This window comes from Kitasatospora sp. NPDC005856 (assembly GCF_040629945.1).
Taxonomy (GTDB): Bacteria; Actinomycetota; Actinomycetes; order Streptomycetales; family Streptomycetaceae; genus Kitasatospora.
In genome coordinates, this window is sequence record NZ_JBEXWT010000040.1 from 1 (window position 1) to 57671 (window position 57671).

42 protein-coding genes (1 of these 42 running past the window's edge) are annotated in these 57671 nt (G+C 72.0%); 11 read left to right on the forward strand and 31 right to left on the reverse strand.

Going from position 1 to position 57671, the window contains the following annotated elements; translation table 11 throughout:
- Positions 1 to 180: 180 nt before the first annotated feature.
- The 10 genes from ABZ449_RS23445 to ABZ449_RS23490 form a co-directional block, all read right to left on the reverse strand.
- Positions 181 to 4554, reverse strand: a complete 4374-nt coding sequence (locus ABZ449_RS23445; RefSeq protein ID WP_360349062.1) for a LamG-like jellyroll fold domain-containing protein — start codon at positions 4552 to 4554, stop codon at positions 181 to 183.
- Between the two features lie 610 nt (positions 4555 to 5164).
- Positions 5165 to 6394, reverse strand: a complete 1230-nt coding sequence (locus ABZ449_RS23450) for an MAB_1171c family putative transporter (RefSeq protein ID WP_360349065.1) — start codon at positions 6392 to 6394, stop codon at positions 5165 to 5167.
- Positions 6387 to 6902, reverse strand: coding sequence for a ParH-like protein (locus ABZ449_RS23455; protein ID WP_360349068.1), 516 nt, complete (start codon positions 6900 to 6902; stop codon positions 6387 to 6389). Before ABZ449_RS23455 ends, ABZ449_RS23450 begins: the two co-directional genes overlap by 8 nt.
- A gap of 110 nt (positions 6903 to 7012) precedes the next feature.
- A complete protein-coding gene (locus tag ABZ449_RS23460) occupies positions 7013 to 7435 on the reverse strand; it encodes an XRE family transcriptional regulator (RefSeq protein ID WP_360349071.1) in 423 nt (140 codons plus the stop codon).
- A gap of 245 nt (positions 7436 to 7680) precedes the next feature.
- Positions 7681 to 8376, reverse strand: coding sequence for a formyltransferase family protein (locus ABZ449_RS23465; RefSeq protein WP_360349074.1), 696 nt, complete (start codon positions 8374 to 8376; stop codon positions 7681 to 7683).
- A 34-nt stretch (positions 8377 to 8410) separates the two neighbouring features.
- Positions 8411 to 8608, reverse strand: coding sequence for an MbtH family protein (locus ABZ449_RS23470; RefSeq protein ID WP_360349077.1), 198 nt, complete (start codon positions 8606 to 8608; stop codon positions 8411 to 8413).
- On the reverse strand, positions 8605 to 9846 hold the full coding sequence (locus ABZ449_RS23475) for a cytochrome P450 (RefSeq protein ID WP_360349080.1): 1242 nt from the start codon (positions 9844 to 9846) through the stop codon (positions 8605 to 8607). The genes ABZ449_RS23470 and ABZ449_RS23475 overlap by 4 nt, the downstream gene beginning before the upstream one ends.
- Positions 9843 to 11627 carry a type I polyketide synthase gene (locus ABZ449_RS23480; RefSeq protein ID WP_360349083.1) on the reverse strand — a complete coding sequence of 595 codons (1785 nt, stop codon included), beginning with the start codon at positions 11625 to 11627 and terminating at the stop codon, positions 9843 to 9845. The genes ABZ449_RS23475 and ABZ449_RS23480 overlap by 4 nt, the downstream gene beginning before the upstream one ends.
- A 38-nt stretch (positions 11628 to 11665) precedes the next feature.
- Complete coding sequence (locus tag ABZ449_RS23485; RefSeq protein WP_360349086.1) at positions 11666 to 13492, reverse strand: non-ribosomal peptide synthetase; 1827 nt, start codon at positions 13490 to 13492, stop codon at positions 11666 to 11668.
- Complete coding sequence (locus ABZ449_RS23490) at positions 13489 to 19530, reverse strand: acyltransferase domain-containing protein (RefSeq protein WP_360349089.1); 6042 nt, start codon at positions 19528 to 19530, stop codon at positions 13489 to 13491. The genes ABZ449_RS23485 and ABZ449_RS23490 overlap by 4 nt, the downstream gene beginning before the upstream one ends.
- A 653-nt stretch (positions 19531 to 20183) precedes the next feature.
- Between ABZ449_RS23490 and ABZ449_RS23495 the strand changes: the two genes are divergently transcribed.
- Positions 20184 to 21575, forward strand: coding sequence for an MFS transporter (locus tag ABZ449_RS23495; protein WP_360349091.1), 1392 nt, complete (start codon positions 20184 to 20186; stop codon positions 21573 to 21575).
- 205 nt (positions 21576 to 21780) lie between these two features.
- Here ABZ449_RS23495 and ABZ449_RS23500 read toward each other — a convergent pair whose 3' ends face one another.
- Entirely contained in the window at positions 21781 to 22506 is a 726-nt protein-coding gene (locus tag ABZ449_RS23500) for a helix-turn-helix transcriptional regulator (RefSeq protein ID WP_360349094.1), read from the reverse strand.
- Positions 22507 to 22952: 446 nt separating this feature from the next.
- Positions 22953 to 23627, reverse strand: a complete 675-nt coding sequence (locus ABZ449_RS23505) for a TetR/AcrR family transcriptional regulator (RefSeq protein ID WP_360349096.1) — start codon at positions 23625 to 23627, stop codon at positions 22953 to 22955.
- Positions 23628 to 23834: 207 nt separating this feature from the next.
- Between ABZ449_RS23505 and ABZ449_RS23510 the strand changes: the two genes are divergently transcribed.
- From ABZ449_RS23510 to ABZ449_RS23525, 4 genes are all read left to right on the forward strand, one after another.
- Complete coding sequence (locus ABZ449_RS23510; RefSeq protein WP_360349099.1) at positions 23835 to 25322, forward strand: MFS transporter; 1488 nt, start codon at positions 23835 to 23837, stop codon at positions 25320 to 25322.
- A gap of 363 nt (positions 25323 to 25685) precedes the next feature.
- Positions 25686 to 26504 carry a TIGR03084 family metal-binding protein gene (locus tag ABZ449_RS23515; RefSeq protein WP_360349101.1) on the forward strand — a complete coding sequence of 273 codons (819 nt, stop codon included), beginning with the start codon at positions 25686 to 25688 and terminating at the stop codon, positions 26502 to 26504.
- Positions 26505 to 26543: 39 nt separating this feature from the next.
- Entirely contained in the window at positions 26544 to 27914 is a 1371-nt protein-coding gene (locus ABZ449_RS23520) for an FAD-dependent oxidoreductase (protein WP_360349104.1), read from the forward strand.
- 127 nt (positions 27915 to 28041) lie between these two features.
- Positions 28042 to 28410, forward strand: a complete 369-nt coding sequence (locus ABZ449_RS23525; protein ID WP_360349107.1) for a YciI family protein — start codon at positions 28042 to 28044, stop codon at positions 28408 to 28410.
- 85 nt (positions 28411 to 28495) lie between these two features.
- Here ABZ449_RS23525 and ABZ449_RS23530 read toward each other — a convergent pair whose 3' ends face one another.
- Positions 28496 to 29683: an acyltransferase gene (locus ABZ449_RS23530; protein ID WP_360349110.1), complete on the reverse strand. Its 1188-nt coding sequence runs from the start codon at positions 29681 to 29683 to the stop codon at positions 28496 to 28498.
- Positions 29684 to 29962: 279 nt separating this feature from the next.
- The gene (locus ABZ449_RS23535; protein WP_360349113.1) at positions 29963 to 31549 is read right to left on the reverse strand and encodes an MFS transporter; all 1587 of its coding nucleotides are present in this window, start codon (positions 31547 to 31549) and stop codon (positions 29963 to 29965) included.
- Between the two features lie 227 nt (positions 31550 to 31776).
- Here ABZ449_RS23535 and ABZ449_RS23540 point away from each other — a divergent pair, with 227 nt between their 5' ends.
- Positions 31777 to 32139 (forward strand): YciI family protein, encoded by a 363-nt coding sequence (locus ABZ449_RS23540; protein ID WP_360349116.1) that lies wholly within the window; start codon positions 31777 to 31779, stop codon positions 32137 to 32139.
- Between the two features lie 5 nt (positions 32140 to 32144).
- Positions 32145 to 33395 carry a sigma-70 family RNA polymerase sigma factor gene (locus ABZ449_RS23545; protein WP_360349119.1) on the forward strand — a complete coding sequence of 417 codons (1251 nt, stop codon included), beginning with the start codon at positions 32145 to 32147 and terminating at the stop codon, positions 33393 to 33395.
- 120 nt (positions 33396 to 33515) lie between these two features.
- On the opposite strand, the gene ABZ449_RS23550 is transcribed toward ABZ449_RS23545, so the two are convergent.
- The 17 genes from ABZ449_RS23550 to ABZ449_RS23630 all read right to left on the reverse strand — a co-directional run bounded on the left by ABZ449_RS23550 (position 33516) and on the right by ABZ449_RS23630 (position 52357).
- Positions 33516 to 34226, reverse strand: coding sequence for an EboA domain-containing protein (locus ABZ449_RS23550; protein WP_360349122.1), 711 nt, complete (start codon positions 34224 to 34226; stop codon positions 33516 to 33518).
- A gap of 670 nt (positions 34227 to 34896) precedes the next feature.
- A complete protein-coding gene (locus ABZ449_RS23555) occupies positions 34897 to 36459 on the reverse strand; it encodes a benzoate-CoA ligase family protein (protein WP_360349125.1) in 1563 nt (520 codons plus the stop codon).
- Positions 36456 to 37712, reverse strand: a complete 1257-nt coding sequence (locus ABZ449_RS23560) for an acyltransferase (RefSeq protein ID WP_360349128.1) — start codon at positions 37710 to 37712, stop codon at positions 36456 to 36458. Before ABZ449_RS23560 ends, ABZ449_RS23555 begins: the two co-directional genes overlap by 4 nt.
- 92 nt (positions 37713 to 37804) lie before the next feature.
- Positions 37805 to 38914: a serine hydrolase domain-containing protein gene (locus ABZ449_RS23565; RefSeq protein ID WP_360349131.1), complete on the reverse strand. Its 1110-nt coding sequence runs from the start codon at positions 38912 to 38914 to the stop codon at positions 37805 to 37807.
- 136 nt (positions 38915 to 39050) lie between these two features.
- Complete coding sequence (locus tag ABZ449_RS23570) at positions 39051 to 39275, reverse strand: DUF6052 family protein (RefSeq protein WP_360349134.1); 225 nt, start codon at positions 39273 to 39275, stop codon at positions 39051 to 39053.
- A complete protein-coding gene (locus tag ABZ449_RS23575; protein WP_360349136.1) occupies positions 39256 to 40587 on the reverse strand; it encodes an AMP-binding protein in 1332 nt (443 codons plus the stop codon). Before ABZ449_RS23575 ends, ABZ449_RS23570 begins: the two co-directional genes overlap by 20 nt.
- On the reverse strand, positions 40584 to 42422 hold the full coding sequence (locus ABZ449_RS23580; RefSeq protein ID WP_360349139.1) for an FAD-dependent monooxygenase: 1839 nt from the start codon (positions 42420 to 42422) through the stop codon (positions 40584 to 40586). Before ABZ449_RS23580 ends, ABZ449_RS23575 begins: the two co-directional genes overlap by 4 nt.
- Before the next feature lie 5 nt (positions 42423 to 42427).
- Positions 42428 to 43261, reverse strand: a complete 834-nt coding sequence (locus tag ABZ449_RS23585; RefSeq protein ID WP_360349142.1) for a tryptophan synthase subunit alpha — start codon at positions 43259 to 43261, stop codon at positions 42428 to 42430.
- An 11-nt stretch (positions 43262 to 43272) separates the two neighbouring features.
- Positions 43273 to 43983: an indole-3-glycerol-phosphate synthase gene (locus ABZ449_RS23590; protein ID WP_360349145.1), complete on the reverse strand. Its 711-nt coding sequence runs from the start codon at positions 43981 to 43983 to the stop codon at positions 43273 to 43275.
- Positions 43961 to 45133, reverse strand: coding sequence for an anthranilate phosphoribosyltransferase (trpD, locus tag ABZ449_RS23595; protein WP_360349148.1), 1173 nt, complete (start codon positions 45131 to 45133; stop codon positions 43961 to 43963). The genes ABZ449_RS23590 and trpD overlap by 23 nt, the downstream gene beginning before the upstream one ends.
- Positions 45111 to 46190, reverse strand: coding sequence for a methyltransferase (locus tag ABZ449_RS23600; protein ID WP_360349151.1), 1080 nt, complete (start codon positions 46188 to 46190; stop codon positions 45111 to 45113). The genes trpD and ABZ449_RS23600 overlap by 23 nt, the downstream gene beginning before the upstream one ends.
- Positions 46183 to 47502, reverse strand: a complete 1320-nt coding sequence (locus tag ABZ449_RS23605) for a hypothetical protein (protein WP_360349154.1) — start codon at positions 47500 to 47502, stop codon at positions 46183 to 46185. Before ABZ449_RS23605 ends, ABZ449_RS23600 begins: the two co-directional genes overlap by 8 nt.
- Positions 47503 to 47698: 196 nt before the next feature.
- Positions 47699 to 48499 (reverse strand): tryptophan 2,3-dioxygenase family protein, encoded by an 801-nt coding sequence (locus tag ABZ449_RS23610; RefSeq protein WP_360349157.1) that lies wholly within the window; start codon positions 48497 to 48499, stop codon positions 47699 to 47701.
- Positions 48500 to 48607: 108 nt separating this feature from the next.
- Entirely contained in the window at positions 48608 to 49795 is a 1188-nt protein-coding gene (locus ABZ449_RS23615; protein WP_360349160.1) for an aminotransferase class V-fold PLP-dependent enzyme, read from the reverse strand.
- The gene (locus ABZ449_RS23620; RefSeq protein WP_360349163.1) at positions 49792 to 50655 is read right to left on the reverse strand and encodes an alpha/beta hydrolase; all 864 of its coding nucleotides are present in this window, start codon (positions 50653 to 50655) and stop codon (positions 49792 to 49794) included. The genes ABZ449_RS23615 and ABZ449_RS23620 overlap by 4 nt, the downstream gene beginning before the upstream one ends.
- A gap of 63 nt (positions 50656 to 50718) precedes the next feature.
- Positions 50719 to 51876, reverse strand: a complete 1158-nt coding sequence (locus ABZ449_RS23625) for an epoxide hydrolase family protein (RefSeq protein WP_360349166.1) — start codon at positions 51874 to 51876, stop codon at positions 50719 to 50721.
- Between the two features lie 73 nt (positions 51877 to 51949).
- A complete protein-coding gene (locus tag ABZ449_RS23630) occupies positions 51950 to 52357 on the reverse strand; it encodes an SgcJ/EcaC family oxidoreductase (protein WP_360349169.1) in 408 nt (135 codons plus the stop codon).
- 260 nt (positions 52358 to 52617) lie between these two features.
- On the opposite strand from ABZ449_RS23630, the gene ABZ449_RS23635 reads away from it, so the two are divergent.
- The 4 genes from ABZ449_RS23635 to ABZ449_RS23650 form a co-directional block, all read left to right on the forward strand.
- Positions 52618 to 53796, forward strand: a complete 1179-nt coding sequence (locus tag ABZ449_RS23635; protein ID WP_360349172.1) for an acyl-CoA dehydrogenase family protein — start codon at positions 52618 to 52620, stop codon at positions 53794 to 53796.
- A gap of 90 nt (positions 53797 to 53886) precedes the next feature.
- A complete protein-coding gene (locus tag ABZ449_RS23640) occupies positions 53887 to 55119 on the forward strand; it encodes a cytochrome P450 (protein ID WP_360349175.1) in 1233 nt (410 codons plus the stop codon).
- A 21-nt stretch (positions 55120 to 55140) separates the two neighbouring features.
- Positions 55141 to 56160 carry an alcohol dehydrogenase catalytic domain-containing protein gene (locus tag ABZ449_RS23645; protein WP_360349178.1) on the forward strand — a complete coding sequence of 340 codons (1020 nt, stop codon included), beginning with the start codon at positions 55141 to 55143 and terminating at the stop codon, positions 56158 to 56160.
- A gap of 183 nt (positions 56161 to 56343) precedes the next feature.
- Positions 56344 to 57671: the 5' portion of a multicopper oxidase family protein gene (locus ABZ449_RS23650; protein ID WP_360349181.1), read on the forward strand. The gene runs 64 nt beyond the window's last position; 1328 of the gene's 1392 nt are visible here — the first part of the coding sequence; the start codon lies at positions 56344 to 56346; its stop codon lies off the right edge, out of view.

Here is a 57671-nt window from a genome sequence, read left to right on the forward strand (position 1 = left end):
GCCGGCAGCAGCGACCCGACCAGCGTGCCCGCGATGACCGCGGACACCCTGGTACGGGCCGGCAGCCGCAGCACCGACCTCTTCCTGCTCATGGGGGAACGACTCCTCAGGGAGAAAACGGGTGTGACGAACCACGGGCCGGGCGGCAGGAAGCCGCCCGGCCCGCGGAAGGACGGGGGATCAGACCCCGGTGGAGGTGTTCAGCTCGACGTTGTAGTCGGCGAGCTTGGCGATCTGAGCGGGGCTCAGCACGCCCTGGTACAGCCAGACGTCGTCCAGCTCACCGGAGAAGTACTCGCCCCAGGCGCCGGCCGACTTGTTCCGGCCGAACTGCACGCCGCCCGTCGCCTCGTAGGGCTGCGGGGCGCCGGTCCAGGAGATGTGCGGGGTGCAGCCGGTCGAGCCGTCCTGGCAGCCCTGGTTCTCGATCTGGCCGCCGACGTACAGGGCGAGCCGGTCCGAGAAGGCGTCGTACGTGACCGCCAGGTGCGTCCAGTTCTCCAGGACGGAGGTGGCCGGGGTGTGGGCGGTCAGGGTGCGGACGGCGCCGGTGGCGTCGGAGTCGCGCACCTCGGCCTGCCACTGGCCGGTCGGCTGGCCGTTGGCGTCCTTGCCCAGGGTGTGCCAGCGCAGGGTGACCGCGCTGTTGCTGGTGCCGGCGACCGACAGCACCGTCATGTCCCGGGTCGGGACGCCCGCGGTGTTCGCCCAGCCGGCCAGGGTGAAGCTCTGGCCGGTGTGCAGCGGGACGGAGCCGGTGGCCGCGTAGCCGGTGGAGCCGTCCAGCAGCAGGGTGCCGGGGGCGGGCAGCACGCCGCCGTCGGCCTTGATCGAGGCCCCGCCGCCGAGCTGGGCGCCGGCCTTGGCCGGGCCCTCGTCCGGGGTGACGGCCGGGGTGCCGGTGGCCGAGGAGAGCTTCCAGCGGCCGGCCAGCTGCGGGCGCTGCTGCACCATCGCGCTGGCCTCCGGGCTGGTGACGACGCGGTCGTACAGGCGCACGTCGTCGATGTCGCCGCCGAAGAACTCGCCGTTGACGCCCTCGCGGTTGACGGCGCCGATCTGCAGCGGGCCGGGGTTGGCCCACGGCGCGTTCTGGGTGTAGTCCGACTCGCCGACCAGGAAGCCGTTGATGTAGAAGCGCAGCTTCTTGGCGGCGGTGTCGGAGACGCCGAGCAGGTGGGTCCACTCGCCGGTGGTGCCGGCGAAGCACGGCACGCCGTTGATCTGGGTGCCCGGGGTGCAGTCGGGCTGCCAGGTGCGCACCAGGGTGTCGGCGGAGGTGTCCTCCTTGTAGCGGCCGAAGATCCAGCGCTTCCAGTAGCTGGAGTAGTACAGCGAGAACTCGCTGTTGTGCTGGCCGATCTGGGTGACCGCGATCTTGGCGGTGGTGTCACCGGCGGTCGGCGCGGGCAGCTTCACCCAGGCCGAGACGGAGAAGTCCCGGCTGCCGTCCACCTGCGGGCGGGTGCCGCGCAGGTAGTCGTCGACGCCGTCCAGGTGGATCGCCTTGTCGGCGATGCCGGGCTGGCCGAGGGCGACGCCGCTGTAGGCGGTCAGGTTGTCGGTCTCGGCGGTGCCGATGGGCTTGGCGGAGGTGCCGTCCAGGTGCCAGACGGACCTGGCGGGCAGGCCGGCGGCGAGCTGCTTGTCGGCGGCGACGTCGGCGGCCTCGGTCTTGCCGAGGGAGCGGTCCCAGAGCCGGACCTCGTCGACCGAGCCCTTCCACGGGTCGGTCCAGTTGCCGTGCCACTTGGAGCGGCCGAACTCCAGCGGGCCGCGCGCGTCCCAGGTGGCGGTGACGGCCACCGGGGTGCCGGGCACGCCGTTGACGTACAGGGTGCTGGTCTTGGCCACCGGGTCGTAGACGCCGACCAGGTGGGTCCACTGGCCGAGCACCACGGGGGTGTCCGAGCTGGCCGTCTCCAGGGTGTAGGTGGCGTTGGTGTCCTGGGTGGAGGTCCACATCGCCCACTTGCCGCTCATCAGGCCGAGGGCGAAGCGGGCGGACCAGTTGCCGTTCTCACTGACCGCGACCCGGTTGCGGGTGGTGTCGCCGGTGAGGTTGACCCAGGCGGAGACGGCGAAGCCGCGGGTGGTGTCCAGCACCGTGCCCTGGGTCTCGGCGTAGCCGTTGGCGGTGCCGTCCAGGGCGAGGGCCTCGCCGAGGTGGCCGGGCGCGCCCGGGGTGGCGCCGGAGCCGAGGGTGGCCTCGACGCTGCCGCCGGTGCCGGTGACGCTGGTGCCGCTCGCGTCGTCCATCGACCAACCGGTGCGCTGGGTCTGTCCGGCGAGCACGTTGAAGTAGTACGTCTCGGGCTGCGAGGCGTTGCCCGAGCCGTCGACGGCGCGTGCGGAGAGGAAGTGCACGCCGGCGGTCTGCGGCTGGATGCGCACGGTCTGCCCGGCGCCGCCGCTGGTGGCGACCTCGTTCGCCGCGGACGGCGAGGTGTCCAGGCCCCACTGGTACTTGACCACGTCGGTGGCGGCGGACTTCAGGGTGAAGTAGCCGTTCTTGCCGACGCCGTCGGTCCACGGGAGCGGCGCGGAGGCGTCCTTGGAGCCCGGGTAGGCGTCCGAGGTGATCGCCGGGCCGTCCGGCGCGGAGGTGTCGACGATGAAGTAGCAGCCGGTCGGGTCACCGTCGGAGGACCACGGCCCCCACTGGGCGCCGTCCCAGGCACGGGCCTCCCAGTCGAGCTGGAGGTTCTGCGGCAGGCTGGTCGGCAGCGGCCAGGAGAACATCGAGCCGGAGCCCTTGAAGGTGTCGGACCCCGGTGCGGCGTCCTCCGAGCCGGTGGACCACCAGCGCCGGCGCAGGCCGGTGCCGTCGTCCCAGCCGACCGCGAACTGCACGCCGACGGCCTCGCCGTCCGGGTCGGAGGCCCGGGTGGTGACCTGGGGCATCTTGTTGATCCTGATGCCCGGGTACTGGCAGACCGAGCCCGGCGACATCGTCATGTCGGACATCGGGATCTGGTTGGGCCGCAGGTTGTAGTACACCGACAGGTAGGCGTCGTCGGTGAAGCGCTTCCAGGCGAGGGTGTCGCCCTCGTTCTGGGCCTTCAGGCCGAAGCTGATGGTCGGCCAGCCCCAGTTCGCGGCGTCCTGGACGAGGTTGCGCACCGCGCCGTCCTGGCCGTACTCCAGCCAGCCGCCGGGGCAGCTGCCGCTCCAGCCCTTGGCGGTGTTGATGGTCTGCAGGTAGCGGCCCCAGAACCCGGAGGCGTTCTGGCCGTTCCAGGTCAGGCCGGGGGAGATGTAGCCGGTGTTCCACAGCTCGACGGGCCGGGCGTCGCAGGAGTACGACCAGCTCTCGTAGGTGCCGAAGGTGGCGCTGAGGATCTGCTTGCCGACGAAGGGGTTGGAGACCTGGAAGAAGGCCCGCTTCACGTCGGTCGGAGCGCACCGCGAGGTGTCGCCGCAGTAGCCGACGCCCCAGTCGTGGACGTAGTTGCTGTTGTACGTGAAGTGCCAGTACGCCTGGTTCGGGTAGGTGCGCGAGACGCCCGCCCAGTCGCCGGCGTGGGGGGTGTTCCACGCCGGGTCGATCATCACCGGGTAGACGGTGTCCGGCGCGTCCAGCATGCCCTGGTCGGGCGACAGCACCAGGGTGTCCTTGGGCAGGTCCACCTTGAGCCGGGTCATCTTGGCGCCCTCGCCGGGCAGGTCGCCCAGGCCGGCGGCGGCGGAATCGCTCGGACCGGCGGCGGGGGCCTCGGCCCGCGGCGCCGCCTGCGGGGCGGCCTTGAGCATCTTCGGAGCGGCGGCCGGGGTGTTCGCCGGGGCGCTCGCGGGGGCACTAGGCGTGGCGGTGGCCGGCTTGGAGGAGTCCCACATCACCGGGACGGGCGCCTCGAAGACGGTGCCGCCGCCGGACGGGTCCTTCGCCTTGAGGGTGCCGTCCGCCTCCTGGCTGACCGTCAGGCCGGTGCCCTGCAGGCCGAGCCGGAGCTGGTCCAGCTCGGGGTTCTTGGCGGCCTCGGGGGTGTGCACCACGATGACCTGGGTGAACCCGGTCTTGGTGGCGGACAGCCGCAGGTCCACGTCGGGCAGGATCGACGTGTACTCGGCGGTCGCGCCGTTGACCTTCGGCTTGGGCAGCGGCTTCGGCCAGCTGAGCTTCAGCTCCTTGCCGGCCCGGGCCATCGTGACCAGCGGTTCGCTGCCGCCACCGGAGAACCGCAGGTCGGCGGTCGATCCCTTGGGGGCGACGGCGCCGCCGGGCAGCGACTGCAGCGTGGGGTCGAGGTCCACCCAGGTGCCGTTCTTGCGCACCCGCTTGGGCTGGACGTAGGTGGTGGTCTTCAGCTTGCCGTCGGGCTGGGCGACGGTGTCACTGGTTTCGCTGCGCTTGGCCGCCACCTCGACCGGCTTGCCGGTGCGGGTGGCCTCGTGGACGGCCAGGGTCTCGGCGCTGTCCTGGGCGTCCGTCACGCCGAGCGGTGGGGTTCCGCCTATGGCGGCGGCGGCCGGCACCACCGCCGTGGCGGTCAGCGCGACCGCGGCGAGTGCCGCGGCGAGCAGACTGCCCGACCGTCTTGCTGCTGTTCTCACTGTGCGTAAGCTCCGACTTCCGTAATGTGGGCGAAGTTTGAGCGGATCTTTATGGACGCTTAATCAGGTGTCAAAGGTTCATGAGAAATCCGGGCGGACGCGTGCCCTTGTCGATGTGTCGGCAGAGGGGAGCAGCTCAGGTAAAACCGGACAAACCATCTGAAGTGCTGTGGCGGAGATCACAGGGATGCGTGGCCCCGGGAGGTGGTCCAGACCCCCGCGCGGCGGTGGCGAACGGTGACCGACAGCTTCGGTGCGGCACCCCGATTGGGGTGGCGCAGGTCACATCTCCGGGTTGTCGATGCTGGTCACCGGGGGTGTCGCGGGTGGCGGCGGTGCGAGCGGGGTGACGGTGCGTCGCGAAGGCGGTCCACTGCCGTGCCCCGGATACGGGACGCGTACGGACGGTCCGGTGGTTCCCGGGTGCCGTGGCCGCCGGCGGAGCATCCCCGGCGGAGGAATTCCCGCACCGGCTTGGCTGACCGTCAGGAATTCCATGCGGAATAACTCGGCTTGATCGGTGCCGAGTTGTTCGGGCTGCGGGATATCGGGAATCTCGAATCTGGTTTTTGCGCGCGGATTCGGCGAGGGGACGGCGGCGCCTCGGCGTTCAGTCGCCCGCCGGGCCGGCCGGCAGTGGCGGCAGGGTCCGCAGCGCCTGGGCGATCTGGCCCAGCCAACGGGTCTCGGCCTCCATGCTGCCGCTGTGCGGCAGGTGCGGCTCGGCCGAGGGCGGGGTGCCGGGGAGGGGGCCGTCGGGAGCCGCGGTGCGGGCGCGGCGCAAGGCGTCGGCGATCCGGGCGGCCTCGGTCCGCGCGGCGGCTCCGGTCTCGGCTCCGGTGTCGGCTCCGGTGTCGGCGGAGGGGGCCTCGGCGGAGGAGTCGCCTGGGCCGGAAGGGGCTTCGGCCGTGCGGTAGCGGCGCAGGATCAGCAGCCCGTCCCGGATCTCGATGACCCGGCGGTAGAGCGCGAGTTCGGCGTCGGCCGGAGGCATCCGGCCCGCGGTGATCCGGCCCGCGGTGAGGGCGATCTGCGGGAAGGCCGCGTACAGGGCCCGCCACAGCGGCCCGAGCGACCGGTAGCTGCGGTACGCGGCCCGCCACCGTCGGGCGGCGCGACCGGCGCGCGCCCACAGCAGGGTGGTGGCGCCGGCCAGCAGCAGGACCGCGCACAGACGCCCGAGCGCCAGTGAGACCGGGTCCTCGGTGCTCAGTTGACGGCCCGAGCGCAGCGCGCCGAGGACGTCGTCGAGGCCCCACGCGGCCCAGCACAGGCCGACGGCGTTGGTGAGGGTGACCAGGCCGAGCGCCGTGCGCAGGGCCGTGCTGTCGGCCTGGCGGGTCCAGTACAGCGTCTGGCGCAGCAGGGTGACCAGGCAGCCGGCCGCGTACCCGGCGATGACCAGGTCGTAACCGGCCAGCGCCGCACGCCCGTAGGGGCCGGTGGCCACCATCTGGCCGCCGTCCTCGCGGATCCCGGCGAGCAGGAACAGGACGGTCGCGGAGAGGACCGCGAGGGCGGTGCCGGCCTGGCGGCGCCGCAGCGCCCGGGCGTCGGCCGCGGGCCGGCGCAGGGCGAGGGTCGTCAGCGCGAGGAACCCGGCGGAGCCCGTCTTCAGGTGGTCGATGAGCATGCCGGACAGGCCCGCCAGGCCCGTTCCGTGGTCGATGTCCGCCCTGGTCTGGCCGGCCATCAGGGCGAGGAAGGCGCCGAAGCACCAGGCGAAGCAGCAGGTGTAGCGCAGGGCCGGCGAGCGGCCGCGGCGTCGGCCCGCGAGGAACCGGTAGGTGCTCAGGCCGAGCAGGAGGACCGCGGCGAAGGCGAGGACGGGGTCAGCCATGCGGGCCCGGTGGGCGGCGCGCGCCCAGCAGGGGGAAGAGCCGGTGCGCCCACTCGGCGTCCCGGGACTGGGCGCCCGACGGGTGGCCGCCGGGCAGCAGGGCGCGCTTGAGGATCAGCGAGGCGAGCAACTCGGCCTCCTGCTCCTGGGGTTCGAGGTAGACGGTGCGTCCCAGGACCTTGCCGATCAGCGTCGGGGACAGGTGCGGCAGCAGCCCGCGGGTGAGGCCCGGGTCGGGCGAGGAGCCGTCGGCGTGGCCCAGCAGGAGGTGGGCGTACTCGTGCACCAGGATGTGCTGGCGGTGCACCTCGCTGGTGTCCTCGGCGTAGACGATGTAGTCGGCCTGACCGGTCGTCACCAGCAGTCCGCAGGGCGCCCCGGGCCGGGCGGGCACGGCGATCAGGTCGATGGGCCGGCCGCGGTCCCGGGCGAGGCGGGCGACGAGTTCGGCGGCGTCGAACGGATCGGGGAGTTCGAGCGAGTCGCCGATCGCGCGACATCGCCGCATCAGTCCGCCGTGCCGTCGGATCCACCGCAATGCGCGCCTCGCCTGTCCGCCGGGGCCGACGTGGCCGGCCGACCGTCGCGGGGTGCCTGCTCGGCGGCACCACGTCGTGCTCAGGGGGAGGGCTTGCTCCTGGCCGCCTCCCGGCGAGCGATAGTCTCGATCACATCGGAGACCGTGTCCAGGGCTTCGGGCGACAGTTCCACCGCCCGCAGCGCCATGTTCCGGACGCCGGCGTCCCGCAGCGCCTCCAGGAGGGCGAGTTCGGCGAGGATCTCCTCGGAGCGGTCGTCGAAGAAGTAGGCGGGCGAGACGTGGAAGAACCTCGCCAGCGCCTCCAGGTGCCGCTTGGTCGGGTTGTCGCGCTTGCCGGTGCGCAGCTGCCACAGGTAAGTGGCCGAGAAGGTCTCGCCGGTGGCCTCGCGGCAGGCGCGCGCCACGTCCTCGTTGCTGTACTGCTCCCGGTTGGGGCGCCGGACCGTGCGGAACAGCGCCTCGATCCTCTCGGCGAGCGTGCTCGCCCCGGCTTCCGCCATCTCCGCCTCCTACGCCGCCACTTCAGGTTCCGGCGGCGCTGGTGCGCGGGGCCGGCCGCCGGGTGACCATCGTAGCTTCGGGCGTGGCGTCACCTCCCGGCAACGGTCCGCCCGGAACGAACACGGGAACGGACGGCCGCCCGGGGCGGCGAGGAAGCGCCGCAGGTGCCCCCGGAGTGCCGAACACCCGGGGACACCTGCTGAGTTGCCCACATCTATGCGGTTGTCGGGGCGGAGCGTCGCGCTCAGCCCTCGTGCAGCGCCCACTTGTCGCTGTCGACCCGGATGTTGCCGGGCAGGGCGATCAGTTCCGGCTTGAACAGCGGCTGGGTGTCCATCGCCGGCTCCCAGGTCGCCAGCTTCTCGTCCTGGGGCACCTCGATCCGCCGGTCCGCGGCGAGGTCGGCGACCACCTTGAGCAGCAGTCGCACCCCGAGCGGAGCCAGGTGGTCGCGCCACAGGCTCTGGGCGGTCGAGCCCGGGGGCACGAACAGGTGCTCCTGGGCGGCGAGCGGGCCGCCGTCGGTGCGCTCGGTGAGGTGGTAGACGCTCCCGCCCGTCACCTTGTCGCCGTCGCGGATGGTCCACCGGATCGCGTCCCGGCCGCGGTGCAGCGGCAGCAGGCTGGGGTGGTACCCGATGGTGGCGACGGAGGCCCTGGCGCGCGTCTGGCGGCCGAGGAAGGCGTGCGAGTGCGCGGCGACGATGACGTCCACCCCGTCCGGGATGTGCCGCGCGCGCAGTTCGGCCGAGTCCGTCCAGGGGATGTCCCGGGGGAACGCCCAGGCCCGCAGGCGGTCCCAGGCCATCGCGTCGCTCTCGTCGGACTTGCCCTTGCGCAGCCGGGGCGCGGCCGCGCCGACGATCTTGTGCCCGTTGTCCAGGAGGGCTTCCGCGGCCTGCACCGCGAACGCGCCCTGTCCTGACATGTAGATGTTCATCCGCACTCCCGCGGTCGCTGGTCGGGTGGTGGGGTCAGGCCGCCGGCGTTCCCACCGCGGTGGTGAAGTGCTGCTCGACGTAGTCGAGGGCGCCCTCACGGTCCGGGCAGGAGTGGGCGATCCGCCAGCCGTCCGGTACGGCCAGGTGCGGCCGCCACAGCGCGTACTGCTCGGCGGCGTTCACGACGACCAGCCAGTCGCCCTCCCCGCCGTCGAAGGGGTTGCCGTTCATCGGTCGACCTCTTTCAGTCCGGAGTGATCGGGTGCGAAGCGCACCGGCATGGTGGAGAACCCGGTCAGGAAGTTGGACCGGATGGGCAGCGCCTCGTCGGTCTGCTCGAAGCCGAGGGTGAAGTCCCGCAGGGCCTTGAGCAGTTCGGCGATCTCCACCTTGGCCAGGTACGAGCCCACGCAGAAGTGCGGGCCGTAGCCGAAGGCCAGGTGCTTGTTGGGGGTGCGGCCGAGGTCGAACACCTCGGGCCGGGCGAAGACCCGCTCGTCGCGGTTGCCGGAGGCGTGCCAGAGCGTGACGATCTCGCCCGGTCGCAGCCGCACGCCGTGCAGTTCGGTCTCCCGCTCGACGCTGCGCCCGAAGTGCATCGTGGGCGAGGCCCAGCGCAGCACCTCGTCCACGGCGGTCTCGACCGCGACCTCGCCGTGCTTGAGCCGGCGCCACTGCTCGGGCTGGGCCGCCAGGGTGCGGACGCAGTCGATCATCGTCAGCCGGCTGGTCTCGTCGCCCCCGATGATCAGGCTGTAGCAGTTCAGCACGACGTCCTCGTCGGACAGCGGCACCCCGTCGACGGCGCTGCCGATCAGCATGCTGATCACGTCCTCGCCCGGTGACTCGCGCCGCTCCTCGACGATGTCCATGAAGTACATCAGGATCTCGTTGCGGGCCATCTCGGAGTCGACCTCGTCGACGTCCTCGTCGTCCGCCGACAGCGCGGTCTTGGTCAGCGAGAGCAGGTAGTCCCGGTCCCGCTCGGGCACGCCGAGCAGGTTCGAGATCGTGGTCATCGGGATCCGGCTGGCGATCTGCTCCGCGAAGTCGCAGCCGCCGGACTCGACCGCCTCGCGGATCCACTGCCGGGTGTTGACCCGGACGGTCTGTGCGACCGCGTCGAGCACCCGCGGCGAGAGCACCCGCTGGAGGATCTTGCGCAGCTCCAGGTGCCGGGGCCCGTCGGTGACGGCCAGCATCCGGCCGGCCCCGGCGTCGCCGCCCTCCAGGAGGGTGACGAGCACGTTGCCGCGCTGGGACGTGAAGTTCACGTTGTCCCGGTAGGTGGCCATGATGTCGTCGTAGCGGGAGAGCACCCAGAACCCCCGACGGCCGCCGACCGGCGGGTTCCAGTGCATCGGCGCGGTGTCCCGCAGGGTGCGCCAGTACCCGTGGAGGTCGTGGTCCGCGAAGGTGGCCGGGTCGCCCAGGTCCACGGTGTCCAGTGCCGGTGCGCTCATGCTCACCAGTCCGTGCGCCAGAAGCGGCGGGGCTGGAAGGGGTAGGTGGGCAGCGGTACGCGCCGGCCCGCCCCGTCCCGGTGCAGGGCGTCGAAGTCCACCTGCTGGCCGGTCACCCAGGCGGCCGCCAGGTCGGCCAGCGCCGGTGCGTCCTGGCCGGACGGCACGATCCCCTCGTCGGTGCGGGAGAAGGCGTTCGGGTCCGTCCGCGGGGCGGCGGCGGTCGAGGTGACCGGACCGCCGGCGAGGTCGCCGGACAGCGCCGCGATCAGCTCCTCGCGGCTGCGGACCACGGCCGCCCAGCGGCGGGCCATCACCTTGCGGCCGAGGTTGAGGGTGAAGCAGACGTCGTCCAGGCGCAGGTCCGGGTCGGCCTCCAGCCGCTCCTTGAGGCGGGTGCGCTGACGGGCCAGCGCCTCGTCGTCCACGGCGGACAGGGTGGCCAGCCGCGGCCTGCCCGCGTCCTCGGGGGCGCGCCCGGCGGGCGTCGGCGGCTCCTCCAGCACCAGGTGGGCGTTGTAGCCGCCGCCGCCGATCGAGGTGATGCCCGCGCGGCGGATGCCGGCCTCCGGCTCCCAGGCCGCGCCCTCGATCTGCGGCACGAAGGGGGTGCTGGGGAAGTCGAGGTCCGGGTTGACCTCCGTCAGGTTGATCGTCGCCGGGAGCGTCCGGTGGTACAGCGACAGTGCGGCCTTGACCATGCCGAAGCCGCCGGACACCACGCCGCCGTGGCCCACGTTGCTCTTGACCCCGCCGATCGAGGTGGTCGCGGTCTGCTTGCCGAACGCCATCGTCGCCGCGTGCACTTCGAGCTCGTCGGTCACCGGCAGGCCGAGGCCGTTGGCCTCGTACATGGACACGGTGTCCGGGGTGACGCCGCCCACCTCCATGGCGGCGGCGATGCACGCGCTCAGCCGCTCGGGCTGGGCCAGGCCGTAGGCCATCGCGCTGACGCCGTTGTTGTTGACGGCGGTGCCCCGGACCACGGCGTAGACGTGGTCGCGGTCGGCGACGGCCCGGCCCAGCGGCTTCAGCAGCACGGTGACCACACCGCTGGACAGCGCGGTGCCGGTGCCGTTGGCGTCGAACGGGCGGCAGTGGCCGTCCCGCGACAGGATGCGGTTCTCCTCCCACAGGTGTCCGCGGGGGTGCGGCATGCGGACCATCGCGCCGCCGGCGATCGCCAGGTCGCTCTGGCCGAGCAGCAGCGACTGGCAGGCCAGGTGCACCGAGTAGTGGAAGCCCGCGCAGACGGCGGCGAGGGTGACGGCCTCACCGGTGAGCCCCATGTAGTACAGCGCGTTGGAGGTCATGGTGTCCGGCGACCACGCCAGGCTGGCCTCGATCGCCTCGGGGCCGACCGACACCCGGTCCGGCGGGGAGCTGTAGAGCGCGGCGGTCTGCGGGTTGTTGGCGCCGTACATGCCGACCTCGGCCTTGAGCCGGTCCGGGTCGTAGCCGCCGTCCTCCAGGGCCTCCCAGGCGCTCTCCAGGTACAGCCGGTTCTCCGGGGTCATCGCGGCCGCCATCCGGTCGCTGATGCCGAACACCGACGGGTCGAACTTGTCGTACGTGTCGAGCACGCCGCAGGCCCGGACGTAGAACGGGCTGTGGATCAGGGTCTCGTCGACGTGGATGTCGTCCTTGGCCAGGAAGGAGATGGTCTCCCGGCCGTTGACGAGGACGTCCCAGAACTGCTCCTTGGTCCGGGCGCCGGGCGCCCGTAGGGACATGCCGATGACGGCCACGTCACCCGGGTCGTACTCCTGCTCGGGGCTGAGGGTCATGGAAGGCTCCTGCTTCGTGTCGGGTGGGGGGACGTGGCTCAGCGGCCGGTGGCGCCGCCGCGGCCGCGCAGGGCGGCACGGCGGGCGCCGGCCCGCTGACGGGCGGACTCGACCACCTCGGGGGTGGCGCCGCTCTCGTCGTCGAGCCAGCGGGCGAGGGAGGCGATGTCGCGGAAGCTGAAGAGGTCGGGCACCCGGACGCGGCGGTCGAAGCGCCGGGTCATCAGCCGGGCGAGGCGGACGAGCAGCAGCGAGTCGCCGCCGAGGTCGTAGAAGGCGGACTGCACGTCGATGCTCGACGGCTCGAGGTCGAGCAGCTGGCCCCAGATCTCCGACAGCGCCACCTCGGTCGGCGTGCTCGCGGCGGTCAGCGGCCCGTCGGTGTCGGCGGCCGGCGGCTCGGGCAGGGCGTTGCGGTCGAGCTTGCCGCCCGGGCCCAGCGGGAGGGCGTCCAGGACCACGAGCGTCGCGGGCACCATGTAGTCGGGCAGTTCGGCGGCGAGCCTGCCGGTGACGGCGCCCTGGAGCGCAGGGTCCAGCCGGGGGCCGTCCTGCGGCGCCGCGTCGCCCGCGGGCACGACGTAGCCGACGAGCCGGTTGCCCCGGACGACGGCGGCGGCCTCCCGGACCTCGGGGCAGGCGGTCAGCCGGGCCTCGACCTCCTCCAGCTCGATCCGGTAGCCGCGCAGCTTGACCTGGTGGTCGGAGCGGCCGAGGAACCGCAGCTCGCCGTCCTCGGTGAACCTGACGACGTCCCCGGTGCGGTACATCCGCTCGCCGCTGCGGAACGGGTCCGGCAGGAACCGCTCGGCGGTGGTGCGCGGCCGGTTGACGTAGCCGTGCGCGAGGCCGACGCCGCCGAGGTAGAGCTCGCCCGCCTCGCCGACCGGCAGCGGCCTCAGGTTCTCGTCGAGCACGTAGACCAGGTCGGTGGTGGTCGGCGGGCCGATGGTCGGCTCGTCGGTCCCGTTCTCGGGCACCAGGCCGAAGGAGCAGAAGACGGTGCCCTCGGTGGGGCCGTAGGCGTTGAACACCCGGGTGGCGCCGGTCTCCCGGTACGCGCGGTCCACCAGCTTGCGGCGCAGGGCCTCGCCGCCGAACACGATGGAGCGCACGTTCGGGGGAACGGCGCCGGCGTCGAGCAGGCCGTTCATGACCGACGGGACGACGGACAGGTGGGTGATCCGGTCCACGTACCGGCTCTCCGGCAGGTGCACGGCGCTCTCGACGAGCACGACCGCGCCGCCGCGGCACAGCGCGTTGAAGATCTCCATCACGGACAGGTCGAAGCAGACCGAGCTCGCCGCCGAGACGCCGCTCAGGTCGCAGCCCTCCAGGACCCGGTCCATCTCGGCGAGCATCGCCACGGCGCCGGACTGCCGGACGGCGACGCCCTTGGGCTTGCCGGTGGAGCCCGAGGTGTAGATGACGTACGCGGTGTCGTCGGGCACGACCGCCACGGGCTTGGCACCGGGCTCGGTCGTCACGGTGGCGCCGAGCGTCACCACCGTCGGGCCGGGCGGGCAACTGGTCCGGGACGCGGGCGTGGTGAGCAGCAGGCGGGTCCCGCTGTCCTGGACCATGAAGCCCAGCCGGTCGGCGGGGTAGTTCGGGTCCAGCGGCAGGTAGCAGGAACCGGTGCGCAGGGCCGCCAGGATCGCCACCAGCAGGTCGGGGGTGCGCTCGACGCAGATGCCGACCGGGACGCCGGGGCCCGCGCCGTCGGCGATGAGGCGCTCGGCCAGCGCCCGGGACCGCTCGTTCAGCTCGCCGTAGGTCAGCACGCCGGCGTCGGAGTAGACCGCGGTCGCGTCGGGGTTCTTGAGGGCCTGGGCGATGAACTCGGAGTGCAGGGTATCGGTCAACGGTCCGTCTCCTTGGGAAGGCCGGCCGGCGCGATGGCGCCGAGGGCCTGGTCGGGTCGGGCGATCGAGTCGAAGAGCACGGTGCGGTACAGCGCGAGCAGCGCCGTCACCGTCCGCCGATCCAGGTAGCTCGGTTTGAACTGGACGTGGCCGGCCACCCTGCCGTCGATGTCGGCCATGGAGATCTCCAGGTCGAACTTGGCGAGGTGCCTGCGCACCTGGAGCGGCTCGAGCGGCAGCGCGCCGTCCGGGGTGAGGGTCTCGCCGACTCCGTGGAAGAGCTTCACGGAGCGGGGGAAGGCGTCCGAGGACAGCCAGTTGACCACCACGTCGAACCACGGGGAGCGGCCCTCGTGGCGCGGCGGCTTCAGCTGGGAGGCCAGCAGGTCGAGGGGGTAGTTCATGTGCTCCAGGAGGCCGAGCGAGAACGCGTGGACCTCGCGCAGCAGCTCGCGGAAGCTGCGCTCGCCGGAGGGGTTCGCCCGCACCAGCACGGTGTTGAGGTAGTAGCCGATGGCGGACTCCCAGCCGGCCTCGGCCCGTTGGGCGATGGCGGTGGCCAGCACCGAGTCCTCGATCCCGGCCGCGCGGTTGAGCGTGGCGAAGAACCCGGCCAGGACGACGGTGCTGACCGACACGCCCTCGCGCACCGCGAACTCCCGCAGCAGGCGGGTCTCCTCGGCGCTCCAGCGGAACGCGATGTCACGGCCCTCGTAGGTGACGCCCGGCGGCCGCTCCTTGCTGGAGAGGTCGAGGTGGGCGGGCGGGTCGGCCAGCTTCCGGGACCACCAGTCCAGTGCCGCCTCGGCGGCCGGACCGGCCAGCCACTGCCGCTCCCACTCGACGAACTCGGTGTACGGGGCGACCGGCGCGACGCGGGCCGGGTCGGCGCCCTCGTAGTACTCCTGGAGCTCGCGGATCATGACGTCGGCCGAGGCCGCGTCCGACGCGATGTGGTGGACGAGCACCAGCAGGTAGTGGTCGGACGGCCCGCGCCGCATCAGGACGATCCGCACCAGCGGCCCGTTGTCCATGTCGAGCGGCTCGTGGCCGTACTGGGCCAGTTCCTCGCGGGCCTGTTCGTCGTCCAGGTCGGAGGTGTCCACCACGAGGAACTCGTACACCGGCTCGTCCAGGATGACCTGGTACGGGCTGCCGCCCGCCTCCACGAAGACGGTGCGCAGCGCGGGATGCCGGTCCATCACGGCCAGCACGGCCCGCTCCAGGGCCTCCTCGTCGACCGCCGTCCGGATCCGGGCGGTCACCATGAAGTTGTAGGGCACGGCGTCGGGCGCGACCATCTGCATGAACCAGAGCGAGGCCTGGCCGTGCGAGGCCGGCGCCACCGCGAGCCCGAGGCCGTCGGCGCGCAGCTGCTCCAGGGCCGGCGCGTCGGTGGCCTCCAGCAGCCCGCGCGCGTCCAGTTCCTCCACCAGCTCCTCGGCGTCCAGTTCGGACAGGCCGTCCAGGAACGACTGTTGGGCCGGGGCCTGCTGGGCCGGGACCGGGGCCGGGGCTGCCGCCGATGCCCGGGGCGCCTGCGCCGCCGACCCGGCCGCGGGCACGGGCGCGGCCGGTCCACCGGTGATCCCGACGAAGTGGCCGACGACCTCGGCGATCGAGCGCCCGTCCAGGAACACCACCGGCGAGACCCGGTGCCCGAGCACCGCCTGCATCCGGTTGACGAGGCGGATCGCCAGCATCGAGTCGAGGCCGAAGTCGCGCAGCCCGGCGTTCTCGTCGAACCGGCTCACCGGAACGCCCAGCGCGTCGGCCAGTTCGGCGAGGACGACCTCCGCCACCGGCCGCTCCGCCGTCCGCGTCTGCGCGGGCTGCGCCTCGACCGGAGCGGCCACGGCGGCGGCCACGGCCACGGTCTCGACGGCGGGGGCCGGCGCGGCCGCGGGGCGGGGCTCGGTGTCGATCCAGTAGCGCTCCTTCTGCCACTGGACGAGCGGGGTCTCCACCACCTCGACGTCGTCGGCGAAGAGGGAGTCGAAGGTCAGCGGCAGGCCCCTGACGTACAGCGAGGCGGCGGCCCCCAGCAGGCAGCGGACGTCGCTCTCCTCGCGCCGCAGGGAGTTGATCGCGTGCACCCGGGCGCCGCGGGACAGCCCGATCTCCTCGACCGCACCGCGCAGCGTCTCGTGCGGGCCGATCTCGATGAAGGTGGAGACGCCCCGGTCGACCAGCGCGCCGATCGTCTCGGCGAACCGGACCTGGTCGCGCAGGTTGTGCACCCAGTAGTCGACGTCGGCGACCGGGTTCACCGCGCCGGCCAGCGCGGTGGAGTGGAACGGGATCGCCGGGGCGAGCGGGGTGATGCCGTCGATGCTCGCGCGCAGCGGCTCGATCAGCGGGTCCATGCCGGGGCTGTGCACCGGCCGTTCGACCCGGATCCGCCGCACTGAGACGCCGTCCCGCCCGAGCTCGGCCTCCAGGGCGTCGACGGCCTCGGGCGAGCCGGAGACCGCCGCGCTGGTGGGGCTGTTGACCACGGCGATGGCGGCCTGCCCGGCGTACGGCGCGAGCCGCGGCCGCAGTTCCTCCTCCGGCAGGTCGACCGAGATCATGGCGCCCTCGGCGGCCTTGCGCTCCAGCAGGTGCGAGCGCGCGACCACGACGCGGGCGGCGTCCTCCAGCGACAGCGCGCCGGCCACGCAGGCGGCCGCGACCTCGCCCAGGCTGTGCCCGACGACGGCCGTCGGCTCGATGCCCAGGTCGAGCCAGACCTTCGCCAGCGAGACCTGCAGGGCGAACAGCACGGGCTGCTGGAAGTCCATCTCCTCGTACCTGGCCTCGTCCGCGGGGGCGGCGAGGTGCTCCAGCACGGAGCAGCCGCCGGCCGCGCGCACGGCGGCGTCGCAGGCGTTCATCCAGCTGCGGAAGCCGGCGTGCGAGCGCAGCAGTTCGCGGCCCATGCCGACCCACTGGGTGCCGCCGCCGGAGAACACCAGCGCCACCCGCCGGTCGGCGTTGCCGGAGACGGTGCCCGTGACGACGTCGGGGTGCGCCTGGCCGGCGGCGACCCGGGCGAGTCCGTCCAGGACGTCCTGCCGGTCGCGGGCGAACAGCGCGATCCGGTGGCCGTGGTGGCTGCGCCGGGCGGCGAGGGTGTAGGCGAGGTCGGCGACCCGCAGGCCCGGGTCGCGTTCGACGTGGTTGGACAGCTCGCGGCAGGTGTCGGTCAGCGCGTCCGCGGTACGGGCGGAGATCGGCACCAGGTGCAGCTGTCCGTCGGCCGGGGCGTCGCCCGGGCTCGGCGCGACGTGCCGTCCCCGGTCGCCGGCCAGGAAGGGGTGGGCGGCGACGGGGTGCCCGGCGGTGTACAGCGCGCCGAGCGAGCCGAGCAGGGTCGAGGCCTCGTCGGCGCCGCGCCGCAGGGAGGGCAGGGTGGTGGCCGGCAGGATCTCCGAGGCCGACTTGAGCAGGAGGGGGTGCGGGCTGATCTCGATCACCGCGTCGATGTCGTGGTCGCGCAGCTTCGTCAGGGCGTCGACCACCCGGATCTCCCGGCGCAGGTTGTCCGCCCAGTAGTCCGGCCCGAGTTCGGCGCCGTCGACGAGTTCGCCGGTGACCGTCGAGATCATCGGGATGCGGGTGGTCCGGGGCCGGATGCCCTCGAGCTCGACCTTCAGCGGGGCGAGGACGTGGTCGACCAGCGGGGAGTGCGGGGCGTGGCCCATCCGCACCCGGTGGTTGGTGACGCCCGCCTCGGTCAGCCGCCCGACGAGGTCGTCGATCTCCTGCGGGGTGCCGGTGACGAGCGTGGAGTTGAGGCCGTTGTGGCCGGAGAGGGTGAGCCCGCCGGTCAGGTGCGGCCGGACCTCGTCCGCGGGGGTCATCACCACGATGCCCTCGCCGCGGCCGACGGCCAGCAGCTGGAGGAGCCGGCCGTGGTGGGCGGCCAGGCGGGAGGCGTCGTCGAAGTCGAGGGCGCCGGCGATGTGGGAGGCGGCGAACTCGCCGACGCTCTGGCCCACGACGACGTCGGGCTCCACCCCCAGCGAGCGCCAGGTCTCGGCCAGCGCCACCTGGAGGGAGAACAGCAGCGGCTGGAAGACGTCCATGTCGTCGAGTCGGCCGTCGGGGGAAAGCAACTGCTCGACCAGCGAGAAGCCCAGCAGCTCCCGCATCCGCTTGTCGGACTTCATCATGGACCGGCGGAACACGGGCTGGCCGGCGAGCAGTTGGCGGCCCATGCCGACCCACTGCGAGCCGTTGCCCGAGAACAGGAACGCCACCCGCGGCCTGCGGCCGGCCGTCTCGCCGACGCTCAGTCCGGGGGCCTTCGCACCGCTCTCGAAGGCGTCGAGGCCGCTCCTGAGCTCGGCCATGTCGCGGGCGGTGGCGGCGAGCCGGAAGGGGCCGTCGCCGGGGGTGCGGCGGCAGAGCGCGCGCAGGTCGGTCGCGTCGCGCAGTGCCCGGGCCCGCTCGGCCAGCGCCTCGCGGGAGTCGGCGGCGAGCAGCAGGAGCGAGGCCTCGGGGCGCGGCAGTTCCTCGACGGCGACGTGGCAGATCGAGCCGCCGAACCCGAAGGAGCTGACGCCGCCGCGACGGGCGTCGGAGCGCCGCGGCCACGGCTCCAGCCGGTCCTGGACGGTGAGGTTGTACTCGTCGAAGAGGATCTGCGGGTTCGGCGCGGTGTAGTGGAGGCTCGGCGGCAGCACGCCGTTGCGCATCGACATCGCGAGCTTGACCAGGCCGACGATGCCGGCGGCCGCCTCCAGGTGGCCGACGTTGGACTTGACCGAGCCGAGCCGTAGCGGTTCCGTGCGGCCGGCGCCGAGGACCGCGCCGATGGCGTTGGCCTCGATCGGGTCGCCCAGCGGCGTCGCGGAGCCGTGGCACTCGATGTAGTCCACGAGGTGGGGCGCGATCCCGGCCCGCTGGTAGGCGGTGCGCAGCATCTTCTCCTGCGCCTGGGGGTTCGGCGCCGTCATGCCGTTGCTCAGGCCGTCGTTGTTGGAGGAGCTGCCCTTGATCAGGCAGTACACCGGCAGGTCGCGTTCGAGCGCGACGCTCAGCGGGGCGAGCACGACGACGCCGGCGCCCTCGCCGCGGACGTAGCCGTTGGCGCGGGCGTCGAAGGACTTGCAGCGGCCGTCCGGGGCGAGCGCGCCCATCGCGTCCATGGCGGTGTAGTAGTCGGAGACGAAGCTCAGGTTCACGCCACCGGCGAGCACCAGGTCGCTCTCGCCCAGCCAGATCGACTGGCATCCCACGTGCACCGAGATGAGCGACCCCGCGCAGGCGGAGTCGATGGCCATGCTCGGGCCCTGCAGGCCGAGGACGTAGGAGACCCGGTTGGCGATGATGCCGTCGTGCATGCCGGTGGCGGTGTGCGGGGTGATCTGGCTGTCGGGGCCGCGGTAGTGCGCCAGGGCGGCGTAGTCGCCCCAGCAGGAGGCCATGAAGACGCCGGTGTCGCTGCCGACCAGGCTGTGGGGGGCGATGCCCGCGTCCTCCAGTGCCTCCCAGGACAGCTCCAGGACCAGCCGCTGCTGAGGGTCCATCTGGACGGCCTCGCGGGGCGAGATGCCGAAGAACAGTGGGTCGAAACGGTCGATGCCGTCGATGAACCCGCCCCAGCGCACCCGGTCGTTCAGCAGCTCGCGGCGGGCGGCCGGCACCGGCCCGACGGCGTCGCCGCCCTCGACCAGCAGCCGCCAGAACGCGGACGGGTCCGGCCCTCCGGGGAAGCGGCAGCCGATGCCGACGATCGCGACCGGCTCGTTCGAGGGCGTGCGGCGCTCGGTGCTCGGGGCGGGCTCCGCGGCACGCGGGCCGTCGACGAGTGCCCGGGCCAGGCCGTCGAGGGTCGGGTACTGCCACATCCAGGTGGCCGGGACCTGCCAGCCGAGGAACTCGGACAGGGCGGTGGCGAGGCTCACCGACTTCAGCGAGTCCAGTCCGTACCGGTGCATCGGCGCCCAGCGGTCCACCGAGTTCGTGGACAGGTCCAACAGCTCGGCAAAACGGGACAGCAGGAAATCGGTGACGGCGGATATGTCTCGCGCTGCGCTCTCTTGGGGCATGGCGACTCCCTCGGCGGGGCGGATGGAATGGTCGGGTGGAGCTTCACAGCCGATCGGTCACAGGGGGGGATGGCCAGTGGTTCCGCGTCAAGGCGATTCGATGACGAATGACAGGTTCGTCCTGTGCATGACATGATTGGGCGTACGCCCGGGCATGCTGCTCCTCTCGCGGCGGGAAGGGGACTCGAAGCGCGGCCGGGCTGTGCCCGACGCATGGTGAGGACGGCGGACTTCGAGGTGACTTGAGCGGTCGCGATCCAGCGGCTCACTGTGGAATTCTCGCCGGCCCGTATGACCCTGCCGGCGGATCTGTCGTGCAATCTCGCTGCTGGGATTTCGCAGTGCTGCTTCTTCCATCCGCCCTTGGGTGCGGAGAGTCCAGCGACTCCAGGATTGCGCACTTTCCGGTCCGGTTGAAGCGCTGGCGAGATTTGATCGCCAAAGTGTCCGATTCGATCTCCTCGGACGGTACCGCTCAGTTCCGTCTGCACACGTGAGGCGGAGTGGACAGCGGACTATCGGCCAATGCAAGCTGTCCGCATGGCAGTTGACAAATTTGATAGGGCGTCATCCGATGCCGACGGCTTCTTAGCCGGACACGGCGACCACCCCGGACGGGCCCGCGCCGGTCACGACTCCGACGGCAGGCCCGCATGACCGACACCACCGACTCCACCGACTCCACCGACTCCACCGGCACCACCGGCACCGGGGTCGCACCGGTCCGTCGGCCGGGGCTGGCCCTCGGCGTCCTGGCCGGGGCGCTCGCCCTGGACGTGAGCGGCCTCGGAGTGCTCAACGCGGCCCTGCCGTCCGTGGGGGAGCGCTTCCACCTGGACGAGAGCACCCTCCAGTGGGTGATGACCGCCTACGCCGTCACCTTCGCCGGCTTCCTGCTGGTGGGCGGCCGACTGGCCGACGTCCTCGGACGGCGGCGGGTCTTCGAGGTCGGTGTCGCCCTGTTCACCGTCTCCGCGCTGATCGGGGCGGTGGCCCCGAACACCGTCACGCTGCTGGGCGCGAGAGCGGTCCAGGGCATCGGGGCCGCCCTGTCGGGGCCGGCCGCGCTGGCCCTGCTCACCGACACCTTCCCGGCCGGTCCGGCGCGCAACAAGGCCTTCGGGGTGTACGCGGCCGTCGGCGCCGCGAGCTTCAGTGGCGGGGTGCTGCTGGGCGGCGTGCTGACCGAGTTCTTCGGCTGGCGTTCGGTGCTGTGGTTCTCGGTGCTGCTGGGGCTCGGCGTGCTCGGCGCGACCCGCGTCGGACTGCCCGACGGCGTCGGGCACCGCGGCCGGCTGGACCTGCCCGGCGCGATCACCGGCACCCTCGGCCTCACCCTGCTCATCGTGGGCGTGAGCAGCAGCGGCGCCACGGCGTGGATCGTGCTCGGCGCCGCGGTGCTCTCCCTGGTGCTGTTCGTGGTGCGCGAGCACCGCACCGCCGACCCGGTGCTCCCGCTCGGCGTGTTCCGGATCGCCTCGGTGCGGGAGGCGAGTCTGGCCGCGTTCCTCCAGTACATGGGCTCGGTCGGGATGCTGTTCTTCGCGCCGCTGTACCTCCAGGGGATGCTGCACTACTCGCCCTTCGAGTCCGGCATCGCCCTGGTGCCGATGTCCCTGGCCGTGTTCCTCACCGCCAACTTCGCCACCGGCCGGCTGCTGGCCAGGTACTCCCCGCGGACCCTGATGGCCGTCGGCCTCGTCCTGATCGGCGTGGGCACCGGGCTGTGGATGGGCACGCCGCAGGACGGGAACTACGTGCTGCACGTGCTGCCCGGTCTGGTGGTCAGCGGCATCGGCCAGGGGCTGAACTTCCCCTCGATGACCTCCGCCGGCCTCTCCGGTGTCCCGGAGCGGCAGCACGCCGTCGCCGGTGCGGTGAACGTCGTGACGCAGCAGATCGGCGCCAGTGCGGGCGTGGCGGTGATGGTCCTGGTCGCGGGGACCGGCTCGGACCAGCTCGCCGGGTACCACCTCGCCTACGTCACCGCCGCCGTCGCGTGCCTGGTGGGCGCGGCGGTCATCGCCGTGCGGCGACGGGCCTGAGTCACCCCCGGGCCTGAGTCACTTCCGGGCCTGAGCCACCCCCGGGCCTGAGTCACCCGGGGCGACGGCGGGCCCGAGTCGGCCGCCGAGCCGAAGCGGTCTTCGAACTCCCTTCCCCCGGAGGGGGAGTCCGAAGACCGTCCCGCATCCCCGTGTCGCCCGGAGCTCCGCCCCGGGCCTGATCGTCACGCTCCCCGAGGCCGGTTCAGCCGGCCTTGGGGAGTTCTTCGTTCCTGGAGAGGGCTGCCGACCGGACGTCCAGCAGCGCGAGCAGGACGGGTGGATCGAGGGCGTGCACGGGGCGCAGGTGCAGTTCGAGCGGCTTCGGCGGGACGTTCGCCCTGATCTGGATGGGGCCGACGGAGCCGACGGAGACCTCGCCGGTGAGGACTTCGTCGAACGAGGCGGGGACGGAGTGCGCGAGGAGGTACCAGGTCCCGGGCGGTACGTCTTCGAGGAGGAACGCGCCGGGGCGGGGGAGGACGGTGCAGGCGGCCGGTCGGCCCTCGGGGATGCGGGTGCGGAAGAGTCCGACGAAGACGCGGCCGAGTTCGTCGGCGTCGGTGGCCAGGATCTCGCCGCGGACGGCGGCCAGATCCGCCGGCCGGGCCCAGCGCCGCCTGTCGAGTTCGATGCTGGTGGTGAAGCCGCGTAACTGGCGGAACATCGTGGGCGACGTGCCGACGCTGCTGGCGAACCGTGAGCTGAAGGTGCCGACGCTGTTGTAGCCGACCCGATGACTGATCTCGGTCACGCTGAGGTCCGTTTCGATGAGCAGCCGCTTGGCGGCCTCGATGCGGATGGCGGACAGGAAACGTCTCGGTGACACTCCGGTGACCCGTTGGAATTCCCGGGAGAAGTGGAATTTGCTGTACACGGCTGCCTGTGCCATATCGTCTATGGTCAGCAATTCGCCGATGTTCTCGTGCATGACCTCGATGGCTCGGGCCACAGCCTCTTCGATTGCCGGCTTCAAGGTGACTCCAGATTCTCGCAAGTACCGGTGGACGACGGAAACTCCACTCCGGTACTGCGTCCTGGAACAGTATTGCGTCCTGGGACGCGGCCGCGTGGGACAATCGGCCTTCGAGTACCGGAGCGCGCGAGGTTTTCCCTCCCCCTTCCGTTAAGGGCGGTGACACAGCGTGGCACCGTGATAACGACTGATGACCGTAGCAGGCGGACATGACAAGTTCAACGACTTCTTCGCCCCGTTTATTTGGCAAAGCCGAAGCGCTCAATACCGGCCGGTATGTGTTTGAACTTTTGAAGCAATTGACGAGATGCGTCGGAGGGGGGCGCTCGAATGTTATGGGTGATGCTGATGTGATTAGAAAGGTCTCATGTGACGGGTGTGACGGATGAGACGGCCCGTCCTCAGTCCGAGTCGCTCGTCGCCGGGTCCACCTCCTCCCACAGCCGCTCCGCGGAGGCCGTCACCGAGGCGACGGCGGCCTCCAGGGTGTCGCCGGCCGCGACCATCAGCCCCACCAACTGAGCCTCCAGCAGGCGATCGGCGGGGCAGGGCTCGGTCAGGTAGTCGCCGAGCTCCAGGACGACCAGGCCGTGCACCGCCGACCACATCTGGTGCGCCACCAGTTCGGCGTCCTCCGCGCGGAACCGGCCCGCCTCGATGCAGCGGGCGGCACATTCGGCCACGCCGGCCAGGGTGTAGCGGCCGTATTGCCGGTCCTCCTCGCCCAGCGAGAAACCGGCCAGCGAGGAACCCCCGAACATCACCGCGTACAGGTGGGGGTTGTCCAGCGCATTGCACCGGTACGCACGACCCAGCAATGCCAGGTCGCTCACCGGGTCGTCGCTGAACTCCACCAGGGTGAAGTAGTGCTGGAGCCGGGTGAACCCTTCGTGAACCATGGCGCGCACCAGCCCGCGCATTCCGTTGAAGTGGGTGTACAGGGCCATGGTGGAGGTGCCGATCTCGCTGGCGATGCGGCGGGCGGACAGCGCCTGCGGTCCTTCCTCCGCCAGCAACCGGGCTGCGATGTCCACCAGTGCCGGACGGGCACCGGGATCGGGGCGACGCGGACTCATTCCCTCAGTGAAGCAAAATGCCCTTATGTCAGGGACGTTCGCGCCGACAACCCTCGGATCCCCGCACAATGCGAGAAGCGGCCCTCCCGACGCCGGGCATAGCTTTCCAGTCACTCAGCGCGACATTCCGGGGTGGCCGACGGCCGGAGGAGCAATGTCGACGCCCCGGCGCGCGATCACCACACCAGCGGTCAACGGAGGTCGCTCTTGTCCACCACAGCCCCCGGCCGAACGACCGGCGCCACAGTGCTCCTCGCCCTGGGCAGCCTGATCGTGTTGGTCTCCTCCGCGGTGGCCTTCCACCACTCCTTCGCCATGGACCCCGCGATGCCGATGGCCCACATGCCGGCCGACGACGGGCGGAAGCTGCACGGCATGGCGCTGTCGGAGATGCCGGAGATGTTCACCGCCCTCGCCGGCCTGCTCCTCGTGGTGGCCGGCGCCGCCCTGCGCGGGCGGCCGAAAGCCACCGCCGCCGACTCCGGGACGGGACGGCGCGGCCGGCTGCTCGTCGCCCTCATCGGTACGGCCGCCCTGACCATCGACATCAGCAAGACCTCCACACTGGGCTTCGTCATCCCCGGTCTGCGGGCCGAGTACGGGCTCGATCCGCGGACGGCCTCGCTGCTGGCGGTCTGCGGGCTGACCGGGACGGCGGCCGGAGCGCTGCTGTTCGGCGTGCTCACCGACCGGATCGGCCGCCGCAGTTCCTACCTGATCGCCACCCTCGGCTTCACCGCCACCAGCATGTGCGGCTCGATGCCCACCTTCGAGGGAAACCTGGTGATGTGCGGCCTGATGGGCCTGGCGGTCGGCGGTCTCGCCCCGCTGCTGATCACCCTGCTCACCGAGACCGTCGGCGGAAAGGTCCGCGGATCGGTGGTGGTGGCGCTCTCCGTCGTCGCCACCGCGGTCGGCTACCTGGTCGCCGCCGGCTCGGCCCTGTGGCTGGAACCGGTGTTCGGCTGGCGGATCCTCTGGCTGATCGGCGCCCCCACCGGTGCCGCGCTGGCCCTCCTCACCCCCTTCGTCCCCAACCGCACCTCGGCCCCCGCCCCGGTGGCGGCCAAGGCCGCACCGGCCGTCCCGCACCTGCCCCGCTCCTCCCGGGCGCTCACCCAGGGCCTCCAGCGCGCCTTCGCCACCCTGATCGGCCTGCTCACCTTCGGCCTCACCACCTGGGTGCCGAGCCTGGCCAGGATCGGCGGCGTACCGGTGCACACCGCGAACCTGATGCTCACCGTCGCGGCGATCGTGATGATCCCCTGCGCCCTGCTGCTGATGCTCGGTTACCGCCGCTTCGGCCCGACCTCGATGGCGGCGGGCCTTGCCACCGCCACCGCCGTGCTGCTGTTGGCGCTCACCGCCAGCGGCGCGGTGGCCGAGGTGGGCTGGATCGCCGCGGGCGCGCTGGTGGCGGCACTGTTCTCGGTGAACTCGATGGCCGCGATCTTCCTCCCGATCGCGGCCGACCTGGCGGAGCCGGAACGGCGCGGCCGCACCACCGGGTGGGTCTCCCTGTTCAACCGGCTGGGCGGCCTGATGGGGCCGCTGCTGCTGGCGAGCCTGGTCTCCTCGGCCTCGGCCGTCCTGGTGGCGGTCTCCGCCCTCGCCCTGCTGTGCGGCGCGGCCGCCTGGTACATCAGCCGCCGGCACCGGCTCGCCCTGGCCGGCCTGGAGCCGGTGACCGACTGACCGACTGCGCCACTGATCCACTGCGCCACCGCGCCACCGCGCCACCGCGCCACCGCGCCACCGCCCCACTGATCCAGTGATCCACCGCCCCGCTTCCCCCTGACCCCATGCTCGACTGATCGACAGCCGACAGGCCGGCCGACCGACGGAATCCGTCGGTCGGCCGGCCTGTCGTGCTCCGGCGAAGTGCCTGGTACGGAGGGCGAACGGGCTGGTCCGGGAGCGCGCCGTGCGCACAGCACGAGCAGAGAAGCCCGCCGTTCTCCGCCCGGCCGATACTGGGCTGGCCCCCGATCCGACGCCCCGTGCAGCGCGTTGAGAAGGCGTCGGCATCTGCGGATCCCCCTGACGGAAGGAACAGGCATGCCCGACTCACAGGACGTGATGTCCGCCCTGGCGGCGGACGGCGACGCCGTCGACGCCCTGGTGGCGAACCTGGCGGACGACGACTGGGCGCGGCCCACCCCGGCGCCCGGCTGGACCATCGCCCACCAGATCGCCCACCTCGCGGCCACCTTCAAGCTGGCCGGAACGGCCGCGGCCGACCCCGAGACGTTCAAGGCGATGGCCGCCGGCGCCGGGCAGGACTTCGACGGTGCGGTGCAGCAGGCCCTCAAGCCCTACCTGGCGCCCTACCTGGCGTCCGGCGCGCCGAAGGTCCTGCTGGAGACCTGGAACGTCGAGCGGCGGACCGCCGAGCAGGCCCTCGCCGCCGTACCGGCCGGTCAGCCGGTGCCGTGGCTGGTCCGCCCGCTGCCGGCGCCCGTGCTCGCCGCCGCCGGGATGATGGAGCTGTTCGGCCACGGCCAGGACATCGCCGACACGCTCGGGGTGCACCGCGAGCACACCGACCGCCTCCGCTACCTGGTCGAATTCGCCGTCCGCACCTGGGACTTCGGGTACCAGGCGCGCGGACTCGCGGCGCCCGAGGCCGAGTTCCGGTTCGAGATCACCGCACCGTCGGGCGCCCGCTGGGAGTTCGGCCCCGCCGACGCGGAGCAGCGCGTCAGCGGTCCCGCCGTCGACTTCTGCCTCCTGGTGACCCGGCGCCGGCACCGCGACGACCTCGCCCTGACGGCCGAGGGCAAGGACGCCGACGCCTGGCTCGACATCGCCCAGGCCTACCGGGGCCCCGCCGGAGAGGGCCGCACCCCCGGCCAGTTCCGGCCGTCCGCGAACTGACCGCCCTACCCGACCGGTTAACCGAGAGAGGGGACCTTCATGGCCACCCGTACCGACGAATGTGCCGTGGTTCTCGGCGGAAGCATTGCGGGCCTGCTGGCGGCCAGGGTGCTCTCCGAGTCCTACCCGAGGGTCGTGATCGTCGAGCGCGACAAGATCCTCGGGGTCCACGGTCCGCGCCGCGGCGTCCCGCACGGCAACCACGCCCACGGGCTGGTCGCCCGCGGACACCAGATCATGGAGTCGATGTTCCCGGGCCTCACCGACGAGCTGATCGGCGCGGGGGTGCGGCCCGGTGACTTCAGCAACGACATCCAGTGGTACTTCAACGGGCTGCGGCTGAGCCCCGCCCGCACCGGCCTGCCGTCCGTGCCCGCCACCCGGCCGGTGCTCGAGTACCACCTGCGCGAGCGGGTGCGGGCGCTGCCGGAGGTGTCGTTCCTGGAGGAGCACGACGTCATCGCCCCGGTGACGGACGCCTCCGGACACCGGGTCACCGGGGTCAGGGTGCAGGCCCGCACCCCGGGAGCCGAGGAGCAGACGCTCTCGGCGCACCTGGTCGTCGACACCACCGGCCGCGGCTCGCGGACCCCGCTGTGGCTGGCCGACCTCGGGTACCAGGCGCCCCCCGAGGAACGGATCGAGATCGACCTGGCGTACACCACCCGCCACTACCGGCTGGAGAAGGACCCGTTCGACAGTGACATCGCCATCATCCCGGCCGCCACGCCCTCGCACCCGCGCGGAGCGTTCTTCTACCGGGTGCCCGGCGACGACAACCGGGTGGAGCTGTCGGTGACCGGGCTCCTGGGCGACCACCCGCCCACCGACCCGGAAGGGTTCCACGCCTTCGTCCGGTCGCTGCCCGTCCCCGAGATCTACGAGGCGATCCGCGACGCCGAACCCCTCGACGAGCCCCTGCGCTTCCGTTTTCCGGCCAGCGTCCGCCGGGACTACAACCGGCTGGAGCGCTTTCCGGCCGGACTGCTGGTGATGGGCGACGCGATCTGCAGCTTCAACCCCGCCTACGCCCAGGGCATGACCTCGGCCTCGCTGCAGGCGCTGGTGCTGCGCCGGCACACCGCAGGGCGGCGGCTGCCCAGGCCCCAGGCCTACTTCCGCGACGTCGCCCGCGAGATCCGCTCCCCGTGGTCGTTCGCCGCGGTGACCGACCTGGGCTACTCGGGGGTCAAGGGCAAGCGGAACCTCCAGACCGCCCTGGTCAACCGGTACGCCGCGCTGGCGCAGCGGGCGGCGGTCCACGACCCCCGGGTGACCGACGCACTGGTGCGGATCGCCGGACTGGTGGCCTCCCCGCAGTCCCTGATGCACCCGCGCACCCTGCTGCGCGTCCTGCGCTCCGCCCGTCGACCGGTGCCGCCCTCCGCCTTCGGCGTCCCGACTTCCTGAAGCGGACTCCGGCGATCCGATTGGGAGGGGAGGCACTTCTTCGCCACTATGTCGAGAGCGGCGCTTCGGCGCCGACGATGTAGTGGAGGGGGCGCAGCTGGCGCCTCTCGTCGCAGGGAGCGGAACCATGAAGTACCTGATCATGATGTACCCGAACGCCGCGGTCCTGGATGCGATGTCGGAGGAGGAGCGCAACGCCGTCTTCCAGGGGCACGGCGGGTTCATGGAGAAGCTCAAGGAGACCGGCGAGTTCGTCGGGACCCTGGCGCTGGCCGGGGTCGACCAGAGCTCCGTGGTGAGCGTGCGCGGCGGGGTGCCCGCGGTGACGGACGGTCCGTACGCCGAGGCCAAGGAGTACATGGGCGGCATCTACGTCGTCGACGTCAAGGACGAGCAGCGCGCCCACGAAGTCGCCGCGATGATCCCGGACGCCGCGGTCGAGGGCCTGGGCATCGAGCTCCGGCCGATCGTCTTCAGCGATGGTTTCTCCGCCTGACCGGAAGCCCGGAAGCCCGGGGGCCTGGTGGCCCCCGGGCTTCCGGCTTTCCCGGGGTTCCGCGCACTCCCCCGCGGTGACGGGATCAGGTCTGGAGCTGGCGCTCCGGGTTCGGTCGGCCGGAGGCGGGGCGGGTCTTCGGTGAGCCCCAGCGGCGCATGGCCGGTACCTCGACGGTCTTGTGCAGCACCCAGGCGACCGCCAGACAGAGGGCGTAGAGGCCGAGGATGAGCACGATCGCGACGGGTGTGGAGAAGGACTTCGGGGTGTACCGGCCCATGTAGCCCACCAGTTGACCCGAGAGCGCGGCGTGCGCCGCGAAGATCACGGTGATGTGGACGATGTAGAAGGCGAAGGACAGCTCCCCGAGCCACATCATGAAGCGGGTGTCGAGGATCGAGCGTCTGCCGGAGCGGTCGCCGGCGGCCAGCGCGCCGATCAGCAGTGCGGCCGGGACCGGGTAGAGCGCCGCGACCATGAAGACGGCCGGCAGGCGGGCCAGCAGCAGGAAGACGGCGAGGTTGAGCGCGACGGCCGGCAGGACGCGGATCCTCGGCCACCGCCCCTCGGCGACGATCCGGGCGAGGAGCATGCCCATCACGAACTCCATCGTCCGCACGGGCGGGAAGAAGCACAGCGCCCACATCTGGGGCCAGGACCCCGCGGGGAAGAAGCTCGGCGGGTACCCCGAGAGCAGCGGCTGGCTGATCACCGGGACCAGGGCGGCCGTCACGCCGAGGCCGAGCAGCCAGGGCCACAGTGCCCGGTGGTCGAGCCGCCTGACGAACCGGAGCAGCAGCGGGAACAGCGCGTAGCACAGCAGGTCCACCGAGAGGGTCCAGCTGGGGCCGTTGAACTGGTAGAGCATCACGTCCTGGTCGGGCCACCAGGTCTGCACCAGGAAGAGGCCGGCGATGGCCGGTACCCATCGGATGGAGTCGCCCGCGGCGGCGAACTGGCTCAGGGCGACGACCGCGATCAGGACGTGGGAGGGGCCGATGCGCATGAGTCTGCGCCGCCAGAAGTCGACCGTTCTCCGGCCGGGTCGGGCCGACCAGGTGAGGACGAATCCGCTGAGGACGAAGAAGACCGAGACGGCGAGGAATCCGACGCGTCCGTTGCCCGTCAGGGTGTTGAAGACGGAGTGGGCGGACGGGTCCGAGAACACGGGGAGGAGCAGCGCGTGGTTGGCGAAGACGAAGACGACGGCGACGGCCCGCAGGCCCTCGAGCGACGGCAGCGTCATCGCCCGTGCGGGTAACAGGGAGTTCAAGGCAGTCCCTTTCTCCGGGGCGGGGATCGTTCGGGTGGCGCCGTCCGGTCCTTCGAGCGGCATCCGGCGCCACCGGTGCCCGTACGTCGAACTCGGGGTGGGGGATTCGACACCGTCGGTCCTCCTCTTTCGTCCGGTTGTTCGGAGTCGGGGGCGGGCGATGACCCGGAACGGTCGGATGCCCGTGCCTGCCGACACCGCGAGGGTCGTCGGTAGGCACGGGCATCGTGGCCGTGCGGGGTGCCCGCCCGTCAGGGCCGGGCGGGCGGGGCGCCGCGGTCAGCCGGCCGCGGGGACGGAGTCCTCGGTGCCCTCCGCGGTGGTCTCGGCCGCGGCCTGGCCCGTGGGCGGCACGTGGCGGAGCAGGGAGGAGACCAGGACGGCGGTGGCGACCAGCAGGACGCCGGAGACGGTGACCACGGCGTGGAGCTCGTCGGCGAAGGCGGCCCGGGCGGGTGCCAGGAGGGCCTGGGCGAGCTGACCGGACAGCGAACCGGCGGCCTCCGTCGCGCCCGCGAGGGAGTCCTTCGCCGCCCGGATCGCGTCGGCCGGCAGTCCGTCGGGAAGGTCGAGCGAGCCGCGGTAGACGGCGGTGCCGATGCTGCCGAGGGCGGCGATGCCGAGGGCGAACCCGAGCTGGCCGCTGGTCTCGTTGAGCGCGGCCGCGGACCCGGCCTTCTCCTGCGGTGCGGAGCCCATGACCAGGCCCATGCCGAGGGTGACCATCGGGCCGGAGCCGAGGAAGACGATGGCGAAGCCGGTGATCAGCACGCCCGGGCTCGACCCGGGCTCCGCCATGGTGATCACCAGCATGCCGGCGGCGGCGAGGACCAGCCCGCCGCTGATGACGTACGCCGGGCGCAGGTGCTGGCCGAGCTTGGGGGAGATGCCGAAGCTGATCGTGTTGGCGAAGATCGCCGGCAGCATCCACAGACCCGCGTGGAGCGGGTCACGGCCGTAGACCAACTGCAGCGTCTGGGTGACGAAGAACATCACCGCGCCGGTGAGCATGGTGCCGAGGAACAGGCTGACCAGGGCCGCCGAGAAGGCGCGGTTGCCGAACAGGCTGAGGTCGAGCAGCGGGTTGGTGAGGCGGCGCTGGCGGTGGACGAAGAGGATGCCGAAGCCGATGCCGACCAGCACGGCCGCGATCGACGCGGGCTCCCAGCCGTCCTTGGCGATCTCCTTCAGGCCCCAGATGGCGAGGAGGACGGCCGCCATCGACTCCACCACGCTGATCAGGTCCAGGCGTCCGGCCACGGGGTTGCGGAACTCGGGCAGGAAGACCGGGCCGAGCAGGAGCAGCAGCACCATCGGGGGGACACCGAGCAGGAAGGCCGAGCCCCACCAGAAGTGGTCGAGCATGGTGCCGCCGATGAGCGGGCCGATGATGGCGCCGGCCGAGAAGCACGCGCCCCAGATGCCGAAGGCGGCACCGCGCTGCTTGGCGTCCTGGAACATGGTGGTGATCAGCGACAGCGTGCCCGGCGCGAGGGTGGCGCCGGCGATGCCGAGCAGGGCGCGCGAGGCGATCAGCATCTCGGGGCTGACGGCGTAGGCGGAGGCGACGGAGGCGAGGCCGAAGGCGCCGGCTCCGATCAGCAGCAACCGGCGCCGTCCGATGCGGTCGCCGATGGACCCCATGGTGACGAGCAGGCCGGCGAGCATGAACGAGTAGATGTCGGTGATCCACAGCTGCTGCACGCTGCTGGCGTGCAGGTCCTCCGACAGGCTGGGCAGGGCCAGCAGCATGACGAAGACGTCGATCGAGACCAGCAGGGTGGGCAGGGCGAGGACGGCCAGGCCGATCCACTCTCGCCGTCCGGCCCGGGGCGCGGGCCCGCTCGGGGGTGTGGTGTCGCTCATCACGGGGTCCTTCCGGATTTTCTCGGGGCACTCGGCATCCGCGGGTGCCGTCACACCCGGTACGTCGGACCAGCCGGTACGGTCTCGACATCTCCGGCTCGACAACTCCGACGGAAACTCGGGCGAAGGAGCGGGATCTCGGCTTTGATGTCGAGGGCGGGCCGTTCGCGGCGACGTCTCAGGTGCAGAGCACCAGCCGACCGCGCAAAGGACCAAGGAATGATGGAATGAAGTACATGCTGCTGATCCATATGAACCCGGTCATCTGGGACGGCCTTCCGGAGGGGGAGCGGAACGCGGTTTTCTCCGGGCACGCCACGTTCCAGCAGAAGATCCTCGACACCGGCGAGATGGTGATGACCCAGGCCCTCGCCGATCCGTCCGGCAGCGCCACGGTCCGGGTCCGGGACGGCCGGCCGGCGGTCACCGACGGCCCGTACCTGGACGCCAAGGAGTTCCTCGCCGGCTACTACCTGGTCGACTGCGCGTCGGAGGAACGCGCGGTCGAGCTGGCCGGCCTGATCCCCGACGCCCGGTACACCGGCATCGAGGTCCGCCAGGTCGTCTTCGAAGCCGATACGGAGAGTTGAACCCGATGAACCGTGACGCCCGGGTCGAGGGCCTGCTCCGATCGCTGGCGCCGCAGGTCCTCGGCGCGGTCGTCCGCCGCTACGGGCACTTCGACGCCTGTGAGGACGCCGTCCAGGACGCCCTGCTGGCAGCCGCCGTCCAGTGGCCCGAGCAGGGCGTGCCCAACAACCCCCGGGCGTGGCTGATCACCGTGGCCGCCCGCCGGGTGATCGACGGGCTGCGCAGCGAGCAGGCCCGCCAGCGCCGTGAGGCCACCGTCGCCGCGCTCACGCCGGCCGACGAGACGGTGACGCCCGGCCCGGGCGAGGAGCCCAAGGCGGCCGAGCAGGACGACATGCTCACCCTGCTCTTCCTGTGCTGCCACCCCTCGCTGACCCCGGGCTCGCAGGTCGCGCTCACCCTCCGGGCCGTCGGCGGTCTGACCACCGCGCAGATCGCGCACGCCTTCCTGGTCCCCGAGGCCACCATGGCCCAGCGGATCAGCCGGGCCAAGCAGCGGATCAAGGCCACCGGGCTGCCGTTCCGGATGCCGCCGGAGAACGAGCGCACGGAACGCCTGGCGGTCGTGCTGCAGGTGCTCTACCTGATCTTCAACGAGGGCTACACCACCACCAGCGGTCCCGACCTCCAGCAGCCCGAACTCGCCCGCGAGGCCATCCGGCTCACCCGCGAGCTGCACCGGCTGCTGCCCGGGGAGGGCGAGGTCGCGGGCCTGCTGGCGCTGATGCTGCTGACCGACGCCCGCCGGCCGGCCCGCACCCGGCCCGACGGCAGCCTCGTCCCGCTCGCCGAGCAGGACCGCTCCCGCTGGGACCAGGCCGCGCTCAAGGAGGGGCTGGCGCTGATCGCCGAGACCCTCCCGCGGATGGTGACGGGGCCCTACCAGGTGCAGGCGGCGATCGCGGCCGTGCACGGCGAGGCGGTGCGCGCCGAGGACACCGACTGGCCGCAGATCGTGGCCCTGTACGAACTGCTGGAACAGCTCGCCCCCGGACCGATGGTGACGCTCAACCACGCGGTCGCCCTCGCGATGGCCCGGGGCCCGGCGGCCGGGCTGGCCCTGCTGGCGACCCTGGAGGCCGACGGCCGGCTCGCGGGGCACCACCGGCTCGCCGCCGTCCGTGCCCACCTGCTGGAGATGAGCGGCGATCTGGCGGCGGCCCGGGACAGCTACCGGGAGGCCGCCCGGCAGACCGGCAGTCTTCCCGAACGCCGCTACCTGGAGGCCCGTGCCGAGGCGACGAACCACGGGTGACGGACCGCCCGGGACGGACCGCCGGTGACGCACCACGGGGGAGGGACCACCGGCCGCCCGGGGCCCGGAGCCGCACCGGGTGAGCGCGAGGCGCCCCGGGCAGCAGCGGGTCGAAGCCGCTCAGCGCCGGCCGTCCGGCGAGCGCGGCGGCACCAGGGCCAGCACCACCGTCATGCCGAGCAGGGTGCGCAGGTCGGGGCCGATCTCGCCTCCGGTGGCCCGCAGTTCCCGCGCCAGAGCGTCGGCCATCCGTAGCAGTTCGCCGTCGGTGCGGGGGACCAGCCGTGACACCGCGGACAGCGTCACACCGGCGAGCAGGCAGGCCATCACGCCCTGCCGCCACTGCTCCTGGTCGAGGTGCTCGGCCGCGAACGGGCCCATCGCCGCCGCGATCAGTTGCGGGTCGTCGCTGCTCAGGCCGTCGGCGACCAGCTCCAGGCCGAGCCGCACGACGGAGACCGGCAGCAGCTCCAGCGCCCGGAGCACCCCGCGCCGCTGGGCGTCGTCGCCGTAGCGGTAGAGCCGCTCGATCTCGTTCTCCAGGAGGCCGGCGGGCAGCACCTCGGCCAGCACGGTGAGCAGCCGGGCCCGGGCGCGGTCGTCGGCGGTGCCGAAGACCAGCCCCTCGGGGTCGAGCGCCGGCCGGAGGGGCTCGGTGCCGACCGCCTGCCCGGCCAGTGCGAACTCCTCGCGGACGGCGGTGGGGCGCGCCCTGACGCGCCGTTCGGCGCCGGCCAGCCAGCCGAGCTTCGCCGTGCGGAGGACGACCACCGTGCTCCCTCGCGGGACGTTGGTGGCAGGCCAGGATCGGTCCTCGTGGTTCCGCATCATCAACGGTCTCCGAATCGTGGACGACAGCGGTGCAGCCGAGTGCACCAGGTGAACGGAAACGGTCTGTCCGGCAGCCGACCCGCGCCCGGCGGGGCGGCGGTGAGTGCGCAGGCTTCAACTGCGGTCGGCGACTCCCGCTATGTAACAGCGGGGCGCGGAAGACGGTCAAGAACCGCCGGAGGGCCGTGCGGCGGCCGGACGGTCACCGTGGAACGGTGCGTTCACGCAGGTCAGATCACACGAAAGGAGTGAGGGAGAAGGCCTGTGACGGACTGCGGCACCCTGCGGACACCGCACGACACGAGAAGAGGGGCGTGAAGGGGTTTCCTCCGTTCCGAGCGTCGTTCCGAGCGTCGTTCAGGGCGTTGTTCCGAGCTCGTCAGGAGCTCCGTTCGGAGCACCGGTACGAGCACGGCCGCGAGCATCGCTGCCGGCTCCGATGCGGCCGTCGGGGCGGCGTCCACTCCGTCCCCGGCGGCCGCAGCAGCCGGCATCTCTGCCCTGCACTAGGTAGTCGGATCAGACGACGCGACTTCGACATCCGCCGGGAAGATTCTTCGGACTTCTTCGGACTTCTTCTGCGGCCGCCGCGAACGCACAGCGGTCACCGGCGCGGCGATGGTGCGTGCCGCGCCGGTGACCGTTTCGTCCGGCCTGCCGCCGGAGCCGCTCAGAGCCGCTGGAGCGCCTTGCGGTCCACCTTCCCGTTGGCGGTCTGCGGCAGCGTGACCACGAACCGCACGTCCCGCGGGTACTTCTGCGGGGACATCCGGGCACGGACGAAGTCCTTCAGCTCGTCGGCCGAGACCTCGCCGCGCGCGACCACGTAGGCCCTGGTGAGGGTGAGGCCGTCCTCCTGGTAGCCGACGACCGCGCACTCCTCCACGGCCGGGTGGTTCAGCAGGCAGTCCTCGATCTCGATCGGTGACACCCAGACCCCGTGGACCTTCAACAGGTCGTCGGCCCGGCCCCGGTAGTAGAAGTAGCCCTCCTCGTCCCGGGTGAAGAGGTCGCCGGTGCGCACCGTGTGCTCCGCGGGGAAGGTCACGGCCGTCTGCTCCGGTGCCTCCCAGTATCCCGACGCGGCCGTCTCGCCGACCACTTGGAGGACACCGAGCTCGCCGTCCGGCAGCGGATCGCCCTGCTGGTCCACCACGTCCACCTGGTACCCCGGCACCACCGTGCCCAGGCTGCCGATCCGGGCCGCACCGGGCCGGTTCGAGATGTAGGCGTGGTAGACCTCGCAGGAACCGATGCTGTCCATCACCTCGACGCCGAAGGTGTCCAGCCACTTCCGGTGCAGTTCGCCCGGCAGCGCCTCGCCGGCCGAGATGCAGAGCCTGAGCGAACTCAGGTCCCGGCTGCGGGCGTCGGGGTGGTTGACCATCGCCTTGATCATGGTCGGCACGTTGACCAGGACGGTCGGCCGGTGCTCCTCGATCAGGTCGAAGATCCGGTCCGGGGTGGTGCGCTCCGGGAAGACGACTCCGGCGGCGCCCACACCGAACGGGAACAGCACGGCGGTGTCCCGCGAGTAGCCGAAGAACAGCTTCGGCACCGGCAGCACGACGTCGTCCGGGCGCAGGCCGAGGACACCGCGGGCGTACCAGTCGAAGCTCAGCACCGGGCTGCGGGCCGGCACCAGGACGGCCTTGGGCGCACCCGTGCTGCCCGTGGTGAACTTCCACATGACGATGTCGTCGCGGTCGACGTCCACCGCCGTCAGCTCGTCCGACTGCGTGGCCAGCAGCGTCTCGAAGTGCAGCTCGCCCTCGCGCAGTTCCTCCGGTGCCAGACCCATCACCAGGAGGTTGCGCTCGCCGGCCTCGCGCAGCCCGGCCACCGTCGCCCGGTCCACCACCGTGATCGACGGCTTCACGTAGTCCAGGTAGTACCGGTAGTCCTTCGGGTGGAGGTAGCTGTAGACCTCCGCGGTGACGGCACCGATCTTCTGCACGCCGTACCACGTCGCCACGTACTCGACGCCGTCGCTCAGTGCCATCAGGACCCGGTCGCCCCGCCCGATGCCGAGGCCGCGCAACAGATGGCCCACCCGGTTGACCAGCTTGCCCAGTTGGGCGTACGTGGTGCGTCCGTCATGGGTGATCAGCGCGGTCCGCTCGCCGTCGTTGCGGTCGACGAACCAGTCGGCGACGTTGATCCGCTGCGGAAGGTCCTGGTACCGCATGGGGCTGTGCGCCCCGGCCGTGCCGGGTATGTCCGCCTCGGTCACGGGCGCGCCCCCACCAGGTTGCGCAGCCGCTCGGCGGGACGCTCGATGAGGTAGTGGCTCACCGTGGCCAGCAGCACGCTACCGGCGAGGACGAAGACCAGCAGCTCCCAGAAGCCCACCTTGCCCACGAACGCGCCGACCGGGACCGCGGGGTTGCCGAAGACGCTTCCGTTCTTGAACCAGAAGTGGATCATCGGCAGGTGCCAGAGGTAGATGCCGTACGACATCCGGCCGAGGAAGCGCACCGGCGGGTTGCCGAGCACGCCGTCCATCAGCCGCGAGCTGACGCCCGGGACGGTCAGCGGCAGCACCACCAGCATCGCGAAGAGGATGGTGAGCACCTGGATGGTCAGCTGCTGGGCCAGGCCGCCGTAGGTGCCCATGCCCGGGATGCCGAAGGGCTTGGGGATGTTGAGCAGGAACACCACGCCCGCGCCGAGCCAGCACAGGTTGGGGCGCGCGGCCACCATCCGGAAGAGCGCGGGGGGCTCGGTCCTCGTCTCGGCGTAGGCCAGCAGCGCCGCGAGCGCCATGCCTCCGGCGAAGAAGCTGAAGGAGCCGAAGGGGAAGAACGAGTAGTAGAAGACGTCGGCCTTCATGGCGGGCAGGTACGCGAAGGTGGTCCAGCCCAGGCTGGCCAGCGCGATCAGCGACAGCGGCAGCACCAGCCGGCGGGCCCGGCGGCTCTCGTCGGCGCCGCCGGACGCGAACTTCTGGACGAGCCAGCCGACCAGCGGCAGGCTCAGGTAGAACACCAGCTCGGTCGGGACGGTCCAGGTCGGCTCGAGACCGGGGATCCAGTCCATCGGGTTCCTGGTCAGCACGAAGTGCACCATCAGGATGGGCTTGAGCAGGAACCAGAGCCCGTCGATCTTGTCCCAGTCGAGCAGCAGCAGGACGGCCAGTGCCATCGCCCAGTAGGCCGGCACGATCCGCAGCGCCCGCTTCCAGAGGAAGGGGAGAGTGGCGGGGCGCTTGGTCCCGGATATCGCGGCACGCGCGAACGGGCGGAAGAGCAGGAGGCCGGACAGCACGAAGAAGGGCGACAGGCACACCTCCAGGCCGTTGGCCAGCACGCTCCACAGGTTGTGCCCCGGCTCGGCCATGGAGTGGCTGACGTTGGCCTCGTAGGCCACGTGGTACGCGAGCACGCCGACGGCGGCCAGCCCGCGGAGCCCTTCGAGGGTGGGAACCTTCTTCGTCGGCTGGGCCTCCCGGCCTCTGCTGCCGGTGGGTCTCTCTGTCACTGCCATGCGTGGTCCCCCTCGGGTGACTGTGTTCTGGTGTCGGGCACTGTCGAGGGCCGAGCCGCCGGTGTGGCGGCGGCTCGGCCCGGTCCGAGGTCTCAGCTGGCGGCGGCCTTGGCGATGACCTCGCTGAGGTGGTCGACGGCGGAGGCCGGACCGGGGAAGAAGCGGTTCTTGGTCAGCGCGAAGGCGATGCCGGTCTCGGTGTCGGCGTAGGCCGTGCTGCCGCCCATGCCGGGCATGCCGAACACGGACAGGGTGTCCTGCGGGTTGGCCCCCGGGCGGCCGAGGTTGTAGCCCAGGGCGCGCGGCATCGGGAAGCCGATCATCTGGTCGACGTCGGCGGTGGCCACGGCCGTGACCTCCCGCAGCCGGTCCTCGGAGATCAGCCGGACACCGTCCACCTCGCCGAGCAGCGCGGCGTACATCCTGGCCACGGCGCGGGCCGTCATGGTGCCGCCCGAGGGGATGTCGGAGGTGAGCACCAGCGGATTGTTGCCGTAGTCGGCGCTCGGGGTCACGGCCGCCGGAGTGGCCTTGAACAGCGGCATGTCGGCGGGCATCATGGCCAGCATCTCGGCGCTGCCGGGCGCGTCCTCAAGGCGGGCCAGCCGGCCGAGCTCGGTCTCCGGGACGCCGAAGTACAGCTCGTCCGCGATGCCGAGCGGAGTGGCCACCTCCTCCTTGAGCACCTGGGAGATCGGCTTGCCGGTGGCCCGGCGGACGATCTCACCCATCACGAAGCCCCAGGTCATCGCGTGGTAACCGGTCTTGGTGCCGGGCTCCCACCAGGGCTCGGTGTCGGCGAGCAGGGCGACCATCGAGTCCCAGTCGGACAGGTCCTTGACGGTGAGGTCGGCCGGCACCGCCGGGAGGCCGACCGAGTGGGTCAGCGCGTGGCGGACGGTCGCGTTCTCCTTGCCGTGGGCACCGAACTCCGGCCAGAGCTCGACGATCGGGGTGTCGTAGTCAAGGGCGCCGCGCTCGGCGAGGACGTGGACCACCGTCGCGGTCACGCCCTTGCCGGTCGAGGCGCTGTAGAACGGGATGTCCGAGGTGACCGGACGGCCGTCCGCGTCGGCGGTGCCCGCCACCGCGTCCACCACCAGCTCGCCGTTCTGGTACACCGCGACCTGGATTCCCTGCTCGGCGCCGGACTCCACCATCTCGTCGATGGCCTGCTGGACGATCTTCTGCATGATGCTCATGCCCTTTCGACTTTCGTTCTGTGGATCCGGCGCCCCACGGGCACCGTTCACATGAGACATCGGTGCCGTCGTCGGGATCTCTACATCCGTCCGCCCGGTGTTTGAAGATTTTTTCGGTTCACCCGGACGGCGGCGGTCAGTCGCTCCAGCGGTGGCTGTAGTACTCGAAGTCCAGCGCCTGCCCGTCGAGCGCGGCGTGCAGCTCGGCGACCGCGGCCCGGGCCGCCGCCCGTACGGAGGGCACCTGGCAGGAGGCGGCCAGCCCGTGCAGGACGCGGTAGCAGTCCCGCAGCCGCTCCTCCTCCTCGGGCGAGAGCCGGGCTCCGGCCGCGGGGTTCTGGTCAACCGGCTCGTTCGTCATGGAATCGCGCTGCCTTCACTTCGAATCGGGGGAGACTGCCGGGGTCGGCCAGCTCGACCTCCGGACGCAGGCCGAGCTGGCGCTTCATCTCGGTGCTGATGCGCTCGCAGAGCTCGGCCGGGTCGGACCGGCGGGTGGCCGGTGCGGGCCGCGGCTCGACCCGCAGGACGACGGTGTCGAGCCCGCGCACGGTCCGCAGGACCGTCTGGTACTCGCTGACCTGGTCGAACCCGCGCATGATGTCCTCGATCATCACCGGCGTGACCGAGATGCCGCGGACCTTGCGCATGTCGTCGGTCCGGCCGAGGATGCCGCCGTCGTACCAGTCCCAGGTCCGGCCGCAGCCGCACTCGTGCCAGGGCCGCTTCACCACCAGGTCCTCGGTCCAGTAGCGGAAGATCTGGATGCCCTCGCGGCCGAGGGCCGTCATCACCCGGACGCCCTGCTCCCCGTAGCCGACCGGCTCCCGGGTGACCGGGTGCAGGACCTCCTCGATGACCCCCGGCTCGATGATGTGGCAGCCGCCCGGTTTCGCCGGGCACTCGAACATGAAGACGGTGGCGAGTTCGGTCATCCCGGCGAAGTTGTGGACCCGCGCCCCGAAGGCGTCGGCGATCGCGCGCGCGGTCGACTCCGGGCGCGGTTCGGCGCCGGTCACCACGATCCCCACGTTCGCCTCCGCGGCCAGGTCGACGCCCATGTCCCGGGCCGTCTCCACGAGCCGCATCGCGTAGGTGGGGGTGCAGCCCAGGACCTCGACCTGCTGGTCGATCAGCAGCCGCACCCGGCTGCGGGAGTCCATCGAGCCGATCGGGACGACCATGCCGCCGACCCGCTCCAGGGCGTAGTGCATGCCCCAGTAGCCCATGAACAGGCCGTACCCGAAGGCGACGCAACCCCGCTGCCCGGCCCGGACGCCCGCGCCGTACAGGGCCGTGCACCACATGTCGACGGCCCAGGCCCAGTCGCGGGCCGTGTCGAAGGTGCGGAACGGCGGGTTGCCGCTGGTGCCGCTGGTCTGGTGGTAGCGGATCGCCAGCGCCGGATCGGTCGAGGGCATCGTGCCGTACGGCGCCGGCGCGTTCTGCTGGGCGGCGATCAGGTCGGACTTGTACACCAGCGGCACCCGGTCGACGTACTCCTCCAGGGAGGAGACGCCCTCCGGAAGGCGCTCGCGCCAGAACGGCGAGTGCCCCCTGGCGTGTTCCAGGGCGCGCTGCAGCTTCCGCCACTGCCACCGCGCGAGGTCCTCGCGCGGCATGGTCTCCGTCTTCGGGTTCCAGTACTGGGAGACGGTAGGGAACGGTCTCATGATTCCATTCGGGTTTCGACGAACGCCGGCCGCAGGACGCACAGGTCGGCCCAGCCGGCGGCGAGCACGGTGTGGATCTGGTCGAGGGTGCGCAGCGAGTCGTCCACCATGACCGCGATCCCGGCTTCGTTGCGCACCGCGTCGGCGAGTGGGAGGACGCTCGACTGCTCGCCGGCGGACCCGCGGGCCTCCAGCAGGACGAGGTCCGCGCCGTGTCCGGCCAGCTGCCGGGCCAGCGCCACCAGGGCGCCCGGCTCGGTGGGCGCGGGGCCGGCCGGGTCGGGGCCGAGCGCCACCGCGAGCGGGCGGGGGGCCGGCCAGCAGGTCCGCAGCGCCTCCAGCGCCTCCAGGGCCCGCTTCGGCGGGTCGGCCAGCAGCTCCGACCACGGCTCGGAGCAGAGGTCGAGCATCAGCATCGAGCAGCCGTCCTCGAGGGCCAGCCGGGCCGCCTGCGAGTAGCTCCCGGGGTCGTCCGTCGGGGCGAGCCGGCGGCAGGTCGGTGCGCCGTTCCGGTCGGCCGCTCCCGCCCGGTCCACCGCTCCGGTTCGGTCGGCCGCGCCGGGGGCCGGGTCGAGCACCAGGCCGCTGCCGAGCGTCCCGGGCGTCCCGGCCTCGCTCACCAGGCGGTTGTCCAGCTGCAGCCCGCCGATCCGCAGCGGGGCGAACGCGGGCGGCGGCGCCAGCTCCGTCGTCCGTCCGGACGCCCGGCCGTGGAACCAGCCGTCGAACCGGGCCGAGAACTCGGGGTCGCGGTCCGCGATGTCGGCATGGGTGATCCGCCAGGACCGGGCCACCAGCTGGTAGACGAACTGGATCGGCTCGAAGTCGGCGTAGCGGTGCACGTTCTCGAAGTACCGCTCGGACCTGCGCGCCGCCCGCTGGAACTTCTCGACCCTCGGCATCCGGGCGCGCTCGAAGCGGGCCAGGGCGTCCCCGAGCCCTCCGGTCCGGGCCCGCAGCTCGTCGGCCAGCACGATGGCGTCCTCGATCGCGAGCCGGGTGCCCGAACCGATCGACCAGTGCGCGGTGTGGGCCGCGTCGCCGATCAGGACCACGTTGCGGTGGTGCCAGGTGGCACAGTCGAGCTGCCGGAAGTTGGCCCAGCGCGCGCCGTTGGACCGGATCGGCCGGCCGTCGAGGTCCGCCGCGAAGATCTCCTCGCAACGGCGCAGCGACTCCTCCTCGCTCAGCCGCGAGAACCCGGCCCGCTGCCAGGTCTCCTCGGCGACGTGGATGATCATCGAGCTCCAGGACTGGCCCGACGGGTAGCAGTACCCGTGGAAGCGGCCCCACTCGGTGTCGCGGAAGATGTAGGTGAAGTAGGGGAAGACCTTGTCGACGCCGTACCAGGCGTAACGGAACTCCGACGGCTCGAAGTTCGGCCGGAAGACGTCCTGGTAGGCCTGCCGGACCACGGAGTTCACGCCGTCGGCGCCGACCACGAGATCGGCCTCGGCGTGGTCGGCCAGGCTGTCCACCCGGTGGTGGTGGTGCACCCGGGCGCCGAGCCCGGTGGCGGTGTCGCGCAGGATGGCGAGGAGGGCGGCCCGGGGGACGCCGTGGAACCGGTTGCCGTTCACCAGCATCCGGGAGTCCCGGTACCGGACGTCCACCGGCGTCCAGGTGGTGCCGGCGTCGACGATCGCCGCGTGGGTCACCGGATCCACCCGCCCGAGTTCGTCCAGCGCTCCCTCCGGGAAGACGACGCCCCAGCCGTACGTCGTCTCCGGGCCGTTCCGTTCGAAGACCCGCACGTCGTCCGCGATTGCGTACCGGCGGAGCAGGACGGCGAGGAAGAGCCCGCCGGGGCCGCCGCCGATGATGTCGACTCGCATGTGTTTCACCGCTCCGGTGGCGATCCGTCAAGAATGGTGGCCGCCTTCCAGCGGCCGATGTGCTGCCGCAGCGCGCTCGGACGGGCCGCGGGCTCCGTCCGGGACAGCACGCTGATCAACCGGCTCCCGATCACCACGCCGGCCGCGTCCGTGGCGAAGGCCCGGATCTGCTCCTCGTCCCGGATGCCGAACCCGACCAGGAAGGGCCGGCCGGCCGTCTCACCGAGCCGCCGGGTGAGGCGGGTGGCCGCGGCGAGGTCGAGGTCCGCCCCGGTGCGGTCGGCCAGGTTCCGGTACGTCAGGTGGGCGGCCGCCGACTCCAGCCGCCGGACCAGTGCCGGGTCGGCGGCGGGAGCGATCCCCGGGACGGCGCTGAGACCGGCCGCCGCGATGCGCTCCAGATCGTCCGGGCCGTCCGGCCGGGCGAGCACCAGGGCGTCCACCCCGGCCGTGGCCGCTCGGGAGAGGAGGCGGTCCCAGCCGAGGTCGGCGACCGTCTCCGGGTACACCAGGAGCAGCAGCGGGAGGTCCGGCGCGGTACGGCGCAACTCGCCGAGCCACTCCCACGACTGCTCCTGGTCCGTGCCGCGGGCGCGTTCGAAGGACCGGGCGATCTCCTCGCCGCGTGGGCGGGTGTTCGGGGTCGGGAGGCCGAACTCGAGGATGTCCGCGCCCGCGTCGACCGCTGCCAGGGCCGGGTCCGACGGGTCGGTGGTCAGCGGGTCGCCCAGCGTCAGATAGATCGTCAGGGCCCGTTGCCGTGCCGCGTCCAACCGGTTCAGGCAGCGTCCGAGCCGGTCGCCGGCCCGGTCGGACGGGGTCGACGGGGGCGCGTCCATCCGTGTCACGCCTAGGCCGCCCTCGCCGCGTTCCGCAGCGACCGGACGGTGGCCGCCGGGTCGGTGCTCTTGGCTATGGCGGTGCCGACGAGGATGCAGTGGGCCCCGGCGCTGGCGGCCCGGCTCATGTCCGCCTCGGAGTGGAAGGCGCTCTCGGAGATCACCAGGAGGTCGGGCGGGCAGCCGGCGATCAGCTCCTCGCTGAGGCTGACGGTGCCGTCGTCCAGTTCGAGTGCCGTGATGTCCCGGTTGTTGATGCCCACGGCGATCGCACCGAGCTCGACCGCGCGCTCCAACTGCTCGGCGCTGTGGACGCCGACGACGACCTCCAGCCCGAGCTTCTCCGCGCGGCTCTTCATGGCGCCGAAGAGCTCCGGGTCGGGGACGGTGCTCAGCGAGAGCTGCACGGCGTCGAAACCCGCCTCGTACGCCTCGTCCATCTGCTCCACCGTCCGGAAGAACTCCTTGCGCATCAGTGGAACTCCCGCCACCCGGCGGATCCGTCGCGCGATCGCGATGCTTCCCCCGAAGAAGTCGGGGTCGGTGGGGGTCGAGAGCGCGTCGGCTCCACCCTCCATCAACGCCTGGACGTAGGGCTCGAGTTGCTCGTCGGAGATCAGATCCCCGTCCCGTGGGGACCGGCACTTGACGTCGACCATCAGCGCCGGCCGGCGGTTTCGGCGCGCGCTGGCGAGCACCTCATAGAGGCTCCGGCTTTCCATGATCCTCCTCTCGGTTCGATGACTCCACATTGTGGTCGGGGCAAACGCGGCGGACTTCTTCCGTCGTGCTGTAACGGTTCCGGTCGGAGTGCTTCACCCACCGCGCGAGCAGGTCCGCCGCGGCGCCCGAGTCGACCGCCAGGGCGGCCCGTTCCAGTCCGGCGGCGAGGTCGTCCTCCAGCGATCCGGAGAAGCCGTCGTAAGTGGCCAGTGCGGCGGCCGCGTTGAGCAGCACCGCGTCCCGCACCGCGCCGCGTTCGCCGCGGACCAGTGCGCGGACCGTCTCCGCGTTGGCCGCCGCGTCCCCGCCCCGCAGGTCGTGCGACCGTGCCCGGGGGATGCCCAGCGCGAGCGGGTCGAGCACGCGCTCGGTCACCGTGCCGTCCTGGACCAGCCAGACGCTGCTGGTGGTCGTGGTGGTGAGCTCGTCCAGGCCGTCGTCGCCCCGGACCAGCAGCACGGTCGCCCCGCGCCGGGCGAAGACCTCGGCCAGCAGCCGGGTCCGGTCCGGGAAGGCGCAGCCGACCAGGGCGTGGGACGGCCGGGCCGGATTGAGCAGCGGCCCGAGCAGGTTGAAGATCGTCGCCACGCCCAGGGCCCGCCGGGTGTCGGCGATGTGACCCAGCGCCGGGTAGCACACCGGGCCGAACATGAACCCGATGCCGAGCTCGGCCACGCAGCCCGCCACGGCCTCCGGTTCCAGGTCGATGGCGACGCCCAGCCGCTCCAGCACGTCCGCCGCGCCGGACCTGGACGTCGCGCTGCGATTGCCCACCTTGGCGACGGTGGCACCGGCCGCGGCGGCCACCAGTGCCGCCATGGTCGAGATGTTCACCGAGTGGGACCGGTCGCCACCGGTGCCCACGATGTCGAGGGCGCGGGGGGTGCCGAGCCGGACCGGACGGGCGTAGCCGAGCGTCGTCTCGGCCAGTGCGGCGACCTCGGCCGGCGTCTCGCCCTTCGCGCGCAGCGCGACCAGGAAGCCGGCGACCTGGGCCGGCGCCGCGGCGCCGGACATGACGCGGCCCATGACCCAGGCGATGTCCTCGGCCGTGAGGTCCCGGCCGTCGAGGAGTCGGTCGATCAGCCGATGCCAGTCGGGAGTCGCCCGGCCGGCGGCAGGCTGACTACGCGTCGGCAGAGCTCCCATGACCGTCCCCCGGTTCGTCGTGCCGATCGGCTGCACCGGCGGCCGCCGGAACCTCCACCGGACGGGCCTCGATCAGCGACGACCTCGCCGAGCGGTCGATCCCGACGAGTTCGAAGCCGCTCTCGGTGAGCAGCCGCCGCCAGGATGTCTCGCTGCGCTCGCGCCCCCCGAGCAGCACCAGCATGTGCAGGTCGAGCAGCTTCGCGGGGTGCGGCCGGGAGTCGTCCGGGATCACCTGCTCCAGGATGAGCAGCCGGGCCCCGGCCCCCATGGCCTGGTGGCAGCGGCGGAGGATCTCCACGGCCCGGTCGTCGGCCCAGTCGTGCAGGATCTGCGCGAGGACGTAGACGTCGCCACCGGACGGGACGGTGGCGAAGAAGTCGCCGCCCACCACCTGGCAGCGCTCCCGCACGTCATCGTCGCCCAGCCCGTGCCGGGCCTCCTCGGCCACCTGCGGCAGGTCGAACAGCACTCCGCGCAGCTGCCGGTGCCGGGCCAGCAGGGTGCCCAGCAGCCGGCCGTTGCCGCCGCCGACGTCGACGACCGTGCCGACCCCGCTCCAGTCCCGGTCGAGCAGGGGCAGCAGCCGCAGCGTCACCAGCCCGGCCTGGCTCTCGTTGAAGGTGGCGTGCGCCTCGGGGTGGTCGCCGAGCCAGTCGAACATGGGCTTGCCGAAGACGGTCTCGAAGGCCGGGAGTCCGGTCCGCAGCGCGTGGGTGGCCGCCGTCCACGTCTGGTACGCCTCGCCGGCCATCAGCGAGGCGAGGTGGTGCAGCGAGCCCGGCGCGTCGCGGTGCAGCAGCGCGCCGAGCGGGGTGACGGCGAAGGTGCGGGCGGGCTCCTCCACGAAGAGCCCCTCGGCCGTGAGGACCCGCAGGAAGCGGTGTAGGGCGTCCGGGTCGGCGCCGACCCTCGGGGCCAGCTCCTCGACCGGGACGGCCTCCTCGCCGAGGCTCTCGACCACCTTGAGTTCGCTGACGGCGAAGATCGCCTGGGAGACGATGTACCCCATGATCTTCCGGCGCAGCAGGCTGTTCAGGTCGTCGTCATCAGACACGGTGTTCTCCGTCGGTCGCGGCGGGTCTCCGGGCCTGGTCGCGGGTGCCTTCCCCCGCGCCACGCAGTTCCGGAAAGAGGTGGATCTCGGCGGTGGCCTTCAGATAGTCGGCGCCGGCGGTGCCACCGGTGCCGGGGGAGTCCTTGATGATCTTCCGGGTGATCCCCCAGTGGGTCCGCTTCATGGCGCGCCAGCTGTCGTCGAGCCGTGCCATCGGTTCGGCCACCACCGCCAGCGCGTCCTCGCCCAGGGTCGACGCCAGCTCCCGGTAGACCTCCTGGAGGGTGGGGCTCGGCACCTCGACCCGGGCGATCTTGTCGTCGGCGGCGGTGCGGGGCCGCGGGGCGGTGATCCGCTCGATCTGCCGGTAGCCGCGGGACTGGATGGCGCTGCGCCCGACGGTGTGCGCGCGGATGATCGCGAAGCCCTCGCGTGACATCGTGGTGAGCACCCGGTAGAGGATCGGGGTGCTCTCCACCCGCTCGGCCGCGCCCGTGAGTTCGGCGGCCGCCGTGGTGAGGTCACCGGACCGCAGGGCGGTCAGCGCCCGTTCCAGACATCGGTACGTCCGCCGGTAGAGCAACTCGAAGAGCTGCACGCTGCGGATGAACATCAGTTCGTCGTGGACGGGCGTGGACGGCAGCATCGAGACTTCGGCCGCCTGTCGGGCGGTCTCCGCTGTCGTGTCCAGCACCGCCTGCGCGAGCCGCCGGCCGTAGCCGGCCAGCGCCGGGTCGTCCCGGTCAGGCGTTCGGACGAACTGCCCTTCCGGTAAAGCGAGTTCGCGCGCCTTCGGGGTCAACTCCGCCACCCGCGCCAGCGCCTGGACGACCGCGTGGGTCCGCACCCGCTGCCAGTGCGCGTCCGGCGTCACCGCCAGGGCCCCGCTCTCGGCCAGCAGGAGATCGGCCAGCAGGGCGCGCATCTGGGTGTCGATGCCCGCGTCGGTCTCCGACTCGCCGTCGAGGGCGGCGATCCGTTCGAGCATCCGGATGAGGAGGTAGGAGTCGTAGTCGCCGTCGTCCTGGTCGAAGGTGCTCGGCAGCCAGTCGAGGATCAGCCGGTGGTCCGGCCGGGCCGATAAGGACAGTCTGCGGTCCAACTCGTGCAGTGCGTCGACCAGTTCGGGCGACGCGTAGTTCCGCCCGGTGGTCTGGTAGTGGTCGAGGATCTCCTTGAACGGAAAGCGCTCGGTCGAGCCGGGTCCGTCGTCCGTCTCCAGCCCGACGGTCCACTCGGTGAGGCGGGCCAGGGCCGCCGCGGAATCCGGTAGGTGGCCGGGACGGGCGCCGCGGAGACTGATCCCCGCCACGCCCGTGTGCAGCGGCCAATCGGTCGCCGCGGTGTCAGGGGTACGACCGTCGGTTCGGTCGGTCTGAGGGTTTCCTTCCGACAGGTACATGCCACACCTCTGGAATAGTGGCCTGATGGGAAGCGCGAGGCGGATCGCGAACCGATCCCGCCCCACATCTCGATGCCTCTCGCTACATCTCTCGCCGCAGCTCCCGCTACATCTCGCTGCGGATCGCCCAGAGGTCGGGGAACACCGGCTGGTGCAGGGTGCCGCGCAGATAGGCGGCGCCGGCCGAGCCCCCCGTGCCGGGCTTCGCGCCGATGATCCGCTCGGCCATCTTGGCGTGCCGGTAACGCCACTCCTGCATCAGCTCGTCCAGGTCGAGCAGCCGCTCGCACAGCTGCGCCGCCACGCCGCCGTCCCGGTAGACCTGCTGCAGCAGCGACTGCACCGTCTCCGACGGCTCCAGCGGCAGCGAGGCGTCCCGGTGCAGTCGGTCCTGGGGCACCGGGTAGCCGCGCAGAGAAAGGTAGTCGAGGAAGGAGTCGAACACCGAGGGCCGGGTCATCGCCGCGGTGATGCCGGCCCACTCGGCACTGTCCTGCGGGTACTGGCGGACCATCGCGGCCTCGCGCCGGCCCAGTACCGCCTCGATCTGGCGGAACTGGGCCGACTGGAAGCCGCTGCCGTTCAGCACCGACCGGAACGCGTTGAACTGGTCCGCCGTCATCGTCTCGATCAGGCCGACGTTACCGACCACCGACCGGAAGGCGGTGAGCAGCCGGTGCAGCTGCCGCAGGGACCCGCCGCTGTCGCCGTCGGACAGTGTCCGCTGCAGTTCCGCGAATTCATGGAGGATCAGCTTGAAGAAGATCTCGTGCGCCTGGTGAACCACAATGAAGAGCAGCTCGTCGTGCACATCCGTGCGCGGCCTCTGCAATGCCATGAGTTCATCCAGCGCCAGATATGCGGAGTAGTCGAGAACCGCCGTGTCGTCGCCCGCCATAGCCCACATCCGAATCGAACAGTGAAACCGAACAGGAGATTTGCCACAGGCTATCGGGCGGCGCGGGGAAACGACAGGAGAATGCCAAGATTCAGCAAACCGGAAGACGCGGCTCCGTCAGGTCAGCGAACGCAGGGCGTGGACGGTGGCGAGGATCTCCGCGTGCGAGAGGTAGAGGCCGTTCAGGCCGAAGCGCAGAAGGTCCGGCGGCCGCACGTCGCCCGTGAAGCCGCGTTCGATCATGGCCGCCATGAGCCGGCCGGCCTCCGGATGGCCGAGGGTCAGCTGACTTCCCCGTCGTTCGTCCTCGCGCGGCGTCACCAGCTCGAAGCCGCGCCCCGCCAGGTGTTCGTCGACGCAGGCGATGAAGAACCGGCTCAGCGACAGGCTCTTGGCCCGGAGCCGCCGCAGGTCGATGCCGTCGAAGACGTCCAGGGCCGCGTCCAGGGCCAGCAGCGACAGGACGGCCGGCGTGCCGATCCGGTAGCGGCCGATCCCTTCGGCGGGGCGGTAGTCCGGCGTCATCGCGAACGGGTCGGCGTGGCCGTTCCAGCCGGTCAGCGGCTGGTCGAGGTGGTCGTGGTGGCGGCGGGCCGCGTAGCCGAAGGCGGGGGCGCCCGGGCCGCCCGACAGGAACTTGTAGCCGCAGCCGACGGCGAAGTCGATCCCGTCCCGGTCCACCGCGAGCGGGACGGCGCCCACCGCGTGGCTGACGTCCCAGACCACCACGCCCCCCGCGCGGTGGGTCGCCTCGGTCAGCCCGGCGAGGTCCCACAGCTCACCGGTGCGGAAGTCGACGGCGCTGGCGGTGGCGACGGCCAGCCGCTCGCCGCAGTCGGCCAGCGCGTCGGCGAACTCGGGCATCGGGGCTTCGCGCAGCTCCAGGCCGAGCAGCCGGGCCACCGAGGCGGCGAGGTAGCGGTCGGTGGGGAAGCCGGCGGCGTCCATCAGCAGGACGTCGCGCCCGGGGCGCAGCCGGGCGGCGGCGACCAGGGAGTTGAACAGCTGGACGGAGGTGGAGTCGCCGGCCACGGTCTGGCCGGGCGCCGCCCCGAGCAGCCGACCGATCCGGTCGCCGACGCGCAGCGGAGCGTCCCACCAGCCGTCCTCGCTCCAGCCGCCGATCAGGTGCTCGCCCCACTGCTCGGCGACGACCCGGCGGATCCGTTCCGGCACCCCGGCCGACAGGGCGCCCAGCGAGTTGCCGTCCAGGTACACCGTGCCCGGTGGCACCAGGAACCACTTGCGGGCCGCGGCGAGCGGGTCGTTCCGGTCGAGCTCGGCGGCGGCTTCCTGGGTGGTCACAGGCCCACCTGCGCGAACACCGCGGCACCGAGCTCGGACGCCGGGTCGGAGAGGTCGAACGGGAGGTCGAAGTGGTTGCGGTCGGCGGCGACGATCTCGCGCACGGCGGCCGCGCGCGGCCGGACCGCCCGTACCAGGTCGTCCTGCTGGCGGCCGAACTCCTCCGTCTCGACGCCGCCCCTGGCCACGACGAGGGCGGGCAGTCGCGCGGGCAGCCGGTGGATCGGGCTGAGCCGGGCCGCCGCCGCGGCGTCGAGCCCCAGCGGCCGGTTCACGTAGGTGTGCCGCACCGGTTCGAGGTCGAAGACGCCGCTGAGCAGGACGGCCCCGGCGAAGGCGTCGGCCGGGTGGCGGCCGCCCGGCAGCCAGTCGTCCAGCAGCGCCGTCAGGACCAGGTGCGCACCGGCGGAGGAGCCGCTGAGGTGGACGCGGCCGGGGTCCACCCCCAGCTCCACCGCGTGTTCCAGCAGCCAGTGCAGGGCGCGGCGGACCTGGGCGACGATCTCGTCCAGCCGGTACTCGGGCGCCAGTCCGTAGCCCAGCGCCGCGAACGCGGCGCCGGCCCCCACCAGGCCGGGGGCCGGGAAGGACGACTCGTCCTTGCTCAGCTCCTGCCAGTAACCGCCGTGCACGAAAACCACGAGCGGAGCGTTCCGGGAGGCCGCCGGGAAGAAGTCCAGGGTTTCCGACGGTTCGTGGCCGTAGGGTATTCCCCGGCGCACCTCCAGCTCCACCCGGGCCTTCTCACTGTCGCCGGTGTAGCGGTCCACGAAGACGCTCAGGTCGGACACACAGGAACTTGGCGAGTACTGCCGGTCCAGCGTCCGCTGGTCGTATCCGCGGTATACCGGCGATTCCATGCAGGGCCTTTCCGTTTCTGCCCGGCGCCGATTCCGGCGCCGGGCGGGTTCGAGATTTTCCGGTCAGCGCACGCGGCGCGCGAAGGTGCGGACGTCACCGACGAACAGTTCGGGTTCCTCCAGCGCGGCGAAGTGCCCGCCGCGCTCGAACTCGGACCAGTGGGCGAGGGTCGGCAGGATCTGCTCGGCCCAGCGGCGGATCGGCCGGACGGCGTCCTCGGGGAAGACGGCCACCCCGACCGGGGCGGCGAGCGGCCACGGGCCGGCCCAGGTGGTGATGAACTCGGAGTCCAGCCGGTTGGACTCGTAGTAGAGCTGGGCGCTGGAGCCCGCGGCGGCGGTGAACCAGTAGATCGCGGCGTTGGTCAGCAGCCGGTCGCGGCTCACCGCGTCCTCCGGCACCTCCTGCGCGGCCGTCCACTCCTTGAACTTCTCGACGATCCAGGCGAGTTGACCGACCGGCGAGTCGGTCAGGCCGTAGCTGAGCGTCTGCGGCCGAGTGGACTGGATCTTGCGCCAGCCGGCCCCGTCCTGCTCGAAGTTCGCGGCGAACTGCAGCCGGGCCAGGTCCGCCTCGCCCAGGTTGGCGAACTCGGCCGGGTCCTGCGGCGGGAAGGTGGCGAGCATGTTGAGGTGGACGCCCGCGACGTGCGCCGGGTCGGCCAGGCCGAGCTGGAGCGAGACCGGCATGCCCCAGTCGCCGCCCTGGACGAGGTACCGGTCGTAGTCGAGCCGGTGCATCAGCTCGGCCCAGGCCCGGCCGACCCGGGCGGTGTCCCAGCCGGTCTCCCGGGGGCGCCCGGAGAAGCCGTAACCGGGCAGCGAGGGGATGACCACGTGGAACGCGTCGGCCGGATCGCCGCCGTGCGCCCGCGGGTCGGTCAGCGGCCCGATGACGTCCAGGAACTCCACCACCGAGCCGGGCCAGCCGTGGGTGATGATCAACGGCATGGCGTCCGGCTCCGGCGAGCGCACGTGCAGGAAGTGGATGTCCACGCCGTCGATCTCGGTCAGGAACTGCGGGAACGTGTTGAGGTGGGCCTCGGCCTTGCGCCAGTCGAAGCCGGTGCGCCAGTACTCGGCCAGCTCCTTCAGGTAGCCGAGCGGAACGCCCCGCTGCCAACCCACGCCCGGCAGCTCACCGGGCCAGCGGGTCGCCGCGAGGCGGCGGTCCAGGTCGTCGAGGGCTTCCTGCGGGACGTCGATACGGAAGGGGCGCATGCCAAAGTCCTCTCGGTGGGACTGTCGGGGTCGTGGGTGGTGAGACGGCGGGCCGGAACCGGCCGGCCGGGTCTCAGGCGGCGATGGGGGTGTTCTGGTACGAGGCGATCTTCCATTCGGAGCCCTCGCGGGCCAGCACCCAGGTGGCCCGGATCGCGCGCTCGGCCGTCACCTCGGTGTCCCCGGGGGCCAGCACGCCGCCCCGGGTGACCAGCACGGCCACGTTCTCGGCCAGCGGACGGACCGACACCGGGTCGCCCGCGACGCGGGTGCCCTTGAACGGGCCGGCGAAGGCGTGGGTCATGAAGGCGCGGATCGCCTGACGGCTCGTCAGGAAGACGTCCCCGGGCAGGATCAGCGTGGCGTCCTCGGTGAAGACCTCGGCGAAGCCGTCGGCGTCCTGCTCGGCCCAGGCGGCGACGATGCGCTGCGGGACGGCGCTCAGCGCGGCGGTGTCGGGGGTGTTGGGAGTGGCGGACATGGTCTCTCCTTCTCCGGTGGTCCCGGGAGCGATCAGGGCGCCCGGGTGACGGAAAGCCTCACAGCAGGCGCTGAGGGGCGACAACTCCCCGATTGCGATGGTTGATTGCCCGGCAAGCAGGCCGGGAAATGCCTCGGGTGCGCCGCAATCCGGGAGATGCGGGCACCGCGTCCGACTGCCAGCCTCGACAGGGCCGATCAACGACCGCGGCCCGGACGGCCAACCGTCCCGCGTGGGCCGCCCACTTCGGAGGAGCCCCGATGACAGCCAAGGAATCCCCGTCCAGGGAAGAACTGGTGAGCCGTGCCGCCGAGCTGGTGCCGCTGCTGCAGAAGAACGCGCTGTGGCACGAGGAGAACCGCCGGCTGTCCGACGAGACCCTGGCGGCGCTGACCGACTCCGGTCTGCTGCAGATCCGGGTGCCCCACCGCTACGGCGGCTACGAGTCCGACATGCGCACCGTGGTGGACGTGATCGCCGAGCTCGGCCGCGGCGACGGCTCCACCGCCTGGGTCATGGCGGTCTACGCGATCAGCTCCTGGATGGCCGGCCTGTTCCCGGACGAGGTGCAGGACGAGATCTTCGCCGACCCGGGCGTGCGGGTGAGCGGCATTCTCAGCCCGACCGCCGTCGCCGTGCCGGTCGAGGGCGGCGTGCTGCTGAACGGCAAGTGGACGTTCAACTCGGGTGCGCTGCACAGCTCCTGGAACACCAACGCGGCCGTGCTGATGACCCCGGACGGGCCGCAGCCGATCATGGTGGCGGTCCCGCTGTCGGACCTGGAGATCGTCGACGACTGGCACACCACCGGCCTGCGCGGCTCCGGCAGCGTCACCACCGTCGCCACCGACCTGTTCATCCCCGAGCCGCGGGTGCTGCCGATGGTCCCCGTGCTCCAGGGGCAGCACCGCTCCCTGGCGAACGCCGATTCGCCCATCTACCGGGCGCCGTTCATGCCCACCGCGTGTGCCACGGTGGCCGCGCCGGCCGTCGGGCTGGCCAAGGCCGCCAAGGAGGCGTTCTTCGAGCGGCTCCCCGGCCGGAAGATCAGCTACACCGAGTACGCCAACCAGGCCGAGGCCCCGATCACCCACATCCAGGTGGCCGACGCCATCACCCGGATCGACGAGGTGGAGTTCCACGCCCACCGCGCCGCCGCCCTGCTCGACACCAAGGGCCCCACCGGCGAGGAGTGGACCCTGGAGGAGCGGGCCCGGATCAGGCTCGACCTCGGCGCCGTCTGCTCGCGCACCAAGGAGGCGGTGGACATCCTCAACACCGCCAGCGGCGGCTCCTCGATCTACACCACCGTCCCGATCCAGCGCATCGAGCGGGACGTCCAGACCCTCAACCTGCACGGCATCCTGCACCCCAACACCAACCTGGAACTCTACGGACGGGTTGCCTGCGGGCTCGGGCCCAACACGCTCTACCTCTAGCCGACACCCTGCCGGGCAGGGCCGCCGCTGGGTGCGGCCCTGCCCGGCAGTCATGTCCGACCGTTCCCACCGACCGCCCGGAGGATCCCCATGGCAATCCCCGAACCCGTCGTCATCGACCCCGCCGGAAACGACATCCACGCCGAGGGCGCCCGGATCCGGGCGAACGGTCCGGTCGCCCGGATCGAACTGCCCGGCGGCGTGCTCGGCTGGTCGATCACCGACCACGAGACCGCCCGTCAGGCCCTCAGTGACCACCGGCTGTCCAAGGACCCGCGTCAGCACTGGACGGCCTTCGCCGAGGGCCGGATCGGCGAGGACTTCCCGCTCATCGGCTGGGTGCTGATGGACAACCTCACCACCCGGTACGGCGCCGACCACACCCGGCTGCGCCGGCTGACCGCCGGGGCCTTCACCCCGCGCCGGGTCGAGGCCATGCGGGCCGAGGTCGAGAAGGCCGTCGACGAGCTGCTGGACGAGCTCGACGGCTGCGAACCCGGCGAGGTGGTGGACCTCAAGGCCCGCTTCGCCCGCCCGATGCCGGCCCGGGTGATCTGCGACCTGTTCGGCGTGCCGGCCGAGGACCGCGTGCAGATGCTCCGCGGCGGTGAGGCGAACATCGACACCACCCTCACCCCCGAGGAGTCGGCGGCCAACGTCGAGCAGTGGCACCGGGAGATGCACGAGTTCGTCGAGTCCAAGCGCCGCAACCCCGGGGACGACCTGACCAGCGACCTGGTCCAGGCCCAGGAGGAGGACGGATCCCGGCTGAACGACTCCGAACTCGTCGGCACCCTGCACCTGTTGCTCGCCACCGGCACCGAACCGGTGATGAACCTGCTCGCCAACGCGACCCGGGCCCTGCTCACCCACCCCGAGCAGCTGGCACTGCTCCGCAGCGGCGCGGTGAGCTGGGCGGACGTGATCGAGGAGACCCTGCGCGTCGAGGCGCCGGTCGCCCACCTGCCGTTCCGCTTCGCGGTGGAGGACATCGAAATCGGCGGCGTGGTCATCCCCAAGGGCGACCCGGTCCTGATCAACTTCGCGGCCGTGGGCCGCGACCGCGCCGTGCACGGCGACAGCGCGGACGCCTTCGACGCCACCCGGTCGGACAAGGAGCACCTCTCCTTCGGTCACGGTGTCTACCGCTGCATCGGGATGCCGCTGGCCCGGATGGAGGGCGAGATCGCCCTCTCCGCACTGTTCCGGCGCTTCCCGGACCTCGAACTCGCCGTTCCCGCCGAGGAACTGGCGCCGCAGGTCACCTTCATCATGAACGGCGTGCAGACCCTCCCGGTCCGCCTCACGCCGCGAACCCGCTGACAGGAAAGGATGGTTGGGCCGATGTGGGCTGCTGTCGTACCCGAGGTCAAGGCGCGCTGGGAACTGCGCGAGATCCCCACTCCCACGGCTGGGCCGGGTCAGGTGCTGATCCGGGTCCACGCCTGTGGAGTCTGCCACAACGACCTCTGGGTGAGCCAGGGTGTCTTCCCCTTCCCGCCGCTCGACCCGGTGGTGGTCGGGCACGAGGCCGCCGGTGAGGTCGTCGAGGTCGGTCCGGGGGTGACCGGCCGCCGGGTCGGGGACCGGGTCGGTGCCACCTGGGTGCAGTCGACCTGCGGCCGGTGCGACTACTGCCGGCTGAACCTCCCGCTCACCGGGCAGTCCGGGATGAACTGCCCGGAGTCGGTGATGAGCGGCCTCACCGTGCAGGGCGGTCACGCCGAGTACGTCGCGGTGCGGGCCGAGAGCACGGTGCTGCTGCCGGACGCCGTCTCGTACGAGGCCGCGGCCCCCATGCTGTGCGCCGGGTACACCGCGTGGAGCGCGCTGCGCGCCGCGGCGCCCGAGCCGCACGAGCGCGTGGCGGTGCTCGGCATCGGCGGACTGGGCCACCTGGCCCTCCAGTTCGCCCACGCCAGTGGCTTCGAGACCGTCGCGATCACCCGCTCGCCGGACAAGGACCAGCTGGCCCGCCGGCTCGGCGCGGACCACGTGGTCGCCGACGGCGAGCAGCTGCGGGCGGCCGGCGGCGCCGACGTCGTCCTGGTGACCGGCACCTCCTACCAGGCCGCGAGCGAGACCCTCCAGGGCCTGCGCCCGCACGGGCGGATCGTGCTGGCGACCATCGACCCGGTGAACTCCTTCACCATCCCCCCGACCAGCCCGTTCTGGGCGCAGCGCCAGCAGGTGATCGGCGCCACCCACAACGGCCTCGACCAGCTCACCGAGGCGCTCGACCTGGTCGCGTCCGGCGCCGTCACACCGCTGATCGAGACCTTCCCCAAGGAGCGGGTCGCCGAGGCGGTCGAGCGGGTCGACCGGGGTGAGGCGCGCTTCCGGGCGGTCGTCACCTATTCCTGATCTTCCGTCAAAGACCGCAAGCTGGAAGAAGCGTGGAGTCTGATCAAGAATCAGGATGGCGACCTGGGGTGCACCCGAACAACGTTTCGGGTGCGCGGATACCGATTTGGGGAGGACATCCTGAACAGGCGACACTTTCTGGGGCTGGCGGGCATCGCGGCGGGGACCGGCGTAGCGATACCGGTGAGCGCGCTCGCCGCCGGGAAGTCGGAGCGCCCCGGGCCGAGTGCCCGGGGCGTGGCCGCCGGGCCGTTCTCCGTCCGGATGCCGGTGCCGGCGATCCTCAACCCGGTGTCCCGCACCGCCGACACCGATGTGTACCGGCTCGACATCCTGCCGGCCCAGCTCGAACTGATCCCGGGCGTCAAGACCAAGTGTCTGACCTTCGGCGGCAGTTTCGTCGGCCCGACGATCCGGGCGAAGGAGGGGCGCCGGGCCCTGGTGACCTACCGCAACTGGCTGTCCGAGGCCGCCAACGTGCACCTGCACGGCGGCCACGTCCCGGCCGACAGCGACGGCCACCCGATGCAGGTGATCGACCCGGGCACCGAGCGCCGGTACGAGTACCCGAACCAGCAGCCCGGCGCCACGCTCTGGTACCACGACCACAGCCACCACACCGAGGCCGAGCACGTCTACCGCGGCATGCACGGCTTCTACCTGATCGAGGGCGAGGGCGAGCGCGAGCTCCAGCTCCCCTGCGGCGAGTACGACGTCCCGATCGCGATCCGCGACGCGGAGATCGACGCCAACGGGCAGCTGGTGGCCGGTGACCCGCGGAACCGGAACGTGATCCTGGTCAACGGCCGCCAGAAGCCGTTCTTCCCGGTGGCCGCCCGCAAGTACCGCATCCGGCTGCTGAACAGCTCGACCCTGCGCTTCCTGAAGTTCAACTTCGGCTCCCTGCCGGTCCAGCAGATCGGTTCGGACGGCGGCCTGCTGCCCGAGCCGATCGACCGGACGGGGACGGACTTCCCGCTCGCCGCCGGCGAGCGGGTCGACCTGGTGGTGGACTTCTCCGGGCAGCGGGTCGGCAGCCAGTGCATGCTCACCAACCAGGGCCAGTTCACCGGCAACGACGAGGTCGAGCAGGTGCTGCGCTTCGACGTGGTCCGCACCGCCCGTGACTACAGCCGGGTGCCCGCCGAGCTGCGCGAGCTGCCCCCGCTGCCGCCGGCCACGGTGGAGCGCGTGGTGACGCTCTCCTTCGACCTGACCGGCAACCCGATCGGCCTGATCGACGGCAAGCCGTTCGACGAGAACCGGGTCGACCAGACGATCAAGCGCGGCACCACCGAGATCTGGAAGGTCGTCAACGGCGACGGTGCCACCAAGTACGGCCCGATCCAGCACTCGTTCCACATGCACCTGGCGCAGTTCCGGGTGCTCGACCGGGACGGCCAGCCGCCGCTGCCCGGTGACGTCGGCCTGAAGGACACCGTCCCGCTCCCGCCCGGCACCTCGGTCCGGGTCCAGGCGACCTTCGACGACTACCTGGGCCGCTACATGTA

Bases quoted from the DNA above. Each gene is read 5' to 3' on its own strand.
- ABZ449_RS23450 (WP_360349065.1), bottom strand. From the start codon at position 6,394: ATGGCTGACCCCGTCCTCGCCTTCGCCGCGGTCCTCCTGCTCGGCCTG.
- ABZ449_RS23455 (WP_360349068.1), bottom strand. From the start codon at position 6,902: ATGCGGCGATGTCGCGCGATCGGCGACTCGCTCGAACTCCCCGATCCG.
- ABZ449_RS23460 (WP_360349071.1), bottom strand. From the start codon at position 7,435: ATGGCGGAAGCCGGGGCGAGCACGCTCGCCGAGAGGATCGAGGCGCTG.
- ABZ449_RS23465 (WP_360349074.1), bottom strand. From the start codon at position 8,376: ATGAACATCTACATGTCAGGACAGGGCGCGTTCGCGGTGCAGGCCGCG.
- ABZ449_RS23470 (WP_360349077.1), bottom strand. From the start codon at position 8,608: ATGAACGGCAACCCCTTCGACGGCGGGGAGGGCGACTGGCTGGTCGTC.
- ABZ449_RS23480 (WP_360349083.1), bottom strand. From the start codon at position 11,627: ATGACCCTCAGCCCCGAGCAGGAGTACGACCCGGGTGACGTGGCCGTC.
- ABZ449_RS23490 (WP_360349089.1), bottom strand. From the start codon at position 19,530: ATGCCCCAAGAGAGCGCAGCGCGAGACATATCCGCCGTCACCGATTTC.
- ABZ449_RS23495 (WP_360349091.1), top strand. From the start codon at position 20,184: ATGACCGACACCACCGACTCCACCGACTCCACCGACTCCACCGGCACC.
- ABZ449_RS23500 (WP_360349094.1), bottom strand. From the start codon at position 22,506: ATGCACGAGAACATCGGCGAATTGCTGACCATAGACGATATGGCACAG.
- ABZ449_RS23505 (WP_360349096.1), bottom strand. From the start codon at position 23,627: ATGAGTCCGCGTCGCCCCGATCCCGGTGCCCGTCCGGCACTGGTGGAC.
- ABZ449_RS23515 (WP_360349101.1), top strand. From the start codon at position 25,686: ATGCCCGACTCACAGGACGTGATGTCCGCCCTGGCGGCGGACGGCGAC.
- ABZ449_RS23520 (WP_360349104.1), top strand. From the start codon at position 26,544: ATGGCCACCCGTACCGACGAATGTGCCGTGGTTCTCGGCGGAAGCATT.
- ABZ449_RS23525 (WP_360349107.1), top strand. From the start codon at position 28,042: ATGAAGTACCTGATCATGATGTACCCGAACGCCGCGGTCCTGGATGCG.
- ABZ449_RS23535 (WP_360349113.1), bottom strand. From the start codon at position 31,549: ATGAGCGACACCACACCCCCGAGCGGGCCCGCGCCCCGGGCCGGACGG.
- ABZ449_RS23540 (WP_360349116.1), top strand. From the start codon at position 31,777: ATGAAGTACATGCTGCTGATCCATATGAACCCGGTCATCTGGGACGGC.
- ABZ449_RS23545 (WP_360349119.1), top strand. From the start codon at position 32,145: ATGAACCGTGACGCCCGGGTCGAGGGCCTGCTCCGATCGCTGGCGCCG.
- ABZ449_RS23550 (WP_360349122.1), bottom strand. From the start codon at position 34,226: ATGATGCGGAACCACGAGGACCGATCCTGGCCTGCCACCAACGTCCCG.
- ABZ449_RS23560 (WP_360349128.1), bottom strand. From the start codon at position 37,712: ATGGCAGTGACAGAGAGACCCACCGGCAGCAGAGGCCGGGAGGCCCAG.
- ABZ449_RS23565 (WP_360349131.1), bottom strand. From the start codon at position 38,914: ATGAGCATCATGCAGAAGATCGTCCAGCAGGCCATCGACGAGATGGTG.
- ABZ449_RS23570 (WP_360349134.1), bottom strand. From the start codon at position 39,275: ATGACGAACGAGCCGGTTGACCAGAACCCCGCGGCCGGAGCCCGGCTC.
- ABZ449_RS23575 (WP_360349136.1), bottom strand. From the start codon at position 40,587: ATGAGACCGTTCCCTACCGTCTCCCAGTACTGGAACCCGAAGACGGAG.
- ABZ449_RS23580 (WP_360349139.1), bottom strand. From the start codon at position 42,422: ATGCGAGTCGACATCATCGGCGGCGGCCCCGGCGGGCTCTTCCTCGCC.
- ABZ449_RS23585 (WP_360349142.1), bottom strand. From the start codon at position 43,261: ATGGACGCGCCCCCGTCGACCCCGTCCGACCGGGCCGGCGACCGGCTC.
- ABZ449_RS23590 (WP_360349145.1), bottom strand. From the start codon at position 43,983: ATGGAAAGCCGGAGCCTCTATGAGGTGCTCGCCAGCGCGCGCCGAAAC.
- trpD (WP_360349148.1), bottom strand. From the start codon at position 45,133: ATGGGAGCTCTGCCGACGCGTAGTCAGCCTGCCGCCGGCCGGGCGACT.
- ABZ449_RS23610 (WP_360349157.1), bottom strand. From the start codon at position 48,499: ATGTGGGCTATGGCGGGCGACGACACGGCGGTTCTCGACTACTCCGCA.
- ABZ449_RS23620 (WP_360349163.1), bottom strand. From the start codon at position 50,655: ATGGAATCGCCGGTATACCGCGGATACGACCAGCGGACGCTGGACCGG.
- ABZ449_RS23625 (WP_360349166.1), bottom strand. From the start codon at position 51,876: ATGCGCCCCTTCCGTATCGACGTCCCGCAGGAAGCCCTCGACGACCTG.
- ABZ449_RS23630 (WP_360349169.1), bottom strand. From the start codon at position 52,357: ATGTCCGCCACTCCCAACACCCCCGACACCGCCGCGCTGAGCGCCGTC.
- ABZ449_RS23635 (WP_360349172.1), top strand. From the start codon at position 52,618: ATGACAGCCAAGGAATCCCCGTCCAGGGAAGAACTGGTGAGCCGTGCC.
- ABZ449_RS23640 (WP_360349175.1), top strand. From the start codon at position 53,887: ATGGCAATCCCCGAACCCGTCGTCATCGACCCCGCCGGAAACGACATC.
- ABZ449_RS23645 (WP_360349178.1), top strand. From the start codon at position 55,141: ATGTGGGCTGCTGTCGTACCCGAGGTCAAGGCGCGCTGGGAACTGCGC.